We start from the raw sequence: 50,077 nt of genomic DNA, 5'->3' as shown, positions 1-50,077 counted from the left end.
GAGCGAGGGGGTCTGGTGGGAGGGACCGGACCTTCGGCTCCGCGGCGCGTTTCGACGCCGCGATCGCGGCGCCAGGCGTGCGTGCGCTTACTTGAACTCGGTCGCCCAGTAGGCCTCGATCTTCTGCACCAGTTCCGGCGGCAGCGGTACGTAGTGGAGCGCCTGCGCCTGCGGCTGGCCCTGCTCGAAGGCCCACTTGAAGAAGTCCAGGGTCGCCTGGCTGCGCGCGGCATCCTTGGGCTGCTTGTGCATCAGCATGAAATTGGTCGCGGTGATCGGCCACGCCAGCTCGCCGGGCGCGTCGGTGATGACCAGGTTGAAGTCCTTCGCGCTGGCCCAGTCGGCGCTGGCCGCGGCGGCTGCGAACGAATCGGCGTTCGGCTGCACCCACTGGCCGGCCGCGTTCTGCAGCGACGCGTACGGCATGCCGTTCTGCAGCGCATAGGCCAGTTCGACGTAGCCGATGCCGCCCTTGATCTGCTTCACGTAGGCGGCGACGCCCTCGTTGCCCTTGCCGCCCACGCCGGCGGGCCACTGCAGCGAAGTACCTTCGCCAACCTTGCCCTTCCACTCGCCGCTGACCTTGGACAGGTAGTTGCTGAAGTTGAACGTGGTGCCCGAGCCATCGGAGCGGTGCACCAGGGTGATCTTCTCCGCGGGCAGGGCGACGCCCGGATTGGCCGCGGCGATGGCCGGGTCGTTCCAGGTGGCGACCTTGCCCAGGAAGATGTCGGCCAGCAGCGGACCGGTCAGCCGCAGCTGGCCCGGCTGCACGCCTTCGAGGTTGAACACCGGGACCACGCCGCCGATCGCGGACGGGAACTGGCCCAGGCCGGCCGCGGCCAGCTCATCGCTGGGCAGTGGCTTGTCGGTGGAGCCGAAATCGACCGTGCCGGCCTTGATCTGGGCGATGCCGCCGCCCGAGCCGATCGACTGGTAGTTGACCTTGTTGCCGGTCGCGGCGTTGTAGTCGGCCGACCACTTCGACACCAGCGGATAGATGAAGGACGCGCCCGCGCCGGAGATCTGCGCGGCGACCCTCTCGCCGGCCGCAGCCGGGGCGGCCTGCGGATCGGTGCTGCCGGCAGCGGCCGTGCCTGCATCGCCGGCGGGCTTGCAGGCGGCCAGGGCCAGGACGGTGGCGAAGGACAGGGTGAGGAGGCGGACCGGGGCGTGCTTCATGGGCTCACTGCGGGGTCTTGGCCGGGCGGGCCGGCGGATGGGCGTATGAAATGATGTTTTTGTGACAGCCGTATGACGCGCCGTCCGGGGATTGCCGACACGTCCGCAGCGCGGGGCTTGCGCGCTGTCTTTGCCCCGCCGGAACCGCTGCCCGGACCGCGTGGCGGACGGGAAAGTGCGTGACGGGGAGGGCCGGGGCGGGGCAGCGGCCCTCTGCGGCACTGCGCCGAAAAAGAAAGAGCGCGGACCTGGGGTCCGCGCTCCGGGGTGAACGGCGAGGGGAGAGAGGGGCTCGCCGTTCAGAACTTCAGGTTCTGCGCCCAGTAGGCCTCGATCTGCTTCACCAGCGCGTCGGGCAGCGGCACGTAGTCCAGCTGGCGTGCCTGCGCATCGCCGTTGGCATAGACCCACTTGAAGTAGTCGCGGGCGTTCTTCGCACCGGCCACGTTCTTGGGCTGCTTGTACATCAGGATGAAGTTGGTCGCGGTGATCGGCCAGGAGTTGTCGCCCGGGGCGTTGGTCATGACCAGGTAGAAATCCTTGGCCTTGGCCCAGTCGGCGCTCGCGGCGGCGGCGGCGAAGGTCTCGTCGTTGGGCTGCACGAACTTGCCGGCGGCGTTCTTCAGCGAAGCGTGGGCCAGCTTGTTCTGCAGCGCGTAGGAAAGTTCGACGTAGCCGATGCCGCCCTTGATCTGCTTGACGTACGCGGCCACGCCCTCGTTGCCCTTGCCGCCGATGCCGGCCGGCCACTGGACCGAAGTGCCTTCGCCGACCTTCTCCTTCCACTCCGGGCTGACCTTGGACAGGTAGTTGGCGAAGTTGAAGGTGGTGCCGGAACCATCCGAACGGTGGACCACGGTGATCTTGGCGTCCGGCAGCGACAGCCCCGGGTTCAGTGCCGTGATCGCCGGGTCGTTCCACTTGGTGATCTTGCCGAGGAACACGTTGGCCAGGGTCGCGCCATCGAGCTTCAGCGCGCCCGGGGCGATGCCCTGCACGTTGAGGATCGGCACCACGCCGCCGATCACCGAGGGGAACTGGGCCAGGCCGTACTTGGCCAGCTCTTCCGGCTTGAGCGGGGCGTCGGAGGAGCCGAAGTCGACGGTGGCCGCCTTGATCTGGGCGATACCGCCCCCCGAACCGATCGACTGGTAGTTGACCTGCTTGCCGGTCGTGCCCTTGTAGTCGGACGACCACTTGGACATGACCGGATAGATGAAGGACGCGCCTGCGCCGGTCACGTCGTTGGCGTGGGCGAGGGAAATCGAGGAAGCGGCCGCGATGAGCGCGGCGGCGACGCGGGTCTTGAACGTGGCGTTCACGGGAAAACTCCGTATGCAGCGGATGGGTGGTGGGCGGACGCAATCCCATCGCGTCCAGCGGCGGCCATTGCATAACCGGGCGATGACAGCACCGCGTAGCGCCGATGACCGGAATGTGACAGCGGATGTCGGGGCCGGAGGCGAGCCGCCCCGGCGTGGCGGCACGGCGCGGTCATCGTTCTGTCATGTGGTGGTCGCGCGCCTGTCAGACGGGAGTCGCAAGCTGCGCGGCGTTTAACGGGTGCTTCACGTTCCCAGCGGAACGGCGCGCCGTGCACGCAAACCACCACCACCGGAGAGTCCCATGCGTTATTCCTACCTCGCCGTCGCGCTCGCCGCGGCCCTCGGCACCATGACATTCGATGCCGCCGCCGCCGAAAGCGCCGAGCTGGCCGAACTGAAGGCGCAGCTGGCCGCGCTGCAGGAAAAGGTCGCCGAGCTCGAGACGCGCACCGATGCGCAGTCGGACATCAACGTCGGCACCCAGCAGAACATCGAGAACATCGCAGCGACCACGCCCAAGCTGGAGACCAAGGGCGGGATCAAGGTGACCTCGCCGGACAAGAAGTTCGAAGCATCGATCGGCGGCCGCATCCACTTCGATGCCTACGCCTTCGATCGCGACATCGCCGCCACCACCGGCACCAGCGAGTTCCGCCGCGCCCGCCTCACCTTGGCCGGCAAGGCACTGGGCTGGGACTACAAGCTGGAGCAGGATTTCGCCGCCGGCACCAACCTGGACGGCCTGCGCGATGCCTACATCGCAACCGCGCTGTGGGGCGGCAAGGCCACGATCGGCCAGTTCAAGCCGTATCGCTCGATGGAGGAGCTCACCAGCTCCAACGAGATCCTGATGATGGAGCGTCCGTTCGCCTCGGCGACCGGCCTGTTCAACGGCCGCCAGTTCCAGCAGGGCGTGGGTTACCAGAAGGCGGGCGAGAACTACACCGCCGGCTTCACCGTGTTCAACCTGCGCAGCGCCTCCGGCGTGCGCAACGAGGGCATGGGCGCCTCGGGCCGCGTGACCTGGGCGCCGATCAACAACGACAATGAAACGTTGCACTTCGGTGGCTGGGTCAGCCAGGAGAACAACAACCAGGGTTCGGCCGACCTGGTCGCCGTGGCCAACTACGCCGGTCGCCGCGGCCCGGCGCAGACCATCGCCACCACCACCGGCGCCAGCCGCAACCAGGTCACCTCCTACGGCCTGGAGGCCGCCGGCGCGTTCGGCCCGCTGTTCTTCCAGGGCGAATACGTGAACGCGACCTTCGGCCAGCCCCTCACCGGCGACCAGGACATCACCACCTGGTACCTGCAGGGCAGCTGGCTGATCAACGGCGGGCACAAGGTGTACAAGGCGCCGACCGGCGTGTTCGGTTCGTCCAAGATCGACAAGGGCCTGTGGGAGCTGACCGCGCGCTACGACACCATCGAGAACAAGGACATCGCAAACCGCGAAGCGACCAGCGTGATCCTGGGCGTCAACTACTACGTCAATCCCAACCTGCGCTTCATGTTCAACTACACGCAGGGCGACAACGAGGTCAACGGCGACCAGACCGGCCAGTACGCGCTGCGCACGCAGTTCGCCTGGTAAGCGGCCTCGCCATGAGGTGACCGGACGCCCCGCGATCGCGGGGCGTCCTTTTTTTTGCGGGCCGCACGCGTCCGCGCAGCGGATCACGATGCGCGATTGCGCCGATCGCCTGTCCCGCGCGCCGGCAACGTTTACCGCGCTGGATCGACGGGGGTCTTGTCCGGGAACCGGCACAGGCTGCGGATCACGCACTGCGGGCAATCGGGCTTGCGCGCCTTGCACACGTAGCGTCCGTGCAGGATCAGCCAGTGATGCGCGTCGTGGAGGAATTCGGCCGGAATCCGCTTGAGCAGGTGGTCCTCGACCGCGCGCACGTCCTTGCCCGGGGCCAGCCCGGTGCGGTTGGCGACGCGGAAGATGTGGGTATCGACGGCCATCGTCGGTTCGCCGAACGCGGTGTTGAGGACCACGTTGGCGGTCTTGCGGCCGACGCCGGGCAGCGCCTCCAGTGCCTCGCGCTCGCGCGGAACCTGGCCGCCGTGCTGGTCGACGAGTATCCGGCAGGTCGCGATGACGTTCCTGGCCTTGGCGTTGAACAGGCCGATGGTCGCGATGTGGCGCTTCAGTCCTTCCTCGCCCAGCGCGAGGATCGCCTGGGGCGTGTTGGCCACCGGATACAGCCGCCGGGTCGCCTTGTTCACGCCCACGTCGGTGGCCTGGGCGGACAGGATCACCGCGACCAGCAGTTCGAACGGAGTGCTGTACTCCAGTTCGGTGGTCGGATGCGGATCGAGTTCGCGCAGCCGCGTGAACATCTCCTGCACCTCGGCGCGGCTCATCAGCTTGACGCGTCGCGCGGCCGGCTTGCGCCCGGTGGCATTGCCCGTTGCGGCGGTGGAGGCCTTGCCCGATGCAGGCTTTCTCGCGCGGCCGCGAGGGGACGGCGTCTTCATCCGTCCCCACGCCCCGCGGCCCGTGCGCGTGCACGCGCCAGCGCGGCGGCGGCGGCGGCCGGCAAGGCCTGTTTGGCGGCAGCCGGTGCCGGTGCAACGGCTGCAGCCACCCCTGCCGCCGAGGGCGCGCGACGTTCGTCCCGTTCTGCAGCGCGGCGCGCCAGGCGGAGCTCGCGCGCCCGGTACCGTTCGCGGGCCGCCCAGGCGGTATGCAACTGCTGCTGCATCGTCCGGATGGGGGCGTCCATCGCGTCCTCCGACGCTGCGTATTCCATCAGCCCGGCCCGCAGCGCGGAGTCGACATCGCCGGCCTGCAGCGACGCCAGCAGCCGTGCCTGCAAACTCGAGTGGGGTGCCTGGGTGCCGGACGTGCGGGCCATGGTGTCTTTCCGTGGGCCGAAGTCAGCGGTTGTGGAACTGCGGCTTGCGCTTGTCGAGGAACGCGGTCGTGCCTTCGCGCATGTCCTCGCTGGCGAACAGCAGGGCGAACTGCGCGCTCTCGAACTGCAGCCCCTCCTCCAGCCCGCATTCGCCGCCGAGCACGATCGCGTCGAGCACGCCGCGCAATGCCAGTGGCGCGGCCGCCGCCAGCTGGGCAGCGAGCTTCATCGTCTCGGCTTCCAGGTCGGCCGCCGGCACGACCCGGTTGACCAGGCCCAGCTGCAGCGCACGCACCGCGTCCACCGGTGCGCCGGTCAGGCACAGTTCCAGCGCCGCGGCGCGGCCGGCCAGCCGCAGCAGGCGCTGGGTCCCGCCGAAGCCGGGGATCAGGCCCAGGTTCACCTCCGGCTGGCCCAGGCGCGCGCTGTCCGCGGCGATGCGCAGGTGGCAGGCCATGGCCAGTTCCAGCCCTCCGCCCAGTGCGTAGCCGTTCACCATTGCGACGACGGGTTTGGGCAAGCGCTCGATCCTGCGCATCAGGCGCTGGCCGAGCAGGGAGAACTCCCGGCCCTCGATTGCGGTCAGCGCATTCATCTCGGCGATGTCGGCGCCGGCGACGAAGGCCTTCGCGCCGCTGCCGGTGAGCACCACGGCCCGGACCTGCGGGTCGTTGGCGGCGCTGGCGAACGCGTCGTCCAGCGCCTGCAGGGTCTGCCGGTTGAGGGCATTGAGCTTGTCGGGCCGGTCGACGGTGAGGGTGCGGACGCCGTCCGTGTCGCGGCTGAGGACGGGATTGGCCGTCATGGGCAGGGCTCCTGGTCGGGAATGTGAAGGCCGGCGCGGGAACTTCCCGACCGGGGGCTGGTCCGAAGCCCTGACCCGCGCTGGCGGGCCGCCGATGCGGCGGCTATCCTAGCGCGTCCGTTACTGCCGGGATCTGCCCGGCGTCCCCTTTCCCGGAGAACGATCCAGATGAAGTTGCGTCCTATCGCTGTCGCCATCGCGGCCCTGGCCCTGGCCGGCAGCGCCTTCGCCCAGGACACCACGTCCGAGAAGGGCAAGCTGAGCTACTACTTCGGCTACGACTACGGCAACAACCTGGCCGAGCTGGTCGAGCGCGGCGAGCAGATCGACTCCGCTTCGGTGGTCAAGGGCGTGCAGGACGCGCTGGCCAAGAAGCAGCCGGTGATCAATGCCGAGCAGCTGAAGCCGGCGCTGGAAGCGTTCCAGAAGCGCGAGCAGGCCCGGGCGCAGCAGGCCAAGGCGCAGTACGACAAGGCCGCCGCCGAGAACAAGACCAAGTCCGACCAGTTCCTGGCCCAGAACAAGGCCAAGGCCGGCGTGCAGACCCTGGCCAGCGGCGTGCAGTACCGCATCATCGAAGTGGGCAAGGGCGCCAAGCCGACCCAGGCCAGCACCGTGCAGCTTGAAGTCGCCGGCCCGTTCCCGTTCGGCCAGCGTCCGGAGCAGCCGCGTCCGGCGCAGCAGATCCCGAGCATCAAGGTCAGCGACGTCGAGATGGCCGCCATGCGCGAAGTGCTGCTGCAGATGCCGGCCGGTTCCAAGTGGGAAGTGGCGTTGCCGTCGGACAAGGCCTACGGCGCCGATCCGCGGACGCCGTTCCCGCCGAACGTGGCGGTGGTGTTCGAGATCAAGCTGGTCGCGATCAAGTAATAAGTAGTCGCCACAGCGTCGTCCTTCTGCGCCGGCTCGATGCCGGCGCAGTCGTTTCTACCGGATGCGTTCTGCAGGAAGCGTTCCGCGGTACGCTTCCCCCCACATGTGCGGACCTGCGTGCTGTCCATCGTCTTCCCTGATTCCCGCGCCGCCTCGCCCGCGCCGGCCAGCCCCTGCGTGCGGGTGTGCCGGCTCGACGCCGACGGCCTGTGCACGGGCTGCCTGCGCACCGGCGACGAGATCGGGCAGTGGTCGCGGATGGACGACTCCGAGCGGCGGCGGATGATGGCGACCGTCCTGTCCGACCGCGAGCGCGCGCGTTTCCGTTTCCTCGAACAGCTGCAGGAAGGCGAGCGGCTGCGCGAGGTGCTGTATCCGTTGCGGCAACCGCCCGCGGGCGACGGCTGGAACCGTTCCGAACTCGACGACCTGTTGCCGGGTAGCGAGGCGCTGGCCGAAGCGGCGGTGCTGGTCGGGCTGGTCCCGCGCGGCGCGGCGGGCACGCAGGTGCTGCTGACCCGGCGCACCGATGCGCTGCGCCACCACGCGGGCCAGGTGAGCTTTCCCGGCGGCCGGGTGGAGCGCGAGGATGCCGGCGTGCTCGGTGCCGCGCTGCGCGAGAGCAATGAGGAGATCGCGCTGGAGGTTTCCCAGGTGGCGCCGCTGGGCTTCCTCGACCCGTTCCTGACGATCAGCGGCTTCCGGGTGACCCCGGTGGTCGCGGTGATCGATCCGGACTACGTCCCGCGCCCGCATCCGGGCGAAGTGGCCGAAGTCTTCGAGGTGCCGTTCGAGTTCCTGATGTCGGCCGCGCACCTGCACCAGGTCGAGATGGAATTCCGCGGCCGCCGCCGCAGCGTGCTCGAATACGACTGGCCCGGGCAGCGGATCTGGGGCGCGACCGCGGCCATCCTCTACAACCTGCGACGACGGCTGGAGCAAGGCACATGACGGATGCGAGCTGGAACACGCTGGTCTCGGTGGACGCGTTGGCCGCGGCGCTGGGTGATCCGGGGCTGCGCCTGTTCGACGCGCGTGCCGTCGCCGCGATCACGCCCGGCGGGCCGGATCCGGCGAAGCTCTATGCGCATTCGCACCTGCCGGGCGCGCAGTACGCCGACCTGGACCGCGACCTGTCCGACCATTCGATCACCGGGCAGGGCAGGCACCCGCTGCCGCAGGCGGAAGCGCTCGCGCGCCGCCTCGGCGAATGGGGCGTCGCCCCGCACCACCAGGTCGTCTTCTACGACGCAGGCGATGGCAGCATGGCGGCCGCGCGCGGTTGGTGGCTGCTGAAGCTGATGGGCCACGAGCGCGTGGCCGTCCTCGATGGTGGGCTGGCCGCCTGGCGCGCTGCGGGCCTGGCGGAGACGGCGACCGTCGAAATGCCGCAAGCCTTGCCGCCATATCCGGCTTCGGGTTTCGACCGCAGTCGCATCGCGGGGGTCGAAGAGGTGGCGTCGCGGCTGGGCGAGGCGCCGGGCTGGCTGATCGATGCACGCGGTGGCGAACGCTTCCGTGGCGAGGTGGAGCCGATCGATCCGGTGGCTGGGCATGTGCCCGGCGCGATCAACCGCCCGTTCGCGCAGAACCTGCACGAGGGGCGCTTCCGTTCGGCCGAAGCGCTGCGCGCGGAGCTGTTGCCGCTGCTGCACGGACGCGCCGCGAGCGACGCCGTGCTGATGTGCGGTTCCGGAGTGACCGCATGCCACCTGCTCCTGGCGATGGAGCATGCCGGACTGCCCGGGGTCAAGGTGTATGCCGGCTCGTGGAGCGGCTGGATCTCCGATCCGTCGCGCCCGGTGGCGACCGGCGGCGCCTAGGTTCCGCAGGCGGCGCCAAGCGTCGCGCGTCTCACTTGCCGAGCTTGGCCATCAGGGCGCGCAGGCCCGCTTGGGTATCCGCTTCGTACCAGCCGTCGACGAAGCGGTCCAGGTGCAGGTGTTCCGGGTCCAGCGCCTGCACCAGGTCGGCGCGGGCCAGTGCGCGGGTCTGCAGCATCGGTGCGCGCGGCAGCCGCAGCAGGTCCTGCAGCCAGAGGATCGCGCGCGGCACCACGTCGTCGACCCCGGCCAGTTCGTCCACCAGCCCGATCCTCAAGGCCTCTTCGGCCGCGACCATGCTGCCGGCCACCAGCAGCCGCTCGGCGCGATGCCGGCCGACCACGCGCCGCATCAGCTGTTGCGCGCCGTCAGGTACGGCCAGGCCCACCTGGGTCTCGTTCATGCCCAGCGCATAGGGTTTGGCGGGATCGGTCGAGCGCGCCATCACCCGGTAGTCGCAGCACAGCGACAGCACGCAACCGCCGGCAGGCGCATGCCCGGTGATCGCCGCGACCACCGGGATGCGCAGTCCGGCCAGCGCACGTGCCGCACCGAAGAACGCGCCCCAGGCTGCCCGCAATGCATGCCGGTCTTCGCCCAGCGACATCAGGTGTGGCACGTCGAGTCCGGCCGAAAACATGCCGGGCGCACCCGAAAGCACCACCGCATCGGCATCGCCGGCGACGGCGGCATCCAGCGCTGCGATGAGGGCGCGGCACAGGGCCGGGTCGAGCGCATTGGCTGGCGGGCGGGCCAGGCGCAGTTCGCGGATGCGGCCGTGGTCCAGGATCTGTACGTGCGTGGTCATGTCCCGTCCAGTGAAGCGTCGAAGATGGCCGTTATCATAGGCGCATGCATATCCGATCCCCGCTGTCCGCGTTCGCGCTTGTGCTGCTGGCCATGCAGGCTGCGTCCGCGGCGACGCCCGTGCCGGCAGATCCTGCCTGTGTGTCCCTGGAGGAGGGCTGGATCCGCATGCCGCCCGCGCCGCGTCCGATGCTCGCCGGCTTCGGCCGCATCGAGAACGGCTGCGCCACGGAGCAGGCGCTGGTCGCGGTCCGCAGTCCCCGCTTCGGCGAAGTGTCGCTGCACGAGACGCGCCTGATCGACGGCGTCAGCCGCATGCGCGAGATCGAACGGCTGCCGGTCGCCGCCGGGGCCGAAGCCGTGCTGCAACCGGGCGGGCTGCACCTGATGCTGATGCAACCCGATGCCGCGCTGGCCGAGGGCGAGCGCGTGCCGCTGGTGCTGGTGCTGGAAGGCGGGCGCGAAGTGCCCGCCACGCTGACGGTGCGCAAGGCCGCGCCCTAGCGGCGCGGATCAGGTCGAGGCGTTGCGGATTGCTTCCGGAAGCGGTGCGCTCTTGCCGGTCTGCGTGTCCATCCAGACCACGACGACATTGCCGTCCGAATACAGCACGCTGTTGTCCTTCAGGTCGACGATGCGATGGCCGATGGTTACGCTGCTGCCGCCGAGCCGGTCGACGTAGAGCTCGACCATGACGTCGTGCGGCCAGGTCAGCGGGCGCTTGTAGTTGATGTTGTTGGCCGCGACCACCGGCGCGATGCGATCGGTCATCGACACCCCGGGCACCGTCAGCATCCAGCGCACGCGTGCTTCTTCCAGGTAGGCGATGTACTTGGCGTTGTTGACGTGGCCCATGCTGTCCATGTCGCGCCAGCGCACGCTGATCGGGATGCGGGCCAGCACTTTGCGCGGATCCTGCGCCGGCGCGGTGTCGCTCATCGGGAGGCCTTCTTCTTGGTCGCGTTCTTGCGCGGGGGCAGCACGGCGGGACGGGGCGTCGCGGCGGGCTTGCTGCCGCGCGGCCCCTTGCCCGCGGGCAGCAGCTTGGACAGGAAGCGGCCGGTATGTGAGGCGGGATTGGCCGCGATGTCCTCCGGCGTGCCGGTACCGACGATCTGGCCGCCGCGATGCCCGCCCTCGGGGCCCAGGTCCACGACCCAGTCGGCGGTCTTGATCACGTCCAGGTTGTGCTCGATCACCACCACGGTGTTGCCCTCGTCGCGCAGGCGGTGCAGCACGCCGAGCAGGTGCTCGATATCGTGGAAGTGCAGGCCGGTGGTCGGCTCGTCGAGGATGTAGAGCGTGCGCCCGGTGTCGCGCCGCGACAGTTCCTTGGACAGCTTCACCCGCTGTGCCTCACCGCCCGACAGCGTGGTCGCGCTCTGGCCGAGTTTGACGTAGCTCAGGCCCACGTCGACCAGGGTTTCCAGCTTGCGAGCGATCGCCGGCACCGGCTGGAACAGCTTCAGCGCGTCCTCGACGGTCATGTCGAGCACGTCGTGGATGCTGTGGCCCTTGTAAAGGATGTCCAGGGTTTCGCGGTTGTAGCGCTTGCCATGGCACACGTCGCAAGGCACGTACACGTCCGGCAGGAAGTGCATCTCCACCTTGATCAGGCCATCGCCCTGGCAGGCCTCGCAGCGTCCACCGCGCACGTTGAAGCTGAAGCGGCCGGGCGAATAGCCGCGGGCGCGCGCCTCGGGCACCTGCGCATAGAGCTCGCGCAGCGGCGTGAACAGGCCGGTGTAGGTGGCGGGGTTGGAGCGCGGCGTGCGACCGATCGGCGACTGGTCGATGTCCACGACCTTGTCGAACAGGTCCAGGCCCTCGACTTCCCGGTACGGCGCGGCCTGGTGCGAGGCGCCGTTGATCTCGTTGGCGGCCAGCGCGTACAGGGTGTCGTTGATCAGGGTCGACTTGCCCGAGCCCGACACGCCGGTGATGCAGGTCATCAGCCCGGCCGGGATGTCCAGGTCCACGCCCTTGAGGTTGTTGCCGGTGGCCCCGCGCAGGTGCAGGGTCATCTTCGGGTTCGCCTTGTGCCGCTTGGCCGGCACCTCGATCTGGCGCTTGCCCGACAGGTACTGGCCGGTGATCGAGCGCGGCGCCTTGAGGATGTCCTGCAGCGTGCCTTCGCCGACGATCTCGCCGCCGTGCACGCCGGCGCCGGGCCCGATGTCGAGCACGTGGTCGGCGATCCGGATCGCGTCCTCGTCGTGCTCGACCACGATCACCGTGTTGCCGAGGTCACGCAGCCGGGTCAGCGTGCCGAGCAGGCGCTCGTTGTCGCGCTGGTGCAGGCCGATCGAGGGTTCGTCGAGCACGTACATGACGCCGACCAGGCCGGCGCCGATCTGGCTGGCCAGGCGGATGCGCTGTGCCTCGCCGCCGGAAAGGGTGTCGGCCTTGCGCTCCAGGGTCAGGTAGTCGAGGCCGACATCGACCAGGAAGCCGAGCCGTTCGTTGATCTCCTTGACGATCTTGGTCGCGATCTCGCCGCGCCATCCGGCGAGGTTGAGCGAGCGGAAGAAGGTCAGGGCCTCGTCGATGGGCAGCACAACCAGGGACGGAAGCGGCTTGTCGGCGACGAAGACGTTGCGCGCGGCGCGGTTCAGGCGCGCGCCACCGCAGTCCGGGCAGGCGCGCTCGCTGATGTACTTGCCCAGTTCTTCCTGGACCGCGGCCGACTCGGTCTCGCGGTAACGGCGTTCCAGGTTGTTGATGATGCCTTCGAAGCGGTGCTTGCGCTGGGCGCGGCCGCCGCTTTCGGTGAGGTAGGTGAAGCCGATCACTTCCTCTCCGCTGCCGTAGAGCACCGCCTGCCGCACCGCGTCGGGCAGGCCCTGCCACGGGGTGTCGACGTCGAAGCGGTAGTGCTTGGCCAGCGAGGTGATCAGCTGGAAATAGTAGGCGTTGCGGCGGTCCCAGCCGCGCACGGCGCCCGCGGCCAGCGACAGCTCCGGGTGCGCGACCACGCGCGCCGGATCGAAGAACTCGGCCATGCCCAATCCGTCGCAGGAGGGGCACGCGCCCATCGGCGCGTTGAACGAGAACAGGCGCGGCTCGAGCTCGGGCAGCGAGTAGTCGCAGACCGGGCAGGAATACTTGGACGAGAACAGCTGCGGCGGCGCGGCGGCATCGTCCAGCGACATCACCATCGCCATGCCGTCGCCGAGCTTGAGTGCGGTCTCGAACGATTCGGCCAGTCGCTGCCGGATGTCCTCGCGCGGGCGGAACCGGTCGACCACCGCCTCGATGGTGTGCTTCTGCCGCAGCGCCAGGGCCGGTACCGCATCGATTTCGTGCAGATCGCCATTGACCCGTACGCGGACGAAGCCCTGTGCGCGCAGCTGCTCGAAGACCTGGGCGTGCTCGCCCTTGCGGTCGCGCACGACCGGCGCAAGCAGCATCCAGCGCTGTTCGCGGGTTTCTTCGGATTCGCCCAGCGCCAGCACCTGGTCGACCATCTGGCCGACGGTCTGTGCCTCGAGCGGATAGCCGTGGTCCGGGCAGCGTGGCATGCCCACCCGCGCGTAGAGCAGGCGCAGGTAGTCGTAGATCTCGGTGATCGTGCCGACCGTCGAGCGCGGGTTGTGCGAGGTCGACTTCTGCTCGATCGATATCGCCGGCGACAGGCCTTCGATGTGATCGACGTCGGGCTTCTCCATCACGCTGAGGAACTGCCGGGCGTAGGCCGAAAGCGATTCGACGTAGCGGCGCTGGCCTTCGGCGTAGATGGTGTCGAAGGCCAGCGAGGACTTGCCCGATCCGGACAGGCCGGTGATCACGATCAGCTTGTCGCGCGGCAGATCGAGGTCGATGTTCTTGAGGTTGTGTGTGCGAGCTCCGCGGATGCGGATCGTGTCCATCGCCATCGGGCAGGGGGTCCGTTGGTAGGCTGGGGGAAGGCCAATCAGTCAGCCTACCGGCCTGCCGATTTGGGGGCAATTCCCCGGATACCCAACCGCCGCTGCCGGCCCCAGGCGCATTCCGGTTCAGGTGCGGTCGGCGACTTCGACTCGCGTCGAGACGGGGTGATCGCCCCCACGGCGCCACCGCGAATTCGAGGCTGAACGAACGCGGCGCCCCCGGCCCGGGCCAGGGCGGCGGCCGGGCGGCGCTCCGGCGGTGGCCCGTGGTCGAGCGGCGGCTGCCGTGCACCTCGCCCGGACCCCCTGAGCCGTGGGGCGATCCGGTCGTGCCCGCCCACCTAGCCGGGGACGACTGCCTGCTCCGGGCCGGGCGCATCGGTCCCCAGGACACCTGAAGTGTGCAGGCCTGGATGGGCGGACCTCCGAAATCCCCGTCCGGGCGGCTTCGGAAGCGGCCACGGAGAGGCGCCGCGCGATGCCGCTCTGGCCGGCCCGGGGGCGTGCACCTGGGAGAGGGGGGTGGTTGCACCGCTGCCTGACTGCCCGGTCCCGACCAGCGGCATGCGGTGATCCGGACCGGCCGCCGGGTCCGCCCGGGGTCCGGGGCCTTCGTCGACTACCCGGCCGCAGGGCTGGATCCGGCGCCTTGGGCGCCCGGCTGAACCGGTGTCCGGTGGCGGGAGGGGCCGGTTGCGCGTAACCGGCTGAATTCCCTATAATCCCGCTCCTGTCTGCCCTCGATGGCAGGCGGCGACCATAATAACTACAGAGGAATACCTGGTCATGTACGCAGTTCTGGTAACCGGCGGTAAGCAATACCGCGTGGCGCAGGGCGAAACGCTCCGCGTCGAGAAGCTCGAGGCCGAAGTCGGCAACGAGATCAAGTTCGACAGCGTCCTGCTGCTCGGCGACAGCGATGGCATCAAGGTCGGCGACGCGCTCAACGGCGCCAGCGTGACCGCCAAGGTCGTCGGCCACGGCCGCGGCGACAAGGTCCGGATCATCAAGTTCCGCCGCCGCAAGCACCACATGAAGCGGCAGGGCCATCGCCAGTACTACACCGAAATCGAGATCACCGGCATTGCCGGTGGCGACAGCAAGTAAGGAGAAGCAGTCATGGCACATAAAAAGGCTGGTGGTTCTACCCGCAACGGCCGCGACTCCAACCCGAAGTACCTGGGCGTCAAGATTTTTGGCGGACAGGTCGTCGAAGCCGGCAACATCATCGTCCGTCAGCGTGGCACCCAGTTCCATCCGGGCGCCGGCGTCGGCCTGGGCCGTGACCACACCTTGTTCGCGCTGGTCGACGGCAAGGTCGAGTTCGGCACCAAGGGTGCGGCCAAGCGTCGTACGGTCAGCGTCGTCGCTGAAGCCTGATTCCGTGCCGCGCCTGGCGCGGCACCTTCAAGGCGGATGAGACGCAGGGAAAGCCCCGCTCCGGCGGGGCTTTCCGTTTCCAGGCGCACGGTGCGCCTGACCTCCCGACCCGGGGCCGCGCTTCCGCGCCGCGCCGGTAGACTGTGCCGGCCACCGGCAATCCTTTCCTTTCCGGTTCCGTGCCCATGAAACTCGTCGACGAAGCAGAAATCGATGTCATCGCCGGCAATGGCGGTAACGGCTGCATTGGCTTCCGCCGCGAGAAGTTCATCCCGCTGGGCGGTCCCGACGGCGGCGACGGCGGCGGTGGCGGCAGCGTCTGGCTGGTCGCCGACGAGAACCTCAACACCCTGGTCGACTTCCGTCACGAGCGCATCTTCAAGGCGCAGCGCGGCGAGAACGGCATGGGTCGGCAGATGTACGGAAAGGGCGGCGACGACAAGATCGTCAAGGTGCCGGTCGGTACCGTCATCACCAATGTCGACACCGACGAGGTGATCGGCGACCTCACCCGGCATGGCGACCGCCTGCTGGTGGCCCGCGGCGGCAAGGGCGGCCTGGGCAACATGCATTTCAAGAGTTCGATCAACCGGTCGCCGCGCCAGGCCACGCCGGGCGAACCGGGCGAAGAGCGCCTGCTGAAGCTGGAGCTGAAGCTGCTCGCTGACGTCGGGCTGCTCGGTTTTCCGAACGCGGGCAAGAGCACCTTCATCCGCGCCGTGTCCGCGGCCACGCCCAAGGTGGCTGACTATCCGTTCACCACGCTCTATCCGAACCTGGGCGTGGTCAGCGTCGAGATGCACCGCAGCTTCGTCATCGCCGACATCCCGGGCTTGATCGAGGGGGCGGCGGATGGTGCTGGGCTGGGCGCGCAGTTCCTGCGCCACCTGCAGCGCACCCACCTGCTGCTGCACCTTGTCGACATCGTGCCGATGGAGGGCGGGGTCGAGGGTGTTTCGCCGGCCGAACAGGTCCGCGCGATCGAGCGCGAGCTAGGCAAGCACGACCCTGAGCTGCTGGCCAAGCCGCGCTGGCTGGTGCTCAACAAGGCCGACCTGATGTTCGAGGACGAGGCCGCCGAGCGTGCCGCGCAGATCGTGGCGGAACTGGGCTGGGACCAGCCGTGGTTCCTGGTCTCGGCGCTGGGCCGCGAGGGCACCTGGCCGATCATGCTCGAGGTGATGTCCTTCCTCGACCGGCAGCGCATCGCCGAGGCGGAAGCGCGCGAAGATGCCGCAGGCTGAGTATCTGGCGGGAACGACAAAAAACCCGGCCGAAGCCGGGTTTTTCGTTGCGCGCATTCGCCGCCTGGACGGTCCGGCCGCGGGGCCGGGCGCCGTCGCGTCGGGATCAGGCGACCTTGAGCGCCTTGATGCGGGCGGTCAGGCGGCTCTTGTGGCGGGCAGCCTTGTTCTTGTGGATCAGGCCACGCGAGCTGAAACGGTCCAGGATCGGCTGCGCGGTGGCGAAGGCGGCTTCGGCGCCGGGGGCGTCGTTGGCGTCCAGGGCCTTCAGGACCTTCTTGACGGCGGTACGGAGCTGCGAACGTTGGGCAGCGTTGCGCGCGTTGCGCACGACGGTCTGCTTGGCGCGCTTCTTGGCGGACTTGATATTGGCCACGGCGGTGGATTCCTGAAAAACTGTTGCGGATACGGTGTGGGATACAGCGAACGCGAAATTATGGCGGATTCAATTACTTGCGTCAACCGCGCTGGCCAGGCCGCGCCCGGGGCCGGGAAGGTGGCCCGATGAGCGGTCCCCGGCTGCTGCGCTCGACCGCGGTGTTCAGCTCCATGACCCTGTTGTCGCGCCTCGCAGGCTTCGGCCGCGACATGCTGCAGGCGACCCTGTTCGGTACCGGTGGGGCGATGAGCGCCTTCATCGTGGCCTACCGGATCCCGAACTTCCTGCGCCGGGTGTTCGCCGAGGGCTCGATGGCCATGGCGTTCGTGCCCGTGCTCAACGAGATCAAGGAGCGGGGCGACAGGGACGCGCTCCGGTCGTTCATCGACCACATGGCCGGCGCGCTGTGCGCGGTGGTGATGGTGGTCTGCGCGCTGGGCATGCTCGCCGCGCCGCTCATCGCCCGCCTGTTCGCACCGGGCTGGGCCGACCATCCCGAGCTGCTGGCGCAGACCGCGCAGATGCTGAGGATCACGTTCCCGTACCTGCTCTTCATCTCGATGATGTCGCTGGCGGCCTCGATCCTCAACAGCACGGGCCGTTTCGGGCTGCCGGCCTTCACTCCGGTGCTGCACAACCTGACGATGATCGCGGCCATGTTCTGGCTGGCGCCCCGCTTCGAGGTGCCACCGGTGGGGCTGGCGTGGGGCGTGCTGGTGGCCGGCGTGCTGCAGCTGGTGCTGCTGTGGTCGGTGCTGGGGCGGCTGGGGTTGCGACCGCGGCTGCGCCCGGGCTTCGGGCATCCGGATGTACGCAAGGTCGCGCGACTGATGCTGCCCACCCTGTTTTCGTCCTCCGTGGCGCAGGTGAACCTGATCGTCGGCACCGCGTTCGCTTCGCTGCTGGCGGCCGGAAGCGTGGACTGGCTTTACTACTCGGACCGCCTGGTCGAATTCCCGTTGGGGCTGTTCGGGGTGGCGCTGGGCACGGTGATCCTGCCCCACCTGTCGCGCCGGCACGCCGCTGCCGACGCCGAGGGCTACAACGCCTCGCTTGACTGGGCCCTGCGCATGGCCTTGCTGGCCGGTTTGCCGGCGGGCCTGGGCCTTTTGCTGCTGGCCGAGCCGATCACCGCCACGGTTTACAACTACGGGCACTTCACCAGTTTCGACACGCGCATGGCTGCGTACAGCCTGAGTGCGATGAGCCTGGGCGTACCGGCGTTCATGCTCAGCAAGGTGCTGGCGCCGGCATTCTTCTCCCGCCAGGACTCGAGGACGCCGATGCGCGCGGCGATCTGGACCGTCGTGGCCAACGTGGTGCTGACCGTCGCCATCGTCACGCCGCTGTGGCGGAACAACGTGCCGGGCAGCCATGCGGGCATCGCGCTGGCGACGGCGCTGGCTGGAATGATCAACGCCTGGTTGCTGTGGAGGGTGCTGCGGCAATCCGGGCTCTACCGGCCCGCGCCTGGCTGGGGAAGGTTCGCGCTGCGCCTCGCGCTCGCCTGCGGGGCGATGGCGGTGACCGTGCTGGCGGCGCGGAGCTGGATCGGTGAGTGGACCGACCTCCACGGGGTCGCCACCCGGGTCGGCTGGCTGATGGGTGTCATCGCGGCCGGGGGCGCCTGCTACGGACTGGTCCTGTTCGCGCTGGGGCTGCGGCCCCGGCATCTGCGTCACTGACCGCGTCGATCTGCTGGCTGCGATTCCCGTGCCTGGCGGGTCGGCCCAGAAGGCGCCGCGCCGGCCGCGCCGGCTATACTTCGGCGTTCGGCCCGGGCCGGCGCCACGCCGGCGCCACGGGCGATCCACGGGTCTTGAAGAGATAGATGAGCAGGCTGTTCCGTGACGTCGATGGCGGGTCCCTGTGCCCGCGCGGCAGCGTGGTCTGCATCGGCGCCTTCGACGGCCTCCATCTGGGCCACCGGGCCCTGGTGCATCACGCCGTCGCGCGGGCGCAGGCGCTGGGCGTGCCCACGGTGGCGCTGAGCTTCGAGCCGCTGCCCCGCGAATTCTTCGCCCGCGAAACGCCACCGCCGCGCCTGACCCTGCCGCGCGACCGGATCGAGGCCCTGCTTGGACTGGGCGTGGACCTGCTGGGCCTGCTGCGTTTCAACGCCGCGCTGTCGGCGATGCCGGCGGAGGACTTCGTCCGCCGCGTGCTTGCCGGCAGGCTGGGTGCGCGCGAGGTGTGGATCGGGCCCGAGTTCCGCTTCGGCCACCGCCGTGGCGGCGACCTGGCCCTCCTGCAGGCCATGGGCGGCGAGCTCGGGTTCACCGCCGGCGAGATCGCGCCGGTGCATGCGCAGGGCGAGCGCGTTTCCAGTACCCGCATCCGCGAAGCGCTGCGCGCGGGCGACTTCAGCCAGGCGGCGGCGTTGCTCGGGCGCCCGTACTCGATCGGTGGACGCGTGGTGCGTGGACGCCAGCTCGGCCGCACGCTCGGTTTTCCTACCGCCAACCTGCGCTTCCCCAAGGCGCCCGCGTTGTCGGGGATCTATGCGACGTGGGTCCACGGCGTGGGTCCGCGGCCGTCGCCCTCGGTATCCAGCTTCGGTACCCGGCCAACCGTCGATGGCGTCGAGCCTTTGCTGGAAGCCCACCTGTTCGATTTCGCCGGCGACCTGTACGGGCGCCACCTGCAGGTCGAGTTCGTCGCCAAGCTGCGCGACGAAGAGAAGTTCGCCGACCTGCAGTCGCTGACGGAGCAGATGCACCGCGACGCGGCGCAGGCACGTCGCCTCCTGGCCGAGGCCGCGATCCCCGCTCAGCTAGGCGCGGACTCCGACAGTTCCAATCCCTCGCAAGAATCCGCACATCCACGCGCGGATCTCGACAGTGCGAATCCTTCGCAAAAGCCCGCGCATCCGTGTGCGGACTCTCCAATAGACAACCTGGCCGCCGCGCGACGGTAGACGACGTGACCCAAGACTACAAAGCCACCCTCCACCTGCCGGCCACGGAATTTCCGATGCGCGGCGACCTGCCCAAGCGCGAGCCGGACACCCTGGCGCGCTGGGAAGCCGATGGCCTGTACGCGCAGCTGCGCGCGCATGCCCATGGCCGCCCGCTGTTCGTGCTGCACGACGGCCCGCCCTATGCGAACGGCGCGATCCACCTGGGCCATGCGGTCAACAAGATCCTCAAGGACATCATCGTCAAGTCCAAGTACCTGGCCGGCTTCGATGCGCCGTACGTGCCGGGTTGGGACTGCCATGGACTGCCGATCGAAATCGCGATCGAGAAGAAGTACGGCAAGGTCGGGGTGAAGCTCGACGCGGTCGAGTTCCGGCAGAAGTGCCGCGAGTACGCGCAGTCGCAGATCGAAATCCAGCGCAAGGACTTCAAGCGCCTGGGCGTGATCGGCGACTGGGACAACCCCTACATGACGCTGGATTTCCGCTTCGAGGCCAACGAGATCCGCGCGCTGGCCAAGATCGTCGACAACGGCCACCTGACCCGCGGCGTCAAACCCGTCCACTGGTGCTTCGACTGCGGTTCGGCATTGGCAGAGGCGGAGATCGAGTACCAGGACAAGCTCTCGCCGGCGATCGACGTGGCTTACGCCGCGCGTGACGCGCAGGCGCTCGGGCAGGCATTCGGCATCGAGGTGCCGGCGGATGTCGAGGTCGCCCTGCCGATCTGGACCACCACCCCGTGGACGCTGCCGGCCTCGCTGGCGGTGTCGCTGGGCCCGGACCTGGAATACGTGCTGGTGGAGGGGCCGCCGCACGAAGGCAAGCGCCGCTGGCTGGTGCTCGCCGATGCGCTGGCCGAGCGCGCGCTGCAGCGTTACGGCGTGACCGGGCTGGTGGTGCATGCACGGGTGCAAGGCGCCGCGCTGGAGAACCTGCTGTTCGCCCACCCGTTCTACGACGAACGCGATATCCCGGCCATCCTCGGTGACCACGTGTCGGCCGAAGACGGCACCGGCGCCGTGCATACCGCGCCCGGCCACGGCCAGGACGACTACGTGGTCGGCAAGCGCTACGGCCTGATCGACAAGTACACGGCCGCCCAGCTCAATCCGGTGGACGGGCGCGGCGTGTACCTGCCATCGACTCCTGCCGCCCATGGCGTCGAACTCGCGGGCCTGCATATCTGGAAGGCGAACGACGCGATCGTCGACGTGCTGAAGCAGGGCGGTGCGCTGCTCGCCTTCAGCAAGCTGGAGCACAGCTATCCGCACTGCTGGCGGCACAAGACCCCGATCGCGTTCCGCGCCACGCCGCAGTGGTTCATCTCGATGGAGCAGGCGGGACTTCGTGCCGATGCGCTGGCCGCAATCGACACCGTCACCTGGTACCCGGAGTGGGGCAAGGCCCGCATTGCCGGCATGGTCGAGGGGCGCCCGGACTGGACGATCTCGCGCCAGCGCACCTGGGGCGTGCCGATCGCGCTGTTCGTGCACCGCGAGACCGGTGAGCCGCATCCGCGCAGCATCGAACTGATGCGCGCCGTCGCCGACAGGGTCGAGCAGGGGGGCGTGGATGTCTGGTACACGCTGGACGCCGCCGAACTGCTGGGCGACGAAGCGAAGGACTACGACAAGATCACCGACATCCTCGATGTCTGGTTCGATTCCGGCGTCACCCATGAAGCGGTCCTGCTCGAGCGTGGCCTGGGCAAGCCTGCCGACCTGTACCTGGAAGGTTCGGACCAGCATCGCGGCTGGTTCCAGTCTTCGCTGCTCACCGGCATCGCGATCGACAAGGCTGCGCCGTACCGGCAGTGCCTGACCCACGGATTCACCGTGGACGAGCATGGCCGCAAGATGTCCAAGTCGCTGGGCAACGGCATTGAGCCGCAGGACATCATGAAGACCCTGGGCGCGGACATCCTGCGCCTGTGGATCGCCTCGGCCGACTACAGCAACGAGATGTCGCTGTCGCAGGAGATCCTCAAGCGCAACGCCGACGCGTACCGTCGCCTGCGCAACACCGCGCGCTTCCTGCTCGCCAACCTGCACGGCTTCGATCCGGCCAGCGACCTGCTGCCGCTGGAGGAAATGGTCGCACTGGATCGCTGGATCGTGCATCGCGCCTTCGAGCTCCAGGAGAAGATCAAGGCTGCGTATGCACGTTACGACTTCGCCGAGATCGTGCAGGCGCTGCTCAATTTCTGCAGCGTCGACCTGGGCTCGCTGTACCTGGACGTGACCAAGGACCGCCTGTACACCATGCGCGGCGACTCGCGCGGCCGGCGCAGCGCGCAGGGCGCGATGTACCGGATCGCCGAGGCGTTCGTGCGCTGGATCGCACCGGTGCTGAGCTTCACCGCCGACGAGCTGTGGGGATACCTGCCGGCGTCCACCGAGGGCGGGCGCCGTGAGGCGAACGTGCTGTTCGCCACCTGGTACGAAGGCCTTGCGCCGCTGCCGGCCGACGCGGAGGTGGGCGCGGCCGATTTCGACAAGCTGCTGGCCCTGCGCGAACAGGTCGCCAAGGTGCTCGAGCCGATGCGGGCCAGCGGCCAGATCGGCGCCGCGCTGGAGGCGGAGATCACGCTGACCGCCGGCGCGGATGCGGCGTCGCACCTGCAGCCGCTGGCCGAGGAGCTGCGCTTCCTGTTCATCAGTGGCGACGTTTCGGTGGTCGCGGCGCAGACCGAGGACATCTTCGTCAGCGCGCAACCGACCGGCAAGGTCAAGTGCGTGCGTTGCTGGCACCATCGCGCCGATGTCGGCTCGGATGCGTCGCACCCGGAGCTGTGCGGGCGCTGCGTCTCCAATATCGAAGGCCCGGGCGAAGATCGGAGGTGGTTCTGAGCATCACGACGACGCGACCCAAGCCCAATGCCATGGCCTGGCTGCTGCTGTCCGCGGCGATCATCGTCCTGGACCAGTGGAGCAAGGCCTGGGTGCTGTCCAGCCTGCCCGAATACACCGCAGTACCGGTGATCGACGGCTTCTGGAACTGGTACCGCACCTACAACACCGGCGCGGCCTTCAGCTTCCTGGCCGATGCCGGCGGCTGGCAGGCGATCTTCTTCACCGTGCTCGCCTTCGCCATCTGCGGCCTGCTGGGCTGGTGGCTGTGGCGCACGCCGCGCGGCGACTGGCGCCAGGCACTGCCTTACTCGCTGGTGATCGGCGGCGCGCTGGGCAACGTGATCGACCGTCTCGTCCATGGCCACGTGGTCGATTTCGTGCAGTGGTACTGGCGCGGGCACTACTGGCCGGCGTTCAACATCGCCGATGCGGCGATCGTCGGCGGGGCGGTGGGTATCGCGCTGTTCGGGCTGTTCGATGGCAAGCGGCGGAAGGCGGGTTCATGATGCCTGTGCGAGCCTTGTCGCCAGCCTCCGCCGCGCGCACTCCACCAACCGGGTCCTGAACCATGGACGTCATCCTCGCCAATCCCCGCGGTTTCTGCGCCGGCGTCGACCGCGCGATCGAGATCGTCAAGCGCGCCATCGAAACCCTCGGAGCGCCGATCTACGTACGCCACGAAGTCGTCCACAACCGGTTCGTGGTCGACGACCTCAAGGCCCGCGGCGCGGTGTTCGTCGAGGAGCTGGACGAGGTGCCGGACAACGCCACGGTGATCTTCAGTGCCCACGGCGTCTCGCGCGCGGTGCGCGTAGAGGCCGACCGGCGCGGGCTGAAGGTGTTCGATGCGACCTGTCCGCTGGTGACCAAGGTCCACTTCGAGGTCGCGCGGCATTGCCGTGCCGGACGCGACGTGGTCCTGATCGGCCATGCCGGCCATCCCGAGGTCGAGGGCACGATGGGGCAGTGGAGCCGCGAGAACGAAGGCGGTGCGATCCACCTGGTCGAGGACATCGACGGGGTCGCCACGCTGCAGGTCGGCCAGCCGGAAAACCTGGCCTACACGACCCAGACCACCCTGTCGGTGGACGATACGCGCGGGATCATCGAGGCCTTGCGCCAGCGTTATCCCGCGATCCAGGGGCCACGCCACGACGACATCTGCTACGCCACCCAGAATCGCCAGGACGCGGTGCGCGAACTGGCCGGGCGTTGCGACCTGGTGCTGGTGGTCGGCTCGCCGAACAGCTCCAATTCCAACCGACTGGCCGAGCTGGCCCGGCGCGAAGGCGTCGAGTCCTACCTGATCGACGGTGCGCACGAGATCGAGCCGTCGTGGGTGGCGGGCAAGCGCCACATCGGCCTGACGGCAGGCGCGTCCGCACCGCAGGTGCTGGTCGACGGGGTGATCGCGCGCCTGCGCGAACTGGGCGCCGAGGGCGTCAGCGAGCTGGACGGCGAGCCGGAAGACATGGTCTTCGCCCTGCCCAAGGAACTGCGACTGCGCCTGGTGGGCTGAGCGCGGGTGCGTTGCCGGGCGGTCGCCGCTACACCATGCGGATGTTGAGCTGGCGCAGCCGGCGCAGGATCTCGAACAGCAGCGCGCTGCGCGTGTTCCCCGCCTGCCTTGGCGTGGAGACGAAGCCGGTGGCGTTGAACAGCACCTGGCCCTTGTCGATGCCGTCGATCAGGACCGCCGGCGCCGGCGCGTCGAGGATGCCCGGATGTTCGCGGAACACCTCCAGCAGGAGGTCGCGGACCAGGTCCGCATCCGTGGCCAGCGGCATCGGCAGCACGATCTTCACCAGTCCCTCGGCGTTGGAGAAGGTGCGGTTGCGCACCGTCTTGGTGATCAGCTCCGAATTGGGCACCAGTACCGTGGTCCGGTCGCCGGTCTGGATCTCGGTGGCGCGCACGTTGATCCGGCGGATGTCGCCCTCGGCGTCGCCGACCACCACCCAGTCGCCGACCTTGACCGGGCGTTCGGCCAGCAGGATCAGGCCGGAAATGAAGTTCTGCACGATCGCCTGCAGGCCAAAGCCAATGCCGACCGACAGCGCGCTCGCGATCCACGCGATCCGCTCCAGGCCGACGCCGATGGCGGCCAGCGCCATCACCACGGCAAGCACCACCGTCGCGTAGCCGAACAGGCTCACGACCGAGGCGCGCATGCCCTCGTCCATCTTCGTGGTCGGCAGGTAGCGCCGCGCCAGCCAGCGCTTGACCAGGTGGAAGACCCCGGAAGCAAGCAGGAACACGCCGATCGCGCGGACCACGTTGGTGGGGCTGAGCACCAGCTCGCCGATGCTGATGCCGCGCGCCAGGCCGAGGGCGCGATCGATCAGGTCGTCGCCGCTGGCGCCGTAGGGCATGGCCAGCGCAATCAGGCCGACCAGCGCCAGCAAGGTGCGCAGCACCGCCGACAGCACCACCGCTATGCGTTCGACATGGCGCGGATCCAGGCCGAAGCGGCTGTTGATCCGGCGTCCGGCCAGGCCCTTGGAGCCGAGCACCGAACAGACCAGGTCGTCGATGAAGCGCATGCCCAGGTAGAGCGTGGCGAGCACCACGCCCGTCCACAGCAGCTGAAGGGCGATGAAACCCGACAGCGCCACGTGGCCGGTCACCAGGCCGAGCAGGCAGATCGCCACGCCCACCCAGCCCACGCTGGTGGCGATGTTGATCCAGGGCCGGAAGTGCGGCTTTTCCGTGGCCGGCTCCGCGGCACCCGCCTCGGCAGCGGCCTGGCTGTATCGCGCATGCAGGCGGTGCACGCGCAGCAGGCCCAGCAGCACGGCCGATGTGGATACGAGCGCGGCCAGGGCGGTGAGTGCGACGGCCAAGGGCAGGCTCGCATTGACGAGCGCGGGAAGCTGCTGCGCGAAGCTCGCCACGATGATCGCCAAGGCCGCAGCCAGCGGCATCGGCCGCAGCGCACGCGCTCCTTCGTCCGAAATCGCGGGCAGGCGCCAGGAGGGGCTGCGTACCGCCAGCAGCACCGCGCCAACGGTGGTCACGAACGTGGCGAACACCAGCAGGCCACCGGCCAGTCCGGCAAGCTGGGCGACGGCAGCGGGTGGGTTGGCCGGCAGCAGCGCGGCATGCACCAGGCCTACGATCCACCAGGCGGCCAACGTCGACAGCAGCAGCCGGGCCATGGCCGGGGCGGAGCGGCGCAACGGTCCGGGCGGAATGTGCCTGCCGACCAGGCGCGGCACTTTGCGTGCGCCGAACCAGCCGACCACGACGGCGACCAGTGCGGCGAGCGCCAAGTAGAGGGACGAGCGCAGCGGGCCGGATTGCCAGCGTTGTGCGACGACCTGTCGGGTGTCCTTCCACAGGCCGGACAGGCGCGCATCGTCGCGCGCGCGGCTCTCGCCGAGGTCGCGCCAGAAGCGCGGGTGCCAGGGCGGGGTGGTGCGCTCGGACAGGGTCTGGTGGAAGTTCTCCTGGCGTTCGGCGGCGATCCTGTCCAGCAGCTGGCCGCTCTCCACCGAAGCCAGGCGGGCCTGGCGCAGCTCGGCATCCAGGTCGTTGCGCTGGCGCTGCAAGTCGCGCCGTTCGCGGGTGACCTCGGGGGCTTCCTGCCCTTGGGCGGCCGGACTGTCGCCCAGCTCGGCCAGGCGCGCGTCCAGGCTCTGCAGCTGGGGCGTGCGCTCGGCAACGGTCTTCTCTGCCTGCGCCTGCACCTTCAGGACCACATCGCGCGCGGACTGCAGCGAGGCGGCATCCTTGTCCTTGCCCTCGTCCAGCTGCGCTCCGATCCGTTCGAGCTGCTGCCGCCCCTGGTCCAGCGACGGCACCTGGGCCCGCGCCGGCCAGGTCGCGGCCAGAAGCAGGAGCAGGATCAGGGCGATCGGCGTGGTCGGGGCGCGACGATGCATGCGGTATGCGGAAGCAGGGGCGGGAAGGCTACGTTAGCACCGGTCATGACGGCGCCCCGTGCAGGGACGATGCGCCGCGGCGCCATCGCAAACGAAAAACCCCGCCGAAGCGGGGCTTTTCGCGATCTGGTGCCGGAAATAGGAATCGAACCTACGACCTACGCATTACGAATGCGCCGCTCTACCAACTGAGCTATTCCGGCGTTGCCCGGCCGCACGGATGTGGTCGGGGCGGGAATTCTAACGGTTCGGAGGCGGGCAGGCCAGACGGGATGCGATGTCGCGCGTCTCGCCAGTGGAGACCGGGCGCGGCTACAGTGGCTTCCCCTCCCGGTTCCTCCCGCATCCCGTGGCCAAGCTTTCCGCCAAATCCTCCGCACGCACCGCCTATGTCTGCGGCGAATGCGGCGCCGAATACAGCAAGTGGCAAGGCCAGTGCGGCGAATGCGGCGCCTGGAACGCCCTTTCGCAGGTCGTGCTGGAACCGGCCACCGCCGCCGCGGGTGGACCGTCCGTGGCCCGGCGCGGAGGCTGGGCCGGCAAGGTCGATCCGCCGAAGGTCACCGCGCTGAAGGATGTCAGCCACGCCGCGGAGACCCGCGTGTCTACCGGCATCGGCGAACTGGACCGGGTGCTGGGCGGGGGGCTGGTCGAAGGCGCGGTGGTGCTGGTCGGCGGCGATCCGGGCATCGGCAAGTCGACCCTGTTGCTGCAGGCGCTGGCGAAGATGGCCGCGCAGCTGCCGGCACTCTACGTCACCGGCGAGGAATCGCTGGCCCAGGTGGCGGGTCGCGCGATGCGCCTGGACCTGCCGCTGGATAACCTGCACGCGCTGGCCGAGACCGGGATCGAGTCGATCCTGCAGCACGCCGTGCAGGCGCAGCCGAAGCTGATCGTGGCCGATTCGGTGCAGACCCTGTGGACGGAATCGCTCACCGCCGCACCGGGCTCGGTCAGCCAGGTGCGCGAGAGCGCCGCGCGGCTGGTGCGCTACGCCAAGGAAACCGGCACCGCGGTGTTCCTGGTCGGCCATGTCACCAAGGAGGGTGGCATCGCCGGCCCGCGCGTGCTCGAGCACATGGTCGACGCGGTGCTGTATTTCGAAGGGGAGAGCGGCAGCCGCTTCCGCGTGCTGCGCGCGTTCAAGAACCGCTTCGGCGCGGTCAACGAGCTGGGCGTGTTCGCGATGGGCGACAAGGGACTGAAGGAAGTCCCGAATCCGTCGGCGATCTTCCTGTCCGGCAGTTCGCAGCAGCCGGGCAGCTGCGTGATGGTGACCCGCGAAGGCACCCGTCCTTTGCTGGTGGAGGTGCAGGCGCTGGTTGACTCCTCGCCACTGTCCAATCCACGCCGGGTCACGGTCGGCCTGGAGCAGAACCGGCTGGCGATGCTGCTGGCGGTGCTGCACCGGCACGGCGGCGTGGCGGTCGGCGACCAGGACGTGTTCGTGAATGTCGTGGGCGGCATCCGCGTGCAGGAAACCGCCGCCGACCTGCCGGTGCTGCTGGCGGTGCTGTCTTCCTTGCGCGACAGGCCGCTGTCGGAAAAGACGGTGGCGTTCGGCGAAGTCGGTTTGTCGGGCGAGATCCGTCCGGTGCCCAACGGCGAGGAGCGCCTGCGCGAGGCGGCCACCCATGGCTTCCGTCGCGCGATCGTGCCCAAGGCCAACGTGCCCAAGTCGGCTCGCTACAAGGACATGGAAGTGATCGCGGTGGAACGCCTCGCCGACGCGCTGGAACAGGCGTGAGGCCGCTGGCGTGAGATCGCCGGGAACCGCCGGCGCGATGCCGGTCGCGCGCTGGATTTCGCTGTTGCTGCACCCTTTCGCCGTCTTCATCGCACTGGTGCTGGTCGCGGCCTGGCGGCTGGATCCGGCATCGTTGCCGCGTGCGTTGGCCGGCATGGTGTTCGTGGTCGCGGTGGTCTGGATGTTCGTATGGCGGCGCTGGCGCAGCGGGCGCTGGAGCACGGTGGACGCCTCGAACCGGCAGGAGCGACCGCTGCTTTACGGCCTGGCGCTGCTGCTGGCCGCGGGCTACTGGTGGTGGCTGGGTGGCGCTGCGTCGGCGATGTCGACCGGCGTGCTGGCGGCTACGGCCATGATCTGCGTGGCCGGACTGGCCAACCGCTGGATCAAGCTGTCGCTGCACATGGCCAGCCTGGCGTTCGCCGGCATCGCGATGCTTGCGCTGTGGTGGCCGGGTGGCGCCGTGCTGCTCCTGCTCGCGCCGCTGCTGGCCTGGTCGCGCTTGCGCATGGGGCGGCATACGGGGGCAGAGGTGGCCGGTGGCATGGCACTCGGTGTGCTCGCCGGCGCAACGCTCCTGTTTCTGTAGGGCGGCTCGCGCGGGGGGCGTGCAGGAGGCAGCGAAGGCCAGCCGCTCCGCGAAAGCATCATGGGCAAGCGGAGGCGGGGCATGGAAGTGGCCGCCCGCTGGCACCGTGTCGGGCGCGAACCGCAGGGAGGCGACGCAGGATCGCTGCGTTCCCGCCTCAGCCCTGGAGCAGGACGAGCTCCATCACGAACTTGCTGCCGAAGAAGGCCAGCAGCAGCAGCGCCATCGCGGTCAGCGTCCAGTGCACGGCGCGGATGCCGCGCCAGCCGTAACGCCAGCGGCCCAGCAGCAGGCCGCCGAACACCAGCCAGGACAGGACGCTGAGCACGGTCTTGTGGACAAGGTGCTGCGAAAGGAAATCTTCGACGAACAGGACGCCTGTCAGCAGGGTCAGCGTAAGCAGGATGAAGCCGACCGCGATCGTGCGGAAAAGCAGCATTTCCAGTTCGGTGAGCGGCGGCAGCGCACGCAGCCACGCATGGAATTCGCGCCGCCGCAGCGCGCGCTCCTGCGCCCACAGCATCACCGCCAGCAGCGCGGCGATCGCCAGCGTCGCGTAGGCGAGGAGGGCCAGCCAGGCATGCAGCTGCACGCGCCAGTCCAGCGTCGGCGACGGTGCATGGCCGCGCCAGTGATAGAGCGCCAGCAACGCCGCCGCCAACGGGAGGGCGAACACGCCCAGCGCGGCCATCCGCCCCCGCGCGCCGACCGCGGTGGTCATCGCCGCGATGCCCAGGCTCACCAGGGACAGCGCCGAAAAGAAGTGCATGTCCGGGCCGCCCGTGGTCTGCCAGGCCACCGCCAGGTGGTAGCCCCCGTGCAGGAGCAAGCCCAGCAGCGCCGGTGGCAGCCAGGTGCGCGAAGGCCCGGAGCGGTTCACGGCGACCGCGCGGAACAGCAGCAGGGTTGCGAGCAGGTAGGCCGCGATGGCGATGAGAACGATTGTCATCGATTGAGTGTCGCACACGCACCGGAGCCGAAGGAATGGCGACCCACCGGCCGCAGCGCGCACGGTCGCCGTCGCCGGAGGACGGTCTTCGCCGCGGGCTATAATCGCCGGCCGCTTTCCGCCTTCCGGTCCGCCCGCATGTTCGAATCCCTGACCCAGCGCCTGTCCGGCACCATGGAGCGCCTGCGCGGTCGCGGCCGCCTGACCGAATCCAACATCACCGAGGCCACCCGCGAGGTGCGCATCGCACTGCTCGAGGCCGACGTCGCCCTGCCGGTGGTCCAGGCCCTGATCCAGCGGATCAAGGTGCGTGCGGTCGGCCAGGAAGTGCTGAAGTCGCTGACCCCGGGCCAGGCCCTGATCAAGATCGTCCGCGACGAACTGACCGCGGTGATGGGTTCGCAGGCCAGCGACCTCAACCTGAATGTCCCCGCGCCGGCGGTGATCCTGATGGCGGGCCTGCAGGGCGCCGGCAAGACCACGACCGTGGGCAAGCTGGCCAAGCACCTGAAGGAGAAGCGCAAGAAGAAGGTGATGGTGGTCAGCGCCGACGTCTACCGTCCGGCCGCGATCGAACAGCTCAAGACCCTGGCCGAGCAGACCGGCGTGCTGTTCTTCCCCTCCGCGGCCGGGCAGAAGCCCGAAGACATCGTCCGCGCCGCGATCGTGGATGCGCGCCGCTCCTTCGCCGACGTGCTGATCGTCGATACCGCCGGCCGCCTCGCCATCGACGAAGCGATGATGGCCGAGATCAAGGTGCTGCACGGCGCGGTCAACCCGGCCGAGACCCTGTTCGTGGTCGACGCCATGACCGGCCAGGACGCGGCCAACACCGCCAAGGCCTTCGCCGAGGCGCTGCCGCTCACCGGCGTGGTGCTGACCAAGACCGACGGCGATGCCCGGGGCGGTGCCGCGCTGTCGGTGCGCTACATCACCGGCAAGCCGATCAAGTTCGTCGGCACCGGCGAGAAGACCGATGGCCTGGACGTGTTCCATCCCGATCGCGTCGCCGCGCGCATCCTCGACATGGGCGACGTGCTGTCGCTGGTCGAACAGGTCGAACAGAGCGTCGACCAGGAGAAGGCGGCCAAGCTCGCCGCCAAGGTCGCCAAGGGCAAGAAGTTCGACCTCAACGACATGCGCGACCAGCTCGAGCAGATGCAGAACATGGGCGGCATTGCCGGCCTCATGGACAAGCTGCCGGGCCTGGGCCAGGTGCCCGAGCACCTCAAGGCGCAGGTCTCCCAGAGCCGCGAGGTGCCGCGGATGATGGCGATCATCGGCTCGATGACGCTGAAGGAACGCCGCAACCCGGACCTGCTCAACGGTTCGCGCCGCGCCCGCATCGCCCGCGGTTCGGGCACCACGCCGGCCGACGTCAACAAGCTGCTCAAGCAGTACCAGCAGATGGAAAAAATGATGGGCAAGCTGGGCCGCGGCGGCATGAAGGGCATGATGCGCGGCCTGCAGGGGATGATGGGTGGCGGCATGGGCGGGCGCGGCGGCCTGCCGTTCCGCTGAGCACGCCATGCGCGACGCTTCCAATCCTGGCGTCGCTGCGGTGAACGCGGGCGACGGCCCGATCGTGCTGCTCAACGGCGAAGATGCCGGCGCCGATGCGTTGCGCATGCTCGCCCTGGTCAACTACGGCCACTTCACCTCGTTGCAGGTGCGCGACGGCGCGGTGCAGGGCCTGGGCCTGCACCTGGATCGGCTGCGCCAGGGCAACGCCGAACTGTTCGATGCGGACTTCGATGCCGACGCGGTGCGCGGCTGGATGCGGCAGGCCGCGCAGGCCCGCGGCGGCGACTGCTCGATGCGGGTCACGCTGTTCTCGCGGCAGTTCGACCACCGCCACGCCCTGCGCCCGGTGGGCGTCGACGTGCTGGTGTCCGCCTCGGCGCCGCTGGCGCCGACGTCGCGCTCCCTGCGGCTGCAGACCCGCGTTTTCAGTCGCCCCGTGCCACAGCTCAAGCACGTGGGAACCTTCCCCCTGGTCCATCACCGCCGGCAGGCATTGAAGGCCGGTTACGACGACGCGCTGTTCGTCGACGGCGATGGCCCGCAGGCCCGGGTCTCGGAGGGGTCGTTCTGGAACGTCGGCTTCTGGGATGGCCGCCAGGTGGTCTGGCCGGATGCCCCGGCGCTGCGGGGCACCCGCGAGCGCCTGCTCCAGCAGGGGCTCGCGGCCGCCGGGGTGGGGCAGCAGGTCCGGCCCGTGGTGCTGGCCGACCTTGCCGGCTTCCAGGCGGCCTTCGCCGCCAATGCCAATGGCGTGCAGCCGGTCGCCTCGATCGACGGGGTCGTCTATCCGGAAGAGGGCTGGGAGCCGGTGCTGGCGCTGCTGGGAGCCGCCGCCCGACATGCCCCGGGGGAGCCGCTCTAGCCCCGGCTGCAGGCTGAACCCCGGTATCCGCCTCGCCCGGCAAGGTTGTTCGAGCCGGTTCAGTGACTTACAATTCGCGGCTTACCTCGCCACCCTGGCGACTGGGCAACACCGAGAAACCACCATGGTCAAGATCCGTCTCACCCGCGGCGGCGCCAAGAAGCGCCCGTTCTACCACATCATCGTCACCGACTCGCGTAGCGCCCGCGACGGCCGCAACATCGAGCGCGTCGGTTACTACAACCCGGTCGCTTCCGGCAACGATCAGCGCATCGTGCTGGACCTCGCCCGCGTCGACCATTGGGTCGGCCACGGTGCGCAGCTGACCGAGAAGGTTCGCAACCTGTACAAGGAAGCGACCAAGATCCAGGCGACCGCCGCCTGATCCGGCAGGCCGCCGAAACCGGCGGCCGCCTTGCCTGCAATAACGGCTCAATGAACGAAGACGCCGGGCGCCCGTCCCCACCACGCAAGCTGGTTCTGCTGGGTCGGGTGCTGGGCGCCTTCGGCGTGCGTGGCGATGTCCGGCTTGAGTCCTGGACCGAGCCGCGTGCGCAGATCTTCCGCTACCAGCCCTGGATCCTGCGCACGCCTTCCGGGGTAGAGCGGGAACTGGCCGGCGCGCGGGGTCGCGATACCGGCAAGCACGTCGTCGCCACGCTCCCGGGCTGCGAGGACCGTGACGCGGCCGAAGCCATGCGCGGCACCGAGATCCTCGTTCCGCGCGAAACGCTGCCACCGCCGGCGGCCGGCGAGTACTACTGGATCGACCTGGAAGGCATGCGCGTGGTTACCGTCGAAGGCGTGGTGCTGGGCGAGGTGGCGCACATGCTGTCCACCGGCGCCAACGATGTGATGGTGGTGCGTGGCGAGCGCGAACGCCTGTTGCCTTTCGTCCAGCCCGACTACGTGACCTCGGTGGATTTCGGGACCGGCACGATCACGGTCGACTGGGATCCCGAATTCTGAGGCGCTCCGGCCCCCGGGCCGGGCCCTGTACCGGATAGCCATGCCGGCCTGGCCGGCGGGAGTCGCGATGCGCATCGACATCGTCAGCCTGTTTCCCGAGTTCGTCGACCAGTGCGCCGGCTTCGGCGTGGTCGGGCGTGCGCGCGAGCGTGGCCTGGTGTCGCTGCAGGGCTGGAACCCGCGCGACTACGCCGAGGGCAACTACCGCAAGGTCGACGACCGCACCTTCGGGGGCGGACCGGGCATGGTCATGCTGGTCGAGCCGCTGCGTCGCTGCCTGGCCGCGATGCGCGAGGCCGACCCGGTGCGTCCGCATGTCGTCTATCTCACGCCCCAGGGGCGACAGCTGGACCAGGCCAAGGTCCGCGAGCTGGCGGCGTTGCCCCGGCTGGCGCTGCTGTGCGGCCGCTACGAAGGGGTCGACGAGCGCCTCGTCCAGGCCGAAGTGGACGAGGAGGTCTCCATCGGCGATTACGTCCTGTCCGGCGGCGAGCTGGCCGCGGCGGTGGTCGTGGATGCGGTGGCGCGGCTGCAGGAGGGGGCGTTGAACGACGCCGATTCGGCCAGCCAGGACAGTTTCGAGGACGGCCTGCTGGATTGCCCGCACTACAGCCATCCGGTCGAGCACGCATACGGCACGGTCCCGGAGGTGCTGCGTTCGGGCAACCATGCCGCGATTGCCCGCTGGCGCCGGCAGCAGGCGCTGGGCCGGACCTGGCAACGACGCCCGGACCTGCTGGCGGGGCGGGCCCTGTCCAAGGCCGACCAGGCCCTGCTGGACGCCTGGCGCAGGGAGCAGGGCGGGGAAGGCCAGGACGGAACTCCGGGCCGGTAGCCCCGCGGCGCTCAAGCCGTTACAATGCCGGGTTCCTGCGGGCGGTTCCGCCCTGACTGGACCCCATAACAATTACGTGCGGCGCAGTCCTGCGACCGCATCGGCCCGAGTTGTCGTCCACGACACGCCCACCCGAACACATTGAGTCGGTCACCATGAGCAAGCTGAACAAGTCCATCGTCGCGGAATTCGAATCCGCCCAGATCACCCGCGAACTGCCGAAGTTCAGCCAGGGCGACACCGTCGTGGTGAACGTCAAGGTCAAGGAAGGCAACCGCGAGCGCGTGCAGGCCTATGAAGGCGTGGTCATCGGCATCAAGAACGCCGGGCTGAACTCCGCGTTCACCGTGCGCAAGATCTCGCACGGCTACGGCGTCGAGCGCGTCTTCCAGACCCACAGCGCCATCATCGACTCGGTCGACGTGAAGCGCCGCGGCAAGGTCCGCTCCGGCAAGCTGTATTACCTGCGCGGCCTGGAAGGCAAGGCTGCCCGCATCAAGGAAGACCTGGCCGCCGTGGCCAAGGCGAAGGCCGAGAAGGCCGCCGCCGGCGCCTGATCGCCGCTTCCCGATGCACCGCAACGGCCGCCGCGAGGCGGCCGTTTGCGTTTCCGCGTCCGGGCCGGGACGGTCACCGCACGCGGCGATGAGCACCGAGAGGCCGATGAAGAACGTCGCGCTGGTTCCCATCACCCGCCGCGCCTGCATCGTGTCGTGCGCACCGATCGCCTGCGCGATCAGGATGGTCGCGGCCATGCCGATGCCGAACACCGAGCCGATCAGGAAGAACATGATGTTGTTGGCGTTGGCCGCTGCGGTCAGCGCGTCCTCGCCGAGGAAGCGGCCGATCCACACCGCATTGACCGAACCGCTGAGCGACTGGGCGATGTTGCCGCCCAGGATGGGCAGCGCGAACAGCAGCAGGTTGCGGCCGATCGGGCCGGTGGTCAGGTCGCGGGAGCGCGGGCTCATGCTGGCGTCGTCCAGGTCCGGCGCGCACACTGGCGCCGGGCCCGTTCAAGGAGTGCGGCCATGGCGTCAGGCCGGAAGGAAACCCGCGTGCGTTGGGCGATCGTGGCGTCGCTGCTCGCGATGGCGGGATGCGCAGGCAGCGCGCACCACGCCGCGCTGGATTCGACCGACTCGTGGTGTTCGGGCCAGTACCGCGCCCATGACGGCGTTGCGCCGGCACCGGCGAACCTGTCGGACAAGAAGCGTGGACGCTACGACGACAGGACCCGCGACTACCATGTCTCGCAGCAATGCCAGCGCGAAGCGGAGCGCAGCGTGAGGCACCGGATTCCCGACGTGCCGCGCCCGCGCGTGCAGTGAGCGGAGTGCCAGGAAAGAGACATGCGCCGTACGAAAACGATGGTCACGCTGCTGGCCGCTGCGCTTGGCGGATGCGCGACGGGAGCGGGCGGCCTGGCGGATGTGTCGCCGCGCCCGGCCGAGCGACCCGAGTGCCAGGTGGCGCCGGCGAACCAGCCTGCGCCCGAAGCCCTGCTCGACAGCTCCGCCTACCAGCGTTGCCACCCGGGCGACCGCCTGGAGTGGTCGTCCGGCGGCAGCGATCCCATCAGGCCCGGGTTCGGCGATCGGCACGATGAGTGACGCGGCACCGGTCATGCAGGTGCGCCTGGACGTGTGGCTGTGGGCGGCACGCTTCTTCAGGACGCGCAGCCTCGCCCGTCAGGCGGTCGACACCGGCAAGGTCGACGTGGCCGGGCAACGGCCCAAGGCTTCGCGCCTGCTGCGCATCGGCGAAGCGGTGCAGGTCAGCCGCGGCGAAGAGACCTTCGACGTGGTGGTGCGTGGACTGAGCGATGCGCGGGGCCCGGCGCCGGTGGCGCAGGCCCTGTACGAGGAAACCGAAGCGTCACGGGCGCGCCGCGAGCAGCAGCGGCTGCAGCGCGCCGCGATGCGCGACGGCTACCGTCCACCGGAACACAAGCCGGACAAGCGCGCGCGGCGCCTGATCCAGGCACTGGGCGATATCGACGCGTCCTGAGCCGGTCGCGCTTGTGTCAGCGCTGCCCGCCGAACAGCCCCATCCCGAGCTTGAGCAGGTCGCCTGCGTCCACGTCGCCGTCGCCATCCTGGTCGAGCAGCGCATCCAGCGCGCCGCCGCCGGCCTGCTGGCGGACCTGGCTGCGCTCCTGCCCGAGCAGCTGGCCCAGGCCGCCGGCATCCAGGCCCTGGCCCGTGCTGCGCTTGGCCAGGAACGACATCACGATCGGGGCGAGCACCGCCAGCAACTGCATCGCCTGGCCGCTGCCCAGGCCGGTGGCCTGGCCCAGGCCCTGCGCCGCACGCGGCTGGCCGCCGCCGAGGATGTGGCCGAGGATCGCCGATCCGTCGGTCTGCCGGCTGCCGCCACCGCCCAGCACCGCGCCGAGCAGGCCGCCGAGGTCCGGGCCGCCGGCGTGGTCGCGCTGCAGCGCGCCGAACAGGGCCTCGGCGCCTTGCGGCTGCGCGCTGTTGCGGCCGAGCGCGCCGAGCAGGAGCGGCAGCGCGGCGGCGACCGCATTGCCGGTCTGCGCCGGGTCGGTGCCGAGCTGGCGCGAGATCTGCTGGATCGGCGCGCCCTGCAACTGGGCGAACAGGTCCTGGGTGAGCAGGGGCTGCGGATTCATGGCGGTCTCCTTTCCCGGTGCGGGAGGTCACGATACGCCTCTCCGGGCACAGGGGCGCGCGGCGGGCCGTGACCGGGCGCCAACGGGTGCGGACACCCGCGCGGCTGCGGCACCCGCTTCCCGCGCTCGCAATAGAAACGGCCCGGCAGGTGCCGGGCCGTGGGTCTTGCAGCGGGTCGCGTCGTCTAGCGCAGGTCGAAGCGGTCCAGCTCCATCACCTTGTGCCAGGCGGCCACGAAGTCACTCACCAGCTTCGCCTTGCCGTCTTCGCTCGCGTACACCTCGGCGAGCGCGCGCAGCACCGCGTTGGACCCGAACACCAGGTCCACCCGGCTGGCGGTCCACCTGAGCTGTCCGTTGCCGCGGTCGCTGCCCTCGTAGGTGTCGCGTCCGGTGGCCTTCCACGTCGTGCCCATGTCCAGCAGGTTGCGGAAGAAGTCGTTGCTCAGCACGCCCGGCCGGTCGGTGAACACCCCTTGCTGGCTGCCGTCATGGTTGGCACCCAGCACGCGCAGGCCGCCGACCAGCGCGGTCATCTCCGGCGCGGTCAGGGTCAGCAGCTGGGCGCGGTCGACCAGCAGGTGCTCGGCCGGCACCGCCGAATCGCCCTTGAGGTAGTTGCGGAACCCGTCGGCGAACGGTTCCAGCAGGTCGAAGGATTCGACGTCGGTCTGGTCCTGCCGCGCATCGGTGCGGCCCGGCGAGAACGGCACGCTGACGCTGCTGCCGGCGGCCTTCGCGGCCTGCTCCACGCCCACGCCGCCGGCCAGCACGATCAGGTCGGCCAGCGAGACCTTCTTGCCGCCACTGGCGTCGATGTTGAAGTCGGCCTGGATGCGCCGCAGCGCCTTGAGCACCTTCTCCAGCTGCGCCGGGTTGTTGACCGCCCAGTCCTTCTGCGGGGCAAGTGCGATGCGCGCGCCGTTGGCGCCGCCACGCTTGTCGCCGCCGCGGAAGGTCGACGCCGACGCCCACGCGGTGGACACCAGTTCGGCCACCGACAGGCCGGCATCGGCGATCTTCTTCTTGAGTGCATCGACGTCGGCCGCTTCGATCAGCGGATGGTCCACGGCCGGCACCGGGTCCTGCCAGATCAGCTCTTCCTTCGGCACTTCCGGGCCGAGGTAGCGCGCGCGCGGACCCATGTCGCGGTGGGTCAGCTTGAACCACGCGCGGGCGAAGGCATCGGCGAAGGCCTGCGGGTTTTCGAGGAAACGCTTGGAGATCGGCCCGTAGATGGGATCGAAGCGCAGCGACAGGTCGGTGGTGAGCATCTTCGGGCGGTGCTTCTTCGAGGGGTCGTGCGCATCGGGAATGATGTCGCCCGCGCCCTTGGCCACCCATTGCTGCGCGCCGGCCGGCGACTTCTCCAGCTCCCACTCGAAGCCGAACAGGTTCTCGAAGAAGTTGTTGCTCCACAGCGCCGGGGTCTTGGTCCAGGTGACTTCCAGGCCCGAGGTGATCGTGTCGCCGCCCTTGCCGCTGCCGTGGCGGTTGTGCCAGCCGAAACCCTGCTGCTCCAGTTCGGCCGCTTCGGGCTCGACGCCGACGTTCTCGGCACTGGCCGCGCCGTGGGTCTTGCCGAACGAGTGGCCGCCGGCGATCAGCGCCACGGTTTCCTCGTCGTCCATGGCCATGCGCGCGAAGGTGTCGCGGATGTCCTTGGCCGCCAGCAACGGATCGGGATTGCCGTCCGGGCCTTCCGGATTCACGTAGATCAGGCCCATCTGCACCGCCGCGAGCGGGTTCTCCAGGTCGCGGGTGTGCTTGACCATGCTGTCGTCGTCCTTGACCAGCACGCCGTGCTTGTCGTCCACGCCGGGCGAGCCGCGCGAGTAGCGCTCGTCGCCGCCCAGCCACTTGGTCTCGCGGCCCCAGTACACGTCCAGGTCCGGCTCCCAGGTGTCCTCGCGGCCGGCGCCGAAGCCGAACGTGCGGAAGCCCATCGTCTCCAGCGCGACGTTGCCGGCCAGCTGCATCAGGTCCGCCCAGGAGATCTTCTGCCCGTACTTCTGCTTGACCGGCCACAGCAGGCGGCGCGCCTTGTCCAGGCTGACGTTGTCGGGCCAGCTGTTGAGCGGGGCGAAGCGCTGCTGGCCGCGACCGCCGCCGCCACGGCCATCGCCGATGCGGTAGGTGCCGGCGCTGTGCCAGGCCATGCGGATCATCAGGCCGCCGTAGTGGCCGAAGTCGGCCGGCCACCAGTCCTGCGAATCGGTCATCAGCGCGCGCAGGTCCTTCTTCAGCTCGTGGTAGTCGAGCTTGCCGAATTCGGCCGCGTAATCGAAATCCTCGCCCAGCGGGTTGGAGCGCGAGGAGTGCTGGTTGAGCAGGTCCAGGCGCAGCTGGTTGGGCCACCAGTGGCGGTTGCTCGTGCCGCTGCCGGCGGCAGCGTGGTCGAACGGGCACTTCTTTTCGGTGGACATGGATTCAGCCTCGGGTCGAATGCGGCCGGCGCCTGCCAGTGCGGGCGCGGCCAGCGGGATGGAGATCGGGAGGGGCGTGGATGAAGCGGGCGGAACGGTCAGCCCGGAGGCGGACCGCCGCATTCGGCGGCAGGGAGAGGCGTGCGGCGGATCGTGCGATCGGACGGCTGGCTCATGTGGGCTCCTCCTTCAGGCCGTGAACGCGTGTCGAGGGACAGCGTAGGCGGGGGCAGCGATCAATAGAAATTGTTTATTGCGCACGCTTTGATAGCGACAAGCTATGGCTGCTGCAAAGTCCGTGATAGTGCCGCGCCAGCCTACGCCGGTCCCCCGGGTGGGTCCAAGGTGTGGATGCCGACGGTCCCGAAACCGTAAAGGCATCGTGCCGGGGCAACGCGCGACCGGACCCTGCCGGCCGCGCGTGGGGCGCACTGGGGACCGCTGGCTCACTCCGGCCGCGGCGTGCTGGAGGTGCTTGCCGGCAGCACCGGGTTGGCGACCTGCGGCTGGCGTCCGCTGAGGGTGCCGAGGAAGCGGGTGATCGCCTCCACTTCGCTCGCGTCCAGTTCGTGGCCGAGCTGGCTGCTGCCCATGATCGCCACCGCCTGGCGCAGGTCCCACACCTGGCCGCTGTGGAAGTAGGGCGCGGTCAGTGCCACGTTGCGCAGCGGCGCGGCGCGGAACACGTACTCGTCCGAGGCGGTCTGGGTCACCGCGAAGCGGCCCTTGTCGCCGGCCGGCAGCACCTGCGCGCCGGGCCGTTCGACCACGCCGAACGGGTAGTAGGCCTGGCCGCCGATGTTGGCGCCGGAGTGGCAGGCGCTGCAGCCCTTGTCGACGAACAGCGACAGGCCGCGCAGCTCGGTCGCATCGAGGCTGTCGGCACCGGCGAGGAACCGGTCGAAACGCGAATCGGGCGTGACCAGGGTGGTCTCGAACGCTTCCAGCGCGCGGGCCATGTTCTCGAAGTTCACCGGCTCGCGTTCGCCCGGGAACGCGCGGGTGAACGCATCCACGTAGCCCGGGATGCTGCGCAGCGTGGCCTCGACCCGCGCGGGCGTGTTGTTCATCTCCACGCTGGCCTGCACCGGTCCCTTCGCCTGTTCCTTCAGGTCGGCGGCGCGCCCGTCCCAGAACTGGGCGACGTTGAGCACCGCGTTGAGCACCGTGGGCGAGTTGCGCGGGCCCTTCTGCCAGCCGTGGCCGATCGAGGTGGGCACGTTGTCGGCGCCACCGGTGGCGACGTTGTGGCAGGTGTTGCAGCTGATCACGTGGCTGCGCGACAGGCGCGGCTCGAACCACAGCGACTTGCCCAGCTCCACCTGTGCGGCGGTGATCGCCTGTCCGCGCACGGTTTCGATTGTTGCCGGGACCGGCGCGAAAAGCGCGTTGGCCGTCTCGCGCAGCACCGTCGCATCCGCCTCGGGCGTGGCGGGCTTGGCGGGGGTGGCGGCCTGCAGCGTGGCGCAGGAAAGGGCGAGGGCGGCGGCGAGGGCGTGGGAGCGATGGCGCATCGTGGGGGTCTCCGGTGGTTCGTCACGACCACTTATCGCCTGTGTCCCCGCCTGCCGCATTGACTGCGATCAACCTGCGCCCGCGGCTATGCTGGATGCCCGTCGTGCCAGGCCCGCCTTCCGGATGACCACCCGCGCCACGCGCCTGTTGCGCATGCTCGACGAACTGCGCCAGCGCCGCGGCCCGGTACGCGGCGCGCAACTGGCCACGCGCCTGGGCGTGAGCCTGCGCACGGTCTATCGCGACATCGACGCGTTGCGCGCGCAGGGCGCGGTGATCGACGGCGATCCCGGCGTCGGCTACCGGCTGCGGCCCGGCTTCGTGTTGCCGCCGATGATGTTCCAGGCCGAGGAGCTGGAGGCGCTGGTACTGGGGATGCGCTGGGTCGCCTCGCACGCGGACCCGGAGCTGGCCGCGTCGGCCGGCCGCGCGCTGGACCGGATCACCGGCGTGTTGCCGGAGCGGCTGCGCCTGCAGGTCGAGACCAGCGGCCTGTTCGCGCCGGACTGGAGCCCGGTGCCGCCGGAGCCGTGGCTGCCGGTGCTGCGCCGGGCGATCCGCGACGGCAACGCGGTGCGGATGCGCTACCGCGACAGCGAGGGACGCGACAGCGAGCGGGTGGTGTGGCCGTTCGCGATGGCCTTCCTCGCCGACATGCGCCTGCTCGCCGCCTGGTGCGAGTCGCGCGCCGATTTCCGCCATTTCCGCGCCGACCGGGTGCTGGCGCTGGAGGACACCGGCCGCCGCTATCCGGAACCGCGCCACCGGCTGATCCGGCGCTGGGAGGAGCAGCGGCTGCGCCGGCATCGCGGCTGACGCCGGCCGGGTGCGGACGGTCGCCGCCGTTGGCGGGGACCGATGCGCCGGTATCCACTCGACCACCGTTCGGCGCCGGGGCGTGCGCAGGTTCCACGCGCGCGTACGTGGAACTGCCCGCGCCTGCGTGATTTCGATACGACCGCGCATGGAAAACAGGGAAGCGCCAGTATTTTCCATGCGCACGCGCATCGAAATCAGTGGCGCGCCAGTATTTTCCATACGGCGATGCATGGAAAACACTCGCGCGCCAGTTCCAGATACTCGCGCGCCAGTTCGAAACACTCACGCGCCGGTTCCAGATACTCGCGCGCCAGTTCGAAACACTCACGCGCCGGTTCCAGATACTCGTGCGCCAGTTCGAAACACTCGCGCGCCGGTTCCAGATACTCGCGCGCCAGTTCGAAACACTCACGCGCCGGTTCCAGGCACTCGCGCGCCAGTTCCAGACACTCACGCACCGGTTCCAGGCACTCGCGCGCCAGTTCCAGACACTCACGCGCCGGTTCCAGGCATTCGCGCGCCAGTTCGAAACACTGACGCGCCAGTTCCAGCCACCCGGGCTCCGGGTTCCAGTTACTCGCCCACCGCCCTCGCCGGAATGCCGGACGGCCCCCACGGACCTCCTCCAGTGCCGGCATGCCGCCCATCCGCTGCTGACATCCCCTGTCAGCAGGGACGGCGCACACTGCCGGATACCTTTCAGTGACGGAGCCGCCATGAGCAGGACGCTGACCTTCTACACCCACCCCATGTCCCGCGCCCGCATCGCGCGCTGGATGCTGGAGGAGACCGGCCTGCCGTACGAGGAAGTCGTGCTCGACTTCGGCACCTCGATGAAGTCGCCGGAGTACCTGGCGGTCAATCCGATGGGCAAGGTGCCGGCGCTGCGCCACGGCGACACCGTGGTCACCGAGAACGCGGCGGTGTGCGCCTACCTGGCCGAGCTGGTGCCGGAGAAGGGCCTGGCGCCGCCGGCCGGCTCGCCGGAGCGCGGCGATTACTACCGCTGGCTGTTCTTCCTGGCCGGCCCGGTCGAGGCGATGTTCACCGCCAAGCATGCCGGTGCGTTTGCCGCGCCGATGAGCGCCGGCTACGGCAGCGAGGCCGACGTGCTACGCGTGCTCGAGCAGGCCGTGGCCGGCCGCGAACACCTGGTTGGCGACCGCTTCACCGCCGCCGACCTGTTCATGGCCGCGTTCCTCAACTACTACATGATGATCGGCATGCTGGAGAAGCGGCCGGGCTTCGTGGACTACGCCGGCCGCCACGCGCAGCGCCCGGCCGCGATCGCCGCCAACGCGCGCGACAACGCGCTGGTGCCTGCGCACCCGCATCCGGCGCAGGCCACCGCCATCACCGAAGTGGAGTGAGCGACATGGAAAAGACCTACCACGGCAGCTGCCATTGCGGCGCGGTCCGTTACCGGGCCACCCTTGACCTCGCCGCTGGCACCGGCAAGTGCAACTGCACCTACTGCAGCAAGATCCGCAACTGGAGCACCACGGCGAAGGACTTCGAGCTGCTGCAGGGCGAGGACGCGCTCGGCGACTACGGCAAGGACTGGGGCGAGGGCAACATCCACCACCGCTTCTGCAGCCGCTGCGGGATCAACCTCTACGGGCACGGCTTCATCGCCGAAGCCGGCGGCGCGTTCGTCTCGGTGCAGGTCAACACGCTGGACGATGCCAGCATCGACGAGCTGGTGTCCGGCCCGGTCCATTACGCGGACGGCCGCAACGACAACTGGATGAACCCGCCGGCGGACACGCGCGCGATGTGAGCGCGTGATCGGGCCATGGAGGGCCCGTCCGGATGGATTCCCATGTCCGCTGTCGACCCGGAGCAGCCATCCCGCCATAAGTCGGTGAAGGCTCTAGCTGGCGGTCTTCAGCGAGTCGGTCAACCTGAACCCCTTGAAAACGTGCGCTGAGTCCCATATCTGGTGGTCACAAGCCCAGCGAAGGTGCACATATGGGGACTGCGGAGCCATTTCGAGTTCTGTGTCTGGACGGCGGCGGGATGCGCGGCGTCTACCAGGCGACGTACCTCGACACGTTCGCACAGCGGCTTCGCGTCTCAGGTGCCGGGGAGATCGATCCGGGCCGGGCATTCGACCTGCTGGTGGGGACCAGTACTGGCGGGATTGTCGCCTGCGCCCTGGCGGCGGGCATTCCGCTCGGCAAGGTGCTGGCGTTGTACCAAGTGCATGGCCGGGAGATTTTCCCGCGGCAGCGGCTGCGGGCAGTGCCGAAGCTGGGCAAATACGTCCGGGGCTTGTTCTCCGGCCTTGCCGCCGGTGACCGGGCTTTGCGTGCCGTGCTTACCGACGCCTTCGGCACCGAGACCATGGGGCAGGTCTACGCGCGGCGCGGCATTGGCTTGGCCATCACCACGGTGGATTTGAACCGCCATGCCTCCGTGGTGTTCAAGACCCCGCACATGGACCGTCTCAACGGGCGCGACAACGAGCGGCTATTGGTGGACGCCTGCATGGCGACCAGCGCTGCCCCCATCCTGCGATCGATCGCACGCCTGACCGAACCCGGTGGCGGCGAGGCCACCGTCGACTACGTGGACGGCGGTTTGTGGGCGAACAACCCGGGCGCGGTGGGCATGATCGAAGCGCATGAGATCCTGCAGCGGCGCGGCGAGGCCGATCGCCCGATCCACTTGTACATGCTCGGCACGCTTCCCGTACAAGGCGGCGAAGAACTAAAGACCGCGAAGAAACTGCACCGCGGGGCGCTGGGCTGGGACAGCGGCCTGAAGGCCATTGCCGCGAGCATCAACGCACAGGCGGTTGCATACGGCTACCTCGCACAGAAGATCGCGGAGCTGCGGGGGCACGGCAGCTTCGCCTACCGGCTGCCGGCGCAGTGCCCGTCCGGCGAGCTCCACAGGTATCTGGAAAACATGGACGACGCGCGTCCCAAGGTACTCAACGCGCTCGCCCGGCAAGCCATCTCCGACGTCGATTTTGCCTGGGCGAGGACCGAATCTGACGATCGGATGGGCGCGTTCCGCACTGCACTGGCAGGCGCATCCGATCCCAGTCGCCAACAGCCCGAGGCCCAAGCCAATGACCACCATTGACAGCAACAAAGAGATGAAGGGGTATCACGCGGACGAGGTGAACCTCTCGAACGACGACCAAACGGAGATGCGCAACCGCCGCGACAACGGACGGACGCGAATCAAGAACGGGTTGTCGAAGGGCGGCCATCCATTGCCCAAGGAGTTCAGCTCACAGGGCTCCTATGCGATGCGCACCATGGTCCAGGATGATGCCTGCGACTACGACATCGACGATGGCGTGTACTTCGACAAGGAAGATCTGAAGGACGCCAATGGCGACTACCTCGGCGCGCGCGACGCCCGCACCAGGGTTAGTAACGCGCTGAAGGACGACCGGCTGGCTTACGACGCGGTGGTGAAGACCAATTGCGTGCGCCAGCAGTACCCGGAGGGGTATCACATCGACATCCCCGTCTATCGCACGATCCGCTCGAAGGACTTCTGGGGCAACGAAATCGTCCAGTACGAACTGGCTAGCGGCGATGACTGGGTCAAGTCCGATGCGCGCAAGGTGAGTCGCTGGTACAACGACGCCGTCGGCTCCGAGCTGACGGCGGGGCAGTCCGATAGCAGCCAACTGCGGCGTATCACCAAGCTGACCAAGAAGATGGCTCGAAGCCGCGTTTCTTGGAAGAAGAAGACCGCCAGCGGTATCTGCGTCTCGAAACTGGTCGTGGATCACTTCGTGGCGTGCCCCGGCCGGGACGATGACGCCCTGCGCGATACTTGGAAGGCGATCAAGGCACAACTGGTTTTCAGCCAGCGCATCGGCCACCCGGTGTATGCGGACAAGAACCTCGCGGAGGAAGGCGACGAGTGTGTGGTCTTCTTCCGCGATCGCTTGGGCGACGCGCTGGAGGCGCTGAAGGTCCTTGACGAGTACGACTGCACGCGCAAGAAGGCGGGCGACGCCTGGGACAAAGTGTTCAACACGGACTATTTCAGCGTCCAGATCGCCAAGGGTGCCGATGGTGCCAGGTCCCTGCTCCAGCCTGCCGCCGCCACTGCTGCCAGCCTTACCTTCCCCAGCGGCCCAGTTGTGCCGAACAAGTCCTCAGGCTTCGCCTGATGAAATGGGCCATCGACGATCCCGCGCGCTTTCTGCGCGAGCGCGCGGAACTGGATCGTCTTGAAGCCGAGGCCGGCTGGCTGAGCACGGCCTGGCGCATCGCCGAGAACGGCTCGATCACGGTCGATCTCGACATGACCATCCATGGTCGCGTCTTTGCGGGGCGAATGACGTATCCGGACACATTCCCAGACTCGCCGCCCTACATCTGCCCACGGGACACGTCTGAGCGCTGGTCCGGCCACCAGTACGGCGACGGTGGCCCACTGTGCTTGCAATGGCGGGCAGACAACTGGCATCCCGACGTGACCGGCGCGGACATGGTGCGCAGTACATACGAATTGCTGAGCACCGAACAGCATCCCGAGCTTCCGAATGCGGTGCCGTCGGCGCACCGCCTGACGACAGGGCAGGACATGCGGGGCGCGGGCCGGCGCTTCGTCGCGACCGCCGAGCTGCTGCCCATATTGGCGGCACTTCCGCTGCCTTCCAGAGTCCGTCTCACATCGGCGACCGTGTACAACGCGGACGCAGTCGTCATGTTCGTGACAAAGGTTGCCGACACACAAGACGTGATGCGAGACGTGGCCGATGTTCCGGAAGGCATCGCCACATCGCTTCCGCTGTTCTCACTCTCCGGCGATGGGTTGATGTTCCGCAGCGATGCCTTCGACCAGCGACAAACCATCGAGTCCGCCGAGACATTGGTACGAGTGCTGACAGAGGCCGGGTTCGCTACGGATGGCGTTCTGGTGCAGGAGGCGGGCAAGTACAGGGCCAGAACCATCGTGCTACTGGGCACGGCGCTACCGTCGCTGCGGGTGTTCCTGATCAACTCGGGCGAACAACCCGAGTTGTTGGAGCACAGGATCGTGTGGCCGTCGCTTTCCGATTTCAGGTTGTCGGAGGAGGCGCAGCAACTGGCCAAGGTCCGTGTCGGCATCGTCGGGCTCGGCTCAATGGGCAGCAAAATTGCTGTTTCATTGGCTCGATCCGGTGTCCGGCGCTTCCTGATGGTGGACGATGACTACCTAACGCCTGGCAATATGGTGCGCCACGAGCTGTCCTGGGCCTATATGGGTACGCACAAGGCAAGGGCCGTGCGCGACGCGCTGTCATTGACCGCGGCTGGGGTAAGGGTGGATACGAGGACCACCCGCCTTGCCGGTCAGGAGTCGGCGCTGACTGCGGCAGCCGCGCTCAAGGATCTGTCCAATTGCGACCTGCTGGTCGATGCCACGGCCAATCCGGAAGTATTCCTTCTGCTGGCGGCGCTTGCGAAGCGGCAGAGAACGCCGCTGTGCTGGGGCGAGATATTCGCCGGAGGTTACGGCGGGATGATCGCGCGGGCACGCCCCGGACGCGATCCGAACCCGTTGGCGGTCCGCGACGCCTACCACACCTATCTGGCGACGCTTCCCGACGCGCCTTTCAAGAACGTGGCCGGCTACGACGGGACTGAGGAACAACCGCTGATCGCGTACGACAGCGCCGTAGGCTTCGTGGCGACCGCGCTGACCCGGCTGGTCATCGATACGGCGTTGTCTCGGGATCCGAGCGAGTTTCCCTACTCGCTGTACTTGTTGGGCATGCGCCGCGAATGGATCTTCGAGGCGCCGTTTGACACGCGCCCGATCGCCGTGCAGGGCCATGGTTGGGAGCGTGATGGGGATGCGGTGAACGAAAAGGCCAGGATTGCCGTCGTGGAGGAGCTGCTGAAGATGCACGCAGGAGGGAGGGATGCTGACGCTGATTCTGCCGCCTGAGCAGAACGACTTGTTGTTGGTGGCGCTCAGAAGGGCCGGACGACGCGAGGTCGGTGGAATTCTGATGGGCGAGCATGTCGGACCGAACCTCTTCATCGTCCGGGAGATGACCGTGCATCGCCGCGGTGCATTCGCCTCGTTCGTGCGAAGGGTTGAGGACGCCATCGGAAGTCTTCGTTTGTTCTTCCGGAAGACCGGACATGACTACGCCCGGTTCAACTATCTTGGCGAATGGCATTCGCATCCATCATTTGCGCCATACCCAAGCGGGACAGATGACCTGTCCATGCTGCAGATCGTCCAGGACGAAAAAGTCGGCGCGAACTTCGCAGTGCTGCTGATTGCCAAGCTCGGACTAGAGGGAGAGCTGATTGCAACCATCCACACCTACCTCCCTGACGGCACACGCATGCGGTCGAATATCAGGCATCAGAATGGCGTTGAACTAGCGGCCTAGCGTCCGCTTCTGGCCGGAAGCGGACGTTCCAGCGGAGCCAGCCTTGAGGTCCACTTCCAGCTGAAGTGGACACACGGCCTGCAGGGAGATCCGTCGGTCAGGGCCAATGCGGATCGTCGGAGCGGCTAGTAAGCGCTATGCCCTGCGGCCTCCGCAGGGACCATCTACAGCAGCGACTTGAGCCGGTACAGCGCTTCCAGTGCCTGCTTGGGCGTCAGCTCGTCCGGGTCCAGCGCGGCGAGGGCTTCCTGCGCGGCGGAAGGGGCGGCGGCGAACAGGCCGATCTGCTGCGGCGCATCCAGCGCCTGCGGCGCCATTTCCGAGGCATGCGATTCGCGCCCGCGCTGCTCGAGTTCGGCGAGGCGACGACGCGCCTGCTGCAGGGTCGTCTTCGGCAGGCCGGCCAGCGCGGCCACCTGCAGGCCGAAGCTGCGGTCGGCTGCGCCGTCCTTGACCGCGTGCATGAACACCAGCGTCTCCTCGCCTTTCTTGTCGCGATGCTCGACCGCGTCCAGGTGCACGTTGGCGATGCCGCTGTCGGGCGTGGCCAGCGCGGTCAGTTCGAAGTAGTGCGTGGCGAACAGCGTCCAGCAGCGGTTGACCGCCGCCAGGTGGCGGGCGACCGCGTCGGCCAGGGCCAGGCCGTCGTAGGTCGAGGTGCCGCGGCCGATCTCGTCCATCAGCACCAGCGACTGCGACGTGGCGTGGTGGAGGATGTAGCTGGTCTCGGCCATCTCGACCATGAAGGTCGACTGGCCGCGGGCGAGGTCGTCGCCGGCACCTATACGGGTGAGGATGCGGTCGATCGGGCCGATCTGCGCGCGTGAGGCCGGCACGAAGCTGCCGATGTGCGCCAGCAAAACGATCAGCGCGTTCTGGCGCATGTAGGTGCTCTTGCCGCCCATGTTCGGGCCGGTGATCACCAGCATCCGCCGCGGCGGCATGTCGGGATTGTCATCGGCCTCGGCGTGCAGGACCAGGTCGTTGGGTTCGAACGGCTCCTCGCGCACCGCCTCGACCACCGGATGGCGGCCGCGCTCGATGCGCAGGCAGGGGGCGTCAACCAGTTCCGGGCGCGACCAGTCCAGCGCCTGCGCGCGTTCGGCGAAGCCGGCCAGCACGTCCAGTTCGCTGAGCGCGGCGGCGCAGCGCTTGAGCGGTTCGAGCACGCCGTTGAGCGCATCGAGCAGCGCTTCGTAGAGGAACTTCTCGCGCGAAAGCGAACGGTCGCGCGCCGACAGCACCTTGTCCTCGAACGCCTTCAGTTCCTCGGTGATGTAGCGCTCGGCGCCGGTCAGGGTCTGGCGGCGGGTGTAGTGCACCGGCGCCTTGTCGGCCTGGCCCTTGCTGATCTCGATGTAGTAGCCGTGCACGCGGTTGTAGCCGACCTTGAGCGTGGCGATGCCACTGCTCTCGCGCTCGCGCGCCTCCAGGTCGACCAGGAACTGGTCGGCGTGGGTGGACAGCCGGCGCAGCTCGTCGAGCTCGGCGTCGTGGCCTTCGGCAATCACGCCGCCGTCGGCCAGCTTGAGCGGCGGTTGCGGGTTCACCGCGCTGGCGAGCAGCTGCGCGGTGGCGTCGTGCTGGCCCATCTCCGCGGCCAGGGCCTGCAGGCGCGGCGAATCCAGCGGGGCCAGCTGCGCGCGCAGCTCCGGCAGCATCGCCAGGCCGCCGCGCAGGGTGGACAGGTCGCGCGGCCGCGCCGAGCGCAGGGCCACGCGGGTGAGGATGCGTTCGAGGTCGCCCAGGCCGCGGAAGGCGTCGCGCAGTCCGCTGTCGCCGCCGCTGCCGGCCAGGGTGGCCACCGCATGGTGGCGCCCGCCCAGCACGGCGCGATCGCGCAGCGGCCGGTGCAGCCAGCGCCGCAGCAGGCGCCCGCCCATCGGGGTGATGGTCGAGTCGAGCACGCCCAGCAGCGTGTGCCGGGTATCGCCATCCACGCGGGTGTCCAGTTCCAGGTGGCGACGCGTGGCCGCGTTCATCGCGATCGCGTCGGCCGAGGTCTCCAAAGCAATAGAGGTCAGGTGCGGCAGCTGCTGCTTCTGGGTCTCCTCGACGTAGCCGAGCAGGGCGCCGGCGGCGGCCACCGCCAGCGGCTTGTCCTCGATGCCGAAGCCGGTGAGGTCGTGCAGGCCGAAGAAGCGCAGCAGCTGGCGGCGGCCGCTGTCGGGATCGAACAGCCACGGCGGGCGGCGACGCAAGGCGCCGGCGCTCATCGGCGGCAGGCCTTCCTCGTCGGGCACCAGCAGCTCGGCCGGTTCCAGCCGCGCCAGTTCGGCGAGCAGCTGGTCGTCGTTTTCGACCTGGTTGACCAGGAAGCGGCCGCCGGCCAGGTCGGCCCAGGCCAGGCCATAGCCCGAACGCCCGCGCGACACGGCCATCAGCAGGGTATCGCGGCGCTCGTCGAGCAAGGCCTCGTCGGTCACCGTGCCCGGAGTAACAATGCGCACCACCTTGCGCTCGACAAGGCCCTTGGCCAGCGCCGGATCGCCGATCTGTTCGCAGATCGCCACCGATTCGCCCAGCGCGACCAGCCGCGCCAGGTAGCCCTCGTAGGCATGCACCGGCACGCCGGCCATCGGGATCGGCGCGCCGCCGGAACTGCCGCGCTGGGTCAGGGTGATGTCGAG

The 50,077-nt window shown here is 68.9% G+C and carries 46 protein-coding genes, 1 tRNA gene and 1 pseudogene (1 of these 48 only partly in view); 30 read left to right on the top strand and 18 right to left on the bottom strand.

The annotated features are described in order from the left end of the window. Window positions 1-87: 87 nt before the first annotated feature. Together pstS (CSC65_RS11615) and pstS (CSC65_RS11610) are read right to left on the bottom strand one after the other, a co-directional pair. Window positions 88-1,182, bottom strand: a complete 1,095-nt coding sequence (pstS, locus tag CSC65_RS11615; RefSeq protein ID WP_162410736.1) for a phosphate ABC transporter substrate-binding protein PstS — start codon at window positions 1,180-1,182, stop codon at window positions 88-90. A 299-nt stretch (window positions 1,183-1,481) separates the two neighbouring features. Then, window positions 1,482-2,504, bottom strand: a complete 1,023-nt coding sequence (gene pstS / locus CSC65_RS11610) for a phosphate ABC transporter substrate-binding protein PstS (protein ID WP_162410735.1) — start codon at window positions 2,502-2,504, stop codon at window positions 1,482-1,484. Window positions 2,505-2,808: 304 nt separating this feature from the next. On the opposite strand from pstS (CSC65_RS11610), the gene CSC65_RS11605 reads away from it, so the two are divergent. Next, complete coding sequence (locus CSC65_RS11605; protein ID WP_162410734.1) at window positions 2,809-4,101, top strand: OprO/OprP family phosphate-selective porin; 1,293 nt, start codon at window positions 2,809-2,811, stop codon at window positions 4,099-4,101. Between the two features lie 131 nt (window positions 4,102-4,232). Here CSC65_RS11605 and nth read toward each other — a convergent pair whose 3' ends face one another. The 3 genes from nth to CSC65_RS11590 all read right to left on the bottom strand — a co-directional run bounded on the left by nth (window position 4,233) and on the right by CSC65_RS11590 (window position 6,179). Beyond that, a complete protein-coding gene (nth, locus tag CSC65_RS11600; RefSeq protein ID WP_238390373.1) occupies window positions 4,233-4,880 on the bottom strand; it encodes an endonuclease III in 648 nt (215 codons plus the stop codon). Between the two features lie 110 nt (window positions 4,881-4,990). After that, on the bottom strand, window positions 4,991-5,374 hold the full coding sequence (locus CSC65_RS11595) for a hypothetical protein (RefSeq protein ID WP_238390371.1): 384 nt from the start codon (window positions 5,372-5,374) through the stop codon (window positions 4,991-4,993). Window positions 5,375-5,396: 22 nt separating this feature from the next. Then, window positions 5,397-6,179 carry an enoyl-CoA hydratase/isomerase family protein gene (locus CSC65_RS11590; RefSeq protein WP_162410732.1) on the bottom strand — a complete coding sequence of 261 codons (783 nt, stop codon included), beginning with the start codon at window positions 6,177-6,179 and terminating at the stop codon, window positions 5,397-5,399. A gap of 168 nt (window positions 6,180-6,347) precedes the next feature. Between CSC65_RS11590 and CSC65_RS11585 the strand changes: the two genes are divergently transcribed. From CSC65_RS11585 to CSC65_RS11575, 3 genes are all read left to right on the top strand, one after another. Next, window positions 6,348-7,049 carry an FKBP-type peptidyl-prolyl cis-trans isomerase N-terminal domain-containing protein gene (locus tag CSC65_RS11585; protein WP_162410731.1) on the top strand — a complete coding sequence of 234 codons (702 nt, stop codon included), beginning with the start codon at window positions 6,348-6,350 and terminating at the stop codon, window positions 7,047-7,049. Between the two features lie 120 nt (window positions 7,050-7,169). Continuing rightward, on the top strand, window positions 7,170-8,003 hold the full coding sequence (locus tag CSC65_RS11580; protein WP_238390370.1) for a CoA pyrophosphatase: 834 nt from the start codon (window positions 7,170-7,172) through the stop codon (window positions 8,001-8,003). Continuing rightward, entirely contained in the window at window positions 8,000-8,875 is an 876-nt protein-coding gene (locus CSC65_RS11575; protein WP_162410729.1) for a sulfurtransferase, read from the top strand. The genes CSC65_RS11580 and CSC65_RS11575 overlap by 4 nt, the downstream gene beginning before the upstream one ends. A 31-nt stretch (window positions 8,876-8,906) precedes the next feature. Here the strand turns inward: CSC65_RS11575 and CSC65_RS11570 are convergent, their stop codons facing one another. After that, entirely contained in the window at window positions 8,907-9,683 is a 777-nt protein-coding gene (locus CSC65_RS11570) for an enoyl-CoA hydratase/isomerase family protein (RefSeq protein ID WP_162410728.1), read from the bottom strand. A 44-nt stretch (window positions 9,684-9,727) separates the two neighbouring features. Here CSC65_RS11570 and CSC65_RS11565 point away from each other — a divergent pair, with 44 nt between their 5' ends. Further along, complete coding sequence (locus CSC65_RS11565) at window positions 9,728-10,186, top strand: copper chaperone PCu(A)C (RefSeq protein WP_162410727.1); 459 nt, start codon at window positions 9,728-9,730, stop codon at window positions 10,184-10,186. Between the two features lie 9 nt (window positions 10,187-10,195). On the opposite strand, the gene CSC65_RS11560 is transcribed toward CSC65_RS11565, so the two are convergent. Together CSC65_RS11560 and uvrA are read right to left on the bottom strand one after the other, a co-directional pair. Next, window positions 10,196-10,621: an acyl-CoA thioesterase gene (locus CSC65_RS11560; protein WP_162410726.1), complete on the bottom strand. Its 426-nt coding sequence runs from the start codon at window positions 10,619-10,621 to the stop codon at window positions 10,196-10,198. Continuing rightward, window positions 10,618-13,557: an excinuclease ABC subunit UvrA gene (gene uvrA / locus CSC65_RS11555; protein ID WP_162410725.1), complete on the bottom strand. Its 2,940-nt coding sequence runs from the start codon at window positions 13,555-13,557 to the stop codon at window positions 10,618-10,620. Before uvrA ends, CSC65_RS11560 begins: the two co-directional genes overlap by 4 nt. 780 nt (window positions 13,558-14,337) lie before the next feature. Here uvrA and rplU point away from each other — a divergent pair. From rplU to obgE, 3 genes are all read left to right on the top strand, one after another. Then, window positions 14,338-14,658 (top strand): 50S ribosomal protein L21, encoded by a 321-nt coding sequence (rplU, locus tag CSC65_RS11550; RefSeq protein ID WP_162410724.1) that lies wholly within the window; start codon window positions 14,338-14,340, stop codon window positions 14,656-14,658. Between the two features lie 12 nt (window positions 14,659-14,670). Beyond that, complete coding sequence (gene rpmA, locus CSC65_RS11545) at window positions 14,671-14,931, top strand: 50S ribosomal protein L27 (protein ID WP_162410723.1); 261 nt, start codon at window positions 14,671-14,673, stop codon at window positions 14,929-14,931. A 185-nt stretch (window positions 14,932-15,116) separates the two neighbouring features. Beyond that, complete coding sequence (gene obgE / locus CSC65_RS11540; RefSeq protein WP_162410722.1) at window positions 15,117-16,175, top strand: GTPase ObgE; 1,059 nt, start codon at window positions 15,117-15,119, stop codon at window positions 16,173-16,175. A gap of 106 nt (window positions 16,176-16,281) precedes the next feature. On the opposite strand, the gene rpsT is transcribed toward obgE, so the two are convergent. After that, entirely contained in the window at window positions 16,282-16,551 is a 270-nt protein-coding gene (gene rpsT, locus CSC65_RS11535; protein ID WP_162410721.1) for a 30S ribosomal protein S20, read from the bottom strand. A gap of 128 nt (window positions 16,552-16,679) precedes the next feature. On the opposite strand from rpsT, the gene murJ reads away from it, so the two are divergent. From murJ to ispH, 5 genes are all read left to right on the top strand, one after another. Next, window positions 16,680-18,239 (top strand): murein biosynthesis integral membrane protein MurJ, encoded by a 1,560-nt coding sequence (gene murJ, locus CSC65_RS11530; protein ID WP_162410720.1) that lies wholly within the window; start codon window positions 16,680-16,682, stop codon window positions 18,237-18,239. A gap of 146 nt (window positions 18,240-18,385) precedes the next feature. After that, the gene (locus CSC65_RS11525) at window positions 18,386-19,471 is read left to right on the top strand and encodes a bifunctional riboflavin kinase/FAD synthetase (RefSeq protein ID WP_162410719.1); all 1,086 of its coding nucleotides are present in this window, start codon (window positions 18,386-18,388) and stop codon (window positions 19,469-19,471) included. Between the two features lie 5 nt (window positions 19,472-19,476). Further along, window positions 19,477-22,323: an isoleucine--tRNA ligase gene (ileS, locus tag CSC65_RS11520; protein WP_162410718.1), complete on the top strand. Its 2,847-nt coding sequence runs from the start codon at window positions 19,477-19,479 to the stop codon at window positions 22,321-22,323. A 32-nt stretch (window positions 22,324-22,355) separates the two neighbouring features. Further along, the gene (lspA, locus tag CSC65_RS11515; protein ID WP_162410717.1) at window positions 22,356-22,832 is read left to right on the top strand and encodes a signal peptidase II; all 477 of its coding nucleotides are present in this window, start codon (window positions 22,356-22,358) and stop codon (window positions 22,830-22,832) included. A 62-nt stretch (window positions 22,833-22,894) separates the two neighbouring features. Beyond that, window positions 22,895-23,845: a 4-hydroxy-3-methylbut-2-enyl diphosphate reductase gene (ispH, locus tag CSC65_RS11510; protein ID WP_162410716.1), complete on the top strand. Its 951-nt coding sequence runs from the start codon at window positions 22,895-22,897 to the stop codon at window positions 23,843-23,845. A 28-nt stretch (window positions 23,846-23,873) separates the two neighbouring features. Here ispH and CSC65_RS11505 read toward each other — a convergent pair whose 3' ends face one another. Further along, window positions 23,874-26,210, bottom strand: a complete 2,337-nt coding sequence (locus CSC65_RS11505; protein ID WP_162410715.1) for a DUF3772 domain-containing protein — start codon at window positions 26,208-26,210, stop codon at window positions 23,874-23,876. Window positions 26,211-26,337: 127 nt separating this feature from the next. Continuing rightward, window positions 26,338-26,413 (bottom strand) — tRNA-Thr (locus CSC65_RS11500). Window positions 26,414-26,559: 146 nt separating this feature from the next. On the opposite strand from CSC65_RS11500, the gene radA reads away from it, so the two are divergent. Next, window positions 26,560-27,957: a DNA repair protein RadA gene (gene radA / locus CSC65_RS11495; protein WP_162410714.1), complete on the top strand. Its 1,398-nt coding sequence runs from the start codon at window positions 26,560-26,562 to the stop codon at window positions 27,955-27,957. A gap of 64 nt (window positions 27,958-28,021) precedes the next feature. Further along, window positions 28,022-28,546, top strand: a complete 525-nt coding sequence (locus tag CSC65_RS11490; RefSeq protein ID WP_162410713.1) for a hypothetical protein — start codon at window positions 28,022-28,024, stop codon at window positions 28,544-28,546. 157 nt (window positions 28,547-28,703) lie between these two features. Here CSC65_RS11490 and CSC65_RS11485 read toward each other — a convergent pair whose 3' ends face one another. Then, window positions 28,704-29,495: a cytochrome C assembly family protein gene (locus CSC65_RS11485; protein WP_162410712.1), complete on the bottom strand. Its 792-nt coding sequence runs from the start codon at window positions 29,493-29,495 to the stop codon at window positions 28,704-28,706. 138 nt (window positions 29,496-29,633) lie between these two features. On the opposite strand from CSC65_RS11485, the gene ffh reads away from it, so the two are divergent. From ffh to rplS, 6 genes are all read left to right on the top strand, one after another. Next, a complete protein-coding gene (gene ffh, locus CSC65_RS11480) occupies window positions 29,634-31,016 on the top strand; it encodes a signal recognition particle protein (protein ID WP_162410711.1) in 1,383 nt (460 codons plus the stop codon). Between the two features lie 7 nt (window positions 31,017-31,023). After that, window positions 31,024-31,881: an aminotransferase class IV gene (locus tag CSC65_RS11475; protein WP_162410710.1), complete on the top strand. Its 858-nt coding sequence runs from the start codon at window positions 31,024-31,026 to the stop codon at window positions 31,879-31,881. Between the two features lie 124 nt (window positions 31,882-32,005). Continuing rightward, on the top strand, window positions 32,006-32,266 hold the full coding sequence (rpsP, locus tag CSC65_RS11470; RefSeq protein ID WP_162410709.1) for a 30S ribosomal protein S16: 261 nt from the start codon (window positions 32,006-32,008) through the stop codon (window positions 32,264-32,266). 50 nt (window positions 32,267-32,316) lie between these two features. Next, the gene (gene rimM / locus CSC65_RS11465; protein ID WP_162410708.1) at window positions 32,317-32,850 is read left to right on the top strand and encodes a ribosome maturation factor RimM; all 534 of its coding nucleotides are present in this window, start codon (window positions 32,317-32,319) and stop codon (window positions 32,848-32,850) included. 67 nt (window positions 32,851-32,917) lie between these two features. Next, window positions 32,918-33,685, top strand: coding sequence for a tRNA (guanosine(37)-N1)-methyltransferase TrmD (trmD, locus tag CSC65_RS11460; protein ID WP_162410707.1), 768 nt, complete (start codon window positions 32,918-32,920; stop codon window positions 33,683-33,685). A 155-nt stretch (window positions 33,686-33,840) separates the two neighbouring features. Beyond that, window positions 33,841-34,242: a 50S ribosomal protein L19 gene (gene rplS / locus CSC65_RS11455; RefSeq protein ID WP_162410706.1), complete on the top strand. Its 402-nt coding sequence runs from the start codon at window positions 33,841-33,843 to the stop codon at window positions 34,240-34,242. Window positions 34,243-34,317: 75 nt separating this feature from the next. Here rplS and CSC65_RS11450 read toward each other — a convergent pair. Beyond that, window positions 34,318-34,656: pseudogene (locus CSC65_RS11450) on the bottom strand (MATE family efflux transporter); the annotation flags it as partial. 381 nt (window positions 34,657-35,037) lie between these two features. Here CSC65_RS11450 and CSC65_RS11445 point away from each other — a divergent pair. Then, window positions 35,038-35,298, top strand: a complete 261-nt coding sequence (locus CSC65_RS11445) for a hypothetical protein (protein WP_162410705.1) — start codon at window positions 35,038-35,040, stop codon at window positions 35,296-35,298. Further along, the gene (locus tag CSC65_RS11440; RefSeq protein ID WP_162410704.1) at window positions 35,291-35,695 is read left to right on the top strand and encodes an RNA-binding S4 domain-containing protein; all 405 of its coding nucleotides are present in this window, start codon (window positions 35,291-35,293) and stop codon (window positions 35,693-35,695) included. Before CSC65_RS11445 ends, CSC65_RS11440 begins: the two co-directional genes overlap by 8 nt. Before the next feature lie 16 nt (window positions 35,696-35,711). Here CSC65_RS11440 and CSC65_RS11435 read toward each other — a convergent pair whose 3' ends face one another. The 3 genes from CSC65_RS11435 to CSC65_RS11425 form a co-directional block, all read right to left on the bottom strand. Continuing rightward, a complete protein-coding gene (locus tag CSC65_RS11435; protein WP_162410703.1) occupies window positions 35,712-36,320 on the bottom strand; it encodes a DUF937 domain-containing protein in 609 nt (202 codons plus the stop codon). A 185-nt stretch (window positions 36,321-36,505) separates the two neighbouring features. Beyond that, entirely contained in the window at window positions 36,506-38,746 is a 2,241-nt protein-coding gene (katG, locus tag CSC65_RS11430) for a catalase/peroxidase HPI (protein WP_162410702.1), read from the bottom strand. Between the two features lie 446 nt (window positions 38,747-39,192). Then, complete coding sequence (locus CSC65_RS11425) at window positions 39,193-40,260, bottom strand: cytochrome-c peroxidase (protein ID WP_162410701.1); 1,068 nt, start codon at window positions 40,258-40,260, stop codon at window positions 39,193-39,195. Between the two features lie 124 nt (window positions 40,261-40,384). On the opposite strand from CSC65_RS11425, the gene CSC65_RS11420 reads away from it, so the two are divergent. Further along, window positions 40,385-41,077 (top strand): helix-turn-helix transcriptional regulator, encoded by a 693-nt coding sequence (locus CSC65_RS11420; protein ID WP_162410700.1) that lies wholly within the window; start codon window positions 40,385-40,387, stop codon window positions 41,075-41,077. A gap of 197 nt (window positions 41,078-41,274) precedes the next feature. Here the strand turns inward: CSC65_RS11420 and CSC65_RS11415 are convergent, their stop codons facing one another. Then, window positions 41,275-41,718 (bottom strand): hypothetical protein, encoded by a 444-nt coding sequence (locus tag CSC65_RS11415; RefSeq protein WP_162410699.1) that lies wholly within the window; start codon window positions 41,716-41,718, stop codon window positions 41,275-41,277. A 78-nt stretch (window positions 41,719-41,796) separates the two neighbouring features. Between CSC65_RS11415 and CSC65_RS11410 the strand changes: the two genes are divergently transcribed. From CSC65_RS11410 to CSC65_RS11385, 6 genes are all read left to right on the top strand, one after another. Then, entirely contained in the window at window positions 41,797-42,450 is a 654-nt protein-coding gene (locus tag CSC65_RS11410; RefSeq protein ID WP_162410698.1) for a glutathione S-transferase family protein, read from the top strand. A 5-nt stretch (window positions 42,451-42,455) separates the two neighbouring features. Continuing rightward, window positions 42,456-42,860 (top strand): GFA family protein, encoded by a 405-nt coding sequence (locus CSC65_RS11405; RefSeq protein ID WP_162410697.1) that lies wholly within the window; start codon window positions 42,456-42,458, stop codon window positions 42,858-42,860. Window positions 42,861-43,051: 191 nt separating this feature from the next. Further along, window positions 43,052-44,173 (top strand): patatin-like phospholipase family protein, encoded by a 1,122-nt coding sequence (locus CSC65_RS11400; protein WP_274379411.1) that lies wholly within the window; start codon window positions 43,052-43,054, stop codon window positions 44,171-44,173. Further along, window positions 44,160-45,224 carry a cyclic GMP-AMP synthase DncV-like nucleotidyltransferase gene (locus tag CSC65_RS11395; protein WP_162410695.1) on the top strand — a complete coding sequence of 355 codons (1,065 nt, stop codon included), beginning with the start codon at window positions 44,160-44,162 and terminating at the stop codon, window positions 45,222-45,224. Before CSC65_RS11400 ends, CSC65_RS11395 begins: the two co-directional genes overlap by 14 nt. After that, the gene (locus CSC65_RS11390; protein WP_162410694.1) at window positions 45,224-46,990 is read left to right on the top strand and encodes a ThiF family adenylyltransferase; all 1,767 of its coding nucleotides are present in this window, start codon (window positions 45,224-45,226) and stop codon (window positions 46,988-46,990) included. The genes CSC65_RS11395 and CSC65_RS11390 overlap by 1 nt, the downstream gene beginning before the upstream one ends. Next, a complete protein-coding gene (locus CSC65_RS11385; RefSeq protein WP_162410693.1) occupies window positions 46,965-47,447 on the top strand; it encodes a M67 family metallopeptidase in 483 nt (160 codons plus the stop codon). The genes CSC65_RS11390 and CSC65_RS11385 overlap by 26 nt, the downstream gene beginning before the upstream one ends. 164 nt (window positions 47,448-47,611) lie before the next feature. On the opposite strand, the gene mutS is transcribed toward CSC65_RS11385, so the two are convergent. Next, window positions 47,612-50,077 carry the 3' portion of a DNA mismatch repair protein MutS gene (gene mutS / locus CSC65_RS11380; RefSeq protein ID WP_162410692.1) on the bottom strand. 162 nt of this gene lie beyond the right edge of the window, so the window shows 2,466 of its 2,628 coding nt (coding positions 163-2,628); its start codon lies beyond the right edge, outside the window; the stop codon is at window positions 47,612-47,614.

The sequence above is a fragment of the Pseudoxanthomonas daejeonensis genome (genome assembly GCF_010093205.1).
In the GTDB taxonomy this organism is placed as follows: Bacteria; Pseudomonadota; Gammaproteobacteria; order Xanthomonadales; family Xanthomonadaceae; genus Pseudoxanthomonas; species Pseudoxanthomonas daejeonensis.
Note: the sequence above shows the minus strand (reverse complement) of the source record. Positions and strands in the feature narration are given on the sequence as shown.

Excerpts from the sequence above, each read along its gene's own strand:
- pstS (WP_162410736.1), bottom strand. The coding sequence starts at position 1,182 with ATGAAGCACGCCCCGGTCCGCCTCCTCACCCTGTCCTTCGCCACCGTC.
- CSC65_RS11605 (WP_162410734.1), top strand. The coding sequence starts at position 2,809 with ATGCGTTATTCCTACCTCGCCGTCGCGCTCGCCGCGGCCCTCGGCACC.
- nth (WP_238390373.1), bottom strand. The coding sequence starts at position 4,880 with ATGAGCCGCGCCGAGGTGCAGGAGATGTTCACGCGGCTGCGCGAACTC.
- CSC65_RS11595 (WP_238390371.1), bottom strand. The coding sequence starts at position 5,374 with ATGGCCCGCACGTCCGGCACCCAGGCACCCCACTCGAGTTTGCAGGCA.
- CSC65_RS11590 (WP_162410732.1), bottom strand. The coding sequence starts at position 6,179 with ATGACGGCCAATCCCGTCCTCAGCCGCGACACGGACGGCGTCCGCACC.
- CSC65_RS11585 (WP_162410731.1), top strand. The coding sequence starts at position 6,348 with ATGAAGTTGCGTCCTATCGCTGTCGCCATCGCGGCCCTGGCCCTGGCC.
- CSC65_RS11575 (WP_162410729.1), top strand. The coding sequence starts at position 8,000 with ATGACGGATGCGAGCTGGAACACGCTGGTCTCGGTGGACGCGTTGGCC.
- CSC65_RS11570 (WP_162410728.1), bottom strand. The coding sequence starts at position 9,683 with ATGACCACGCACGTACAGATCCTGGACCACGGCCGCATCCGCGAACTG.
- CSC65_RS11565 (WP_162410727.1), top strand. The coding sequence starts at position 9,728 with ATGCATATCCGATCCCCGCTGTCCGCGTTCGCGCTTGTGCTGCTGGCC.
- CSC65_RS11560 (WP_162410726.1), bottom strand. The coding sequence starts at position 10,621 with ATGAGCGACACCGCGCCGGCGCAGGATCCGCGCAAAGTGCTGGCCCGC.
- uvrA (WP_162410725.1), bottom strand. The coding sequence starts at position 13,557 with ATGGCGATGGACACGATCCGCATCCGCGGAGCTCGCACACACAACCTC.
- rplU (WP_162410724.1), top strand. The coding sequence starts at position 14,338 with ATGTACGCAGTTCTGGTAACCGGCGGTAAGCAATACCGCGTGGCGCAG.
- rpmA (WP_162410723.1), top strand. The coding sequence starts at position 14,671 with ATGGCACATAAAAAGGCTGGTGGTTCTACCCGCAACGGCCGCGACTCC.
- obgE (WP_162410722.1), top strand. The coding sequence starts at position 15,117 with ATGAAACTCGTCGACGAAGCAGAAATCGATGTCATCGCCGGCAATGGC.
- murJ (WP_162410720.1), top strand. The coding sequence starts at position 16,680 with ATGAGCGGTCCCCGGCTGCTGCGCTCGACCGCGGTGTTCAGCTCCATG.
- CSC65_RS11525 (WP_162410719.1), top strand. The coding sequence starts at position 18,386 with ATGAGCAGGCTGTTCCGTGACGTCGATGGCGGGTCCCTGTGCCCGCGC.
- lspA (WP_162410717.1), top strand. The coding sequence starts at position 22,356 with ATGGCCTGGCTGCTGCTGTCCGCGGCGATCATCGTCCTGGACCAGTGG.
- ispH (WP_162410716.1), top strand. The coding sequence starts at position 22,895 with ATGGACGTCATCCTCGCCAATCCCCGCGGTTTCTGCGCCGGCGTCGAC.
- CSC65_RS11505 (WP_162410715.1), bottom strand. The coding sequence starts at position 26,210 with ATGCATCGTCGCGCCCCGACCACGCCGATCGCCCTGATCCTGCTCCTG.
- CSC65_RS11485 (WP_162410712.1), bottom strand. The coding sequence starts at position 29,495 with ATGACAATCGTTCTCATCGCCATCGCGGCCTACCTGCTCGCAACCCTG.
- ffh (WP_162410711.1), top strand. The coding sequence starts at position 29,634 with ATGTTCGAATCCCTGACCCAGCGCCTGTCCGGCACCATGGAGCGCCTG.
- CSC65_RS11475 (WP_162410710.1), top strand. The coding sequence starts at position 31,024 with ATGCGCGACGCTTCCAATCCTGGCGTCGCTGCGGTGAACGCGGGCGAC.
- rpsP (WP_162410709.1), top strand. The coding sequence starts at position 32,006 with ATGGTCAAGATCCGTCTCACCCGCGGCGGCGCCAAGAAGCGCCCGTTC.
- rimM (WP_162410708.1), top strand. The coding sequence starts at position 32,317 with ATGAACGAAGACGCCGGGCGCCCGTCCCCACCACGCAAGCTGGTTCTG.
- trmD (WP_162410707.1), top strand. The coding sequence starts at position 32,918 with ATGCGCATCGACATCGTCAGCCTGTTTCCCGAGTTCGTCGACCAGTGC.
- rplS (WP_162410706.1), top strand. The coding sequence starts at position 33,841 with ATGAGCAAGCTGAACAAGTCCATCGTCGCGGAATTCGAATCCGCCCAG.
- CSC65_RS11445 (WP_162410705.1), top strand. The coding sequence starts at position 35,038 with ATGCGCCGTACGAAAACGATGGTCACGCTGCTGGCCGCTGCGCTTGGC.
- CSC65_RS11440 (WP_162410704.1), top strand. The coding sequence starts at position 35,291 with ATGAGTGACGCGGCACCGGTCATGCAGGTGCGCCTGGACGTGTGGCTG.
- CSC65_RS11435 (WP_162410703.1), bottom strand. The coding sequence starts at position 36,320 with ATGAATCCGCAGCCCCTGCTCACCCAGGACCTGTTCGCCCAGTTGCAG.
- katG (WP_162410702.1), bottom strand. The coding sequence starts at position 38,746 with ATGTCCACCGAAAAGAAGTGCCCGTTCGACCACGCTGCCGCCGGCAGC.
- CSC65_RS11425 (WP_162410701.1), bottom strand. The coding sequence starts at position 40,260 with ATGCGCCATCGCTCCCACGCCCTCGCCGCCGCCCTCGCCCTTTCCTGC.
- CSC65_RS11420 (WP_162410700.1), top strand. The coding sequence starts at position 40,385 with ATGACCACCCGCGCCACGCGCCTGTTGCGCATGCTCGACGAACTGCGC.
- CSC65_RS11415 (WP_162410699.1), bottom strand. The coding sequence starts at position 41,718 with ATGCCGGCACTGGAGGAGGTCCGTGGGGGCCGTCCGGCATTCCGGCGA.
- CSC65_RS11410 (WP_162410698.1), top strand. The coding sequence starts at position 41,797 with ATGAGCAGGACGCTGACCTTCTACACCCACCCCATGTCCCGCGCCCGC.
- CSC65_RS11405 (WP_162410697.1), top strand. The coding sequence starts at position 42,456 with ATGGAAAAGACCTACCACGGCAGCTGCCATTGCGGCGCGGTCCGTTAC.
- CSC65_RS11400 (WP_274379411.1), top strand. The coding sequence starts at position 43,052 with ATGGGGACTGCGGAGCCATTTCGAGTTCTGTGTCTGGACGGCGGCGGG.
- CSC65_RS11395 (WP_162410695.1), top strand. The coding sequence starts at position 44,160 with ATGACCACCATTGACAGCAACAAAGAGATGAAGGGGTATCACGCGGAC.
- CSC65_RS11390 (WP_162410694.1), top strand. The coding sequence starts at position 45,224 with ATGAAATGGGCCATCGACGATCCCGCGCGCTTTCTGCGCGAGCGCGCG.
- CSC65_RS11385 (WP_162410693.1), top strand. The coding sequence starts at position 46,965 with ATGCTGACGCTGATTCTGCCGCCTGAGCAGAACGACTTGTTGTTGGTG.